At 52.6% G+C, this 57106-nt stretch carries 56 protein-coding genes, 2 tRNA genes, 2 pseudogenes and 1 other annotated feature (1 of these 61 only partly in view); of the genes and pseudogenes, 29 read left to right on the forward strand and 31 right to left on the reverse strand.

The window, feature by feature from the left end; all coding sequences use genetic code 11:
• On the reverse strand, positions 1 to 815 hold the 5' portion of the coding sequence (locus LH22_RS11270; protein WP_034828771.1) for a YeaH/YhbH family protein. It extends 463 nt beyond the left edge of the window; the window shows 815 of its 1278 coding nt (coding positions 1–815); it begins with the start codon at positions 813 to 815; its stop codon lies off the left edge, out of view.
• Between the two features lie 91 nt (positions 816 to 906).
• Positions 907 to 2841 carry a protein kinase YeaG gene (gene yeaG / locus LH22_RS11275; RefSeq protein ID WP_038646623.1) on the reverse strand — a complete coding sequence of 645 codons (1935 nt, stop codon included), beginning with the start codon at positions 2839 to 2841 and terminating at the stop codon, positions 907 to 909.
• Between the two features lie 407 nt (positions 2842 to 3248).
• Here yeaG and LH22_RS11280 point away from each other — a divergent pair, with 407 nt between their 5' ends.
• Positions 3249 to 3998, forward strand: a complete 750-nt coding sequence (locus LH22_RS11280) for a MipA/OmpV family protein (RefSeq protein ID WP_038646625.1) — start codon at positions 3249 to 3251, stop codon at positions 3996 to 3998.
• An 84-nt stretch (positions 3999 to 4082) separates the two neighbouring features.
• A complete protein-coding gene (locus LH22_RS11285) occupies positions 4083 to 4931 on the forward strand; it encodes an aldo/keto reductase (RefSeq protein WP_038646627.1) in 849 nt (282 codons plus the stop codon).
• A 24-nt stretch (positions 4932 to 4955) separates the two neighbouring features.
• Here the strand turns inward: LH22_RS11285 and LH22_RS11290 are convergent, their stop codons facing one another.
• Both LH22_RS11290 and gapA read right to left on the reverse strand, forming a co-directional pair.
• Positions 4956 to 5831 carry a D-hexose-6-phosphate mutarotase gene (locus tag LH22_RS11290; protein WP_038646629.1) on the reverse strand — a complete coding sequence of 292 codons (876 nt, stop codon included), beginning with the start codon at positions 5829 to 5831 and terminating at the stop codon, positions 4956 to 4958.
• Between the two features lie 74 nt (positions 5832 to 5905).
• Positions 5906 to 6904, reverse strand: coding sequence for a glyceraldehyde-3-phosphate dehydrogenase (gapA, locus tag LH22_RS11295; protein ID WP_034828788.1), 999 nt, complete (start codon positions 6902 to 6904; stop codon positions 5906 to 5908).
• Between the two features lie 338 nt (positions 6905 to 7242).
• Between gapA and msrB the strand changes: the two genes are divergently transcribed.
• Both msrB and LH22_RS11305 read left to right on the forward strand, forming a co-directional pair.
• Positions 7243 to 7653, forward strand: a complete 411-nt coding sequence (gene msrB / locus LH22_RS11300) for a peptide-methionine (R)-S-oxide reductase MsrB (RefSeq protein WP_034828790.1) — start codon at positions 7243 to 7245, stop codon at positions 7651 to 7653.
• A gap of 2 nt (positions 7654 to 7655) precedes the next feature.
• Positions 7656 to 7937, forward strand: coding sequence for a YeaC family protein (locus tag LH22_RS11305; protein ID WP_038646631.1), 282 nt, complete (start codon positions 7656 to 7658; stop codon positions 7935 to 7937).
• A gap of 35 nt (positions 7938 to 7972) precedes the next feature.
• On the opposite strand, the gene pncA is transcribed toward LH22_RS11305, so the two are convergent.
• The 3 genes and pseudogenes from pncA to sppA all read right to left on the reverse strand — a co-directional run bounded on the left by pncA (position 7973) and on the right by sppA (position 11555).
• Entirely contained in the window at positions 7973 to 8581 is a 609-nt protein-coding gene (gene pncA, locus LH22_RS11310; RefSeq protein WP_034828795.1) for a bifunctional nicotinamidase/pyrazinamidase, read from the reverse strand.
• A gap of 16 nt (positions 8582 to 8597) precedes the next feature.
• Positions 8598 to 9611, reverse strand: a complete 1014-nt coding sequence (ansA, locus tag LH22_RS11315; protein WP_038646633.1) for an asparaginase — start codon at positions 9609 to 9611, stop codon at positions 8598 to 8600.
• Between the two features lie 85 nt (positions 9612 to 9696).
• Positions 9697 to 11555: pseudogene (sppA, locus tag LH22_RS11320) on the reverse strand (signal peptide peptidase SppA).
• Between the two features lie 169 nt (positions 11556 to 11724).
• On the opposite strand from sppA, the gene LH22_RS11325 reads away from it, so the two are divergent.
• The 4 genes from LH22_RS11325 (at position 11725) to LH22_RS11340 (ending at position 15714) form a co-directional block, all read left to right on the forward strand.
• Positions 11725 to 12276: an NAD(P)H nitroreductase gene (locus LH22_RS11325; RefSeq protein ID WP_038646635.1), complete on the forward strand. Its 552-nt coding sequence runs from the start codon at positions 11725 to 11727 to the stop codon at positions 12274 to 12276.
• A gap of 153 nt (positions 12277 to 12429) precedes the next feature.
• Positions 12430 to 13473 carry a selenide, water dikinase SelD gene (selD, locus tag LH22_RS11330; RefSeq protein ID WP_038646637.1) on the forward strand — a complete coding sequence of 348 codons (1044 nt, stop codon included), beginning with the start codon at positions 12430 to 12432 and terminating at the stop codon, positions 13471 to 13473.
• Between the two features lie 22 nt (positions 13474 to 13495).
• Positions 13496 to 15418 carry a DNA topoisomerase III gene (locus LH22_RS11335; protein ID WP_038646639.1) on the forward strand — a complete coding sequence of 641 codons (1923 nt, stop codon included), beginning with the start codon at positions 13496 to 13498 and terminating at the stop codon, positions 15416 to 15418.
• 41 nt (positions 15419 to 15459) lie between these two features.
• A complete protein-coding gene (locus LH22_RS11340) occupies positions 15460 to 15714 on the forward strand; it encodes a YnjH family protein (RefSeq protein WP_234465319.1) in 255 nt (84 codons plus the stop codon).
• 33 nt (positions 15715 to 15747) lie between these two features.
• On the opposite strand, the gene xthA is transcribed toward LH22_RS11340, so the two are convergent.
• From xthA to LH22_RS11365, 5 genes are all read right to left on the reverse strand, one after another.
• Complete coding sequence (xthA, locus tag LH22_RS11345; RefSeq protein WP_034828809.1) at positions 15748 to 16560, reverse strand: exodeoxyribonuclease III; 813 nt, start codon at positions 16558 to 16560, stop codon at positions 15748 to 15750.
• 110 nt (positions 16561 to 16670) lie between these two features.
• A tRNA-Tyr gene (locus LH22_RS11350) sits at positions 16671 to 16755 on the reverse strand.
• Between the two features lie 45 nt (positions 16756 to 16800).
• Positions 16801 to 16885 (reverse strand) — tRNA-Tyr (locus LH22_RS11355).
• Positions 16886 to 17028: 143 nt separating this feature from the next.
• A complete protein-coding gene (gene purU, locus LH22_RS11360; protein ID WP_034828882.1) occupies positions 17029 to 17877 on the reverse strand; it encodes a formyltetrahydrofolate deformylase in 849 nt (282 codons plus the stop codon).
• 57 nt (positions 17878 to 17934) lie between these two features.
• Positions 17935 to 18390: a YchJ family protein gene (locus tag LH22_RS11365; protein WP_038646643.1), complete on the reverse strand. Its 456-nt coding sequence runs from the start codon at positions 18388 to 18390 to the stop codon at positions 17935 to 17937.
• A 96-nt stretch (positions 18391 to 18486) separates the two neighbouring features.
• Between LH22_RS11365 and rssA the strand changes: the two genes are divergently transcribed.
• The 5 genes from rssA (at position 18487) to LH22_RS11390 (ending at position 23999) form a co-directional block, all read left to right on the forward strand.
• A complete protein-coding gene (rssA, locus tag LH22_RS11370) occupies positions 18487 to 19392 on the forward strand; it encodes a patatin-like phospholipase RssA (protein WP_038646644.1) in 906 nt (301 codons plus the stop codon).
• A gap of 102 nt (positions 19393 to 19494) precedes the next feature.
• Complete coding sequence (gene rssB / locus LH22_RS11375; RefSeq protein WP_038646646.1) at positions 19495 to 20511, forward strand: two-component system response regulator RssB; 1017 nt, start codon at positions 19495 to 19497, stop codon at positions 20509 to 20511.
• Between the two features lie 193 nt (positions 20512 to 20704).
• Complete coding sequence (gene galU, locus LH22_RS11380; RefSeq protein WP_034828817.1) at positions 20705 to 21613, forward strand: UTP--glucose-1-phosphate uridylyltransferase GalU; 909 nt, start codon at positions 20705 to 20707, stop codon at positions 21611 to 21613.
• 23 nt (positions 21614 to 21636) lie between these two features.
• Entirely contained in the window at positions 21637 to 22977 is a 1341-nt protein-coding gene (locus LH22_RS11385; protein ID WP_038646648.1) for a UDP-glucose dehydrogenase family protein, read from the forward strand.
• 14 nt (positions 22978 to 22991) lie between these two features.
• The gene (locus LH22_RS11390) at positions 22992 to 23999 is read left to right on the forward strand and encodes an NAD-dependent epimerase (RefSeq protein ID WP_038646650.1); all 1008 of its coding nucleotides are present in this window, start codon (positions 22992 to 22994) and stop codon (positions 23997 to 23999) included.
• A 96-nt stretch (positions 24000 to 24095) separates the two neighbouring features.
• Here LH22_RS11390 and hns read toward each other — a convergent pair whose 3' ends face one another.
• Complete coding sequence (hns, locus tag LH22_RS11395) at positions 24096 to 24503, reverse strand: histone-like nucleoid-structuring protein H-NS (protein ID WP_034828823.1); 408 nt, start codon at positions 24501 to 24503, stop codon at positions 24096 to 24098.
• 417 nt (positions 24504 to 24920) lie between these two features.
• Here hns and tdk point away from each other — a divergent pair, with 417 nt between their 5' ends.
• Positions 24921 to 25541, forward strand: coding sequence for a thymidine kinase (gene tdk / locus LH22_RS11400; RefSeq protein WP_038650068.1), 621 nt, complete (start codon positions 24921 to 24923; stop codon positions 25539 to 25541).
• A gap of 52 nt (positions 25542 to 25593) precedes the next feature.
• Here the strand turns inward: tdk and adhE are convergent, their stop codons facing one another.
• Positions 25594 to 28272, reverse strand: coding sequence for a bifunctional acetaldehyde-CoA/alcohol dehydrogenase (adhE, locus tag LH22_RS11405; protein ID WP_038646653.1), 2679 nt, complete (start codon positions 28270 to 28272; stop codon positions 25594 to 25596).
• Between the two features lie 444 nt (positions 28273 to 28716).
• Here adhE and LH22_RS11410 point away from each other — a divergent pair, with 444 nt between their 5' ends.
• The 7 genes from LH22_RS11410 to oppF all read left to right on the forward strand — a co-directional run bounded on the left by LH22_RS11410 (position 28717) and on the right by oppF (position 37335).
• Complete coding sequence (locus LH22_RS11410) at positions 28717 to 29364, forward strand: YchE family NAAT transporter (protein ID WP_038646654.1); 648 nt, start codon at positions 28717 to 28719, stop codon at positions 29362 to 29364.
• A gap of 575 nt (positions 29365 to 29939) precedes the next feature.
• Positions 29940 to 31580: an ABC transporter substrate-binding protein gene (locus tag LH22_RS11415; RefSeq protein WP_038646655.1), complete on the forward strand. Its 1641-nt coding sequence runs from the start codon at positions 29940 to 29942 to the stop codon at positions 31578 to 31580.
• Between the two features lie 159 nt (positions 31581 to 31739).
• A complete protein-coding gene (gene oppA, locus LH22_RS11420) occupies positions 31740 to 33377 on the forward strand; it encodes an oligopeptide ABC transporter substrate-binding protein OppA (protein WP_034828830.1) in 1638 nt (545 codons plus the stop codon).
• Positions 33378 to 33458: 81 nt separating this feature from the next.
• Complete coding sequence (gene oppB / locus LH22_RS11425) at positions 33459 to 34379, forward strand: oligopeptide ABC transporter permease OppB (RefSeq protein WP_038646657.1); 921 nt, start codon at positions 33459 to 33461, stop codon at positions 34377 to 34379.
• 15 nt (positions 34380 to 34394) lie between these two features.
• Positions 34395 to 35303 (forward strand): oligopeptide ABC transporter permease OppC, encoded by a 909-nt coding sequence (gene oppC / locus LH22_RS11430; protein ID WP_038646658.1) that lies wholly within the window; start codon positions 34395 to 34397, stop codon positions 35301 to 35303.
• Between the two features lie 11 nt (positions 35304 to 35314).
• Positions 35315 to 36334, forward strand: a complete 1020-nt coding sequence (locus LH22_RS11435; RefSeq protein ID WP_038646659.1) for an ABC transporter ATP-binding protein — start codon at positions 35315 to 35317, stop codon at positions 36332 to 36334.
• Positions 36331 to 37335 (forward strand): murein tripeptide/oligopeptide ABC transporter ATP binding protein OppF, encoded by a 1005-nt coding sequence (gene oppF / locus LH22_RS11440; RefSeq protein WP_034828839.1) that lies wholly within the window; start codon positions 36331 to 36333, stop codon positions 37333 to 37335. Before LH22_RS11435 ends, oppF begins: the two co-directional genes overlap by 4 nt.
• A gap of 53 nt (positions 37336 to 37388) precedes the next feature.
• Here the strand turns inward: oppF and LH22_RS11445 are convergent, their stop codons facing one another.
• On the reverse strand, positions 37389 to 37718 hold the full coding sequence (locus tag LH22_RS11445) for an HI1450 family dsDNA-mimic protein (protein WP_196250121.1): 330 nt from the start codon (positions 37716 to 37718) through the stop codon (positions 37389 to 37391).
• 37 nt (positions 37719 to 37755) lie between these two features.
• Positions 37756 to 39216 carry a cardiolipin synthase gene (gene cls, locus LH22_RS11450; protein ID WP_034828843.1) on the reverse strand — a complete coding sequence of 487 codons (1461 nt, stop codon included), beginning with the start codon at positions 39214 to 39216 and terminating at the stop codon, positions 37756 to 37758.
• Between the two features lie 163 nt (positions 39217 to 39379).
• On the opposite strand from cls, the gene LH22_RS11455 reads away from it, so the two are divergent.
• The gene (locus tag LH22_RS11455; RefSeq protein WP_097117257.1) at positions 39380 to 39553 is read left to right on the forward strand and encodes a YciY family protein; all 174 of its coding nucleotides are present in this window, start codon (positions 39380 to 39382) and stop codon (positions 39551 to 39553) included.
• A gap of 16 nt (positions 39554 to 39569) precedes the next feature.
• Here LH22_RS11455 and LH22_RS20720 read toward each other — a convergent pair whose 3' ends face one another.
• On the reverse strand, positions 39570 to 39740 hold the full coding sequence (locus LH22_RS20720; protein WP_166936081.1) for a hypothetical protein: 171 nt from the start codon (positions 39738 to 39740) through the stop codon (positions 39570 to 39572).
• A gap of 3 nt (positions 39741 to 39743) precedes the next feature.
• A complete protein-coding gene (locus tag LH22_RS11460) occupies positions 39744 to 40040 on the reverse strand; it encodes a YciI family protein (RefSeq protein WP_034828845.1) in 297 nt (98 codons plus the stop codon).
• A 205-nt stretch (positions 40041 to 40245) separates the two neighbouring features.
• Here LH22_RS11460 and tonB point away from each other — a divergent pair, with 205 nt between their 5' ends.
• Positions 40246 to 40968, forward strand: coding sequence for a TonB system transport protein TonB (tonB, locus tag LH22_RS11465; protein ID WP_200536826.1), 723 nt, complete (start codon positions 40246 to 40248; stop codon positions 40966 to 40968).
• Positions 40969 to 41021: 53 nt separating this feature from the next.
• Here the strand turns inward: tonB and yciA are convergent, their stop codons facing one another.
• From yciA to LH22_RS11480, 3 genes are read right to left on the reverse strand one after another with little or no spacing between them, the layout of a single operon-like run.
• Complete coding sequence (yciA, locus tag LH22_RS11470; protein ID WP_038646664.1) at positions 41022 to 41438, reverse strand: acyl-CoA thioester hydrolase YciA; 417 nt, start codon at positions 41436 to 41438, stop codon at positions 41022 to 41024.
• 53 nt (positions 41439 to 41491) lie between these two features.
• Complete coding sequence (locus LH22_RS11475) at positions 41492 to 42031, reverse strand: septation protein A (RefSeq protein ID WP_038646666.1); 540 nt, start codon at positions 42029 to 42031, stop codon at positions 41492 to 41494.
• Between the two features lie 59 nt (positions 42032 to 42090).
• The gene (locus LH22_RS11480; RefSeq protein WP_034828852.1) at positions 42091 to 42825 is read right to left on the reverse strand and encodes a YciC family protein; all 735 of its coding nucleotides are present in this window, start codon (positions 42823 to 42825) and stop codon (positions 42091 to 42093) included.
• Between the two features lie 340 nt (positions 42826 to 43165).
• On the opposite strand from LH22_RS11480, the gene ompW reads away from it, so the two are divergent.
• Positions 43166 to 43798 (forward strand): outer membrane protein OmpW, encoded by a 633-nt coding sequence (gene ompW / locus LH22_RS11485; protein ID WP_038646668.1) that lies wholly within the window; start codon positions 43166 to 43168, stop codon positions 43796 to 43798.
• A gap of 60 nt (positions 43799 to 43858) precedes the next feature.
• Here the strand turns inward: ompW and LH22_RS11490 are convergent, their stop codons facing one another.
• Positions 43859 to 44173: a BON domain-containing protein gene (locus LH22_RS11490; RefSeq protein ID WP_034828856.1), complete on the reverse strand. Its 315-nt coding sequence runs from the start codon at positions 44171 to 44173 to the stop codon at positions 43859 to 43861.
• Between LH22_RS11490 and LH22_RS20585 the strand changes: the two genes are divergently transcribed.
• Positions 44118 to 44399: a hypothetical protein gene (locus LH22_RS20585; RefSeq protein WP_167540439.1), complete on the forward strand. Its 282-nt coding sequence runs from the start codon at positions 44118 to 44120 to the stop codon at positions 44397 to 44399. The genes LH22_RS11490 and LH22_RS20585 overlap by 56 nt on opposite strands.
• Before the next feature lie 23 nt (positions 44400 to 44422).
• Positions 44423 to 44860, forward strand: coding sequence for a hypothetical protein (locus LH22_RS11495; RefSeq protein WP_052059399.1), 438 nt, complete (start codon positions 44423 to 44425; stop codon positions 44858 to 44860).
• Positions 44861 to 44905: 45 nt separating this feature from the next.
• On the opposite strand, the gene trpA is transcribed toward LH22_RS11495, so the two are convergent.
• The 5 genes and pseudogenes from trpA to LH22_RS11525 all read right to left on the reverse strand — a co-directional run bounded on the left by trpA (position 44906) and on the right by LH22_RS11525 (position 51472).
• Positions 44906 to 45709 (reverse strand): tryptophan synthase subunit alpha, encoded by an 804-nt coding sequence (gene trpA / locus LH22_RS11500; protein WP_038646670.1) that lies wholly within the window; start codon positions 45707 to 45709, stop codon positions 44906 to 44908.
• A complete protein-coding gene (trpB, locus tag LH22_RS11505; RefSeq protein ID WP_038646672.1) occupies positions 45709 to 46902 on the reverse strand; it encodes a tryptophan synthase subunit beta in 1194 nt (397 codons plus the stop codon). The genes trpA and trpB overlap by 1 nt, the downstream gene beginning before the upstream one ends.
• Before the next feature lie 45 nt (positions 46903 to 46947).
• Positions 46948 to 48315 (reverse strand): bifunctional indole-3-glycerol-phosphate synthase TrpC/phosphoribosylanthranilate isomerase TrpF, encoded by a 1368-nt coding sequence (gene trpCF / locus LH22_RS11510; RefSeq protein ID WP_038646673.1) that lies wholly within the window; start codon positions 48313 to 48315, stop codon positions 46948 to 46950.
• Between the two features lies 1 nt (position 48316).
• Positions 48317 to 49910: pseudogene (gene trpD / locus LH22_RS20870) on the reverse strand (bifunctional anthranilate synthase glutamate amidotransferase component TrpG/anthranilate phosphoribosyltransferase TrpD).
• Complete coding sequence (locus tag LH22_RS11525) at positions 49910 to 51472, reverse strand: anthranilate synthase component 1 (RefSeq protein ID WP_038646679.1); 1563 nt, start codon at positions 51470 to 51472, stop codon at positions 49910 to 49912. The pseudogene trpD and the gene LH22_RS11525 overlap by 1 nt, the downstream one beginning before the upstream one ends.
• 24 nt (positions 51473 to 51496) lie before the next feature.
• Positions 51497 to 51601, reverse strand: a sequence feature (Trp leader region).
• A gap of 154 nt (positions 51602 to 51755) precedes the next feature.
• Between LH22_RS11525 and rnm the strand changes: the two genes are divergently transcribed.
• Both rnm and LH22_RS11535 read left to right on the forward strand, forming a co-directional pair.
• Entirely contained in the window at positions 51756 to 52640 is an 885-nt protein-coding gene (gene rnm, locus LH22_RS11530) for an RNase RNM (RefSeq protein WP_038646680.1), read from the forward strand.
• Between the two features lie 12 nt (positions 52641 to 52652).
• Positions 52653 to 53273 (forward strand): L-threonylcarbamoyladenylate synthase, encoded by a 621-nt coding sequence (locus LH22_RS11535; RefSeq protein WP_038646682.1) that lies wholly within the window; start codon positions 52653 to 52655, stop codon positions 53271 to 53273.
• Here LH22_RS11535 and LH22_RS11540 read toward each other — a convergent pair whose 3' ends face one another.
• Positions 53274 to 53930, reverse strand: a complete 657-nt coding sequence (locus tag LH22_RS11540) for a serine protease (protein WP_034821503.1) — start codon at positions 53928 to 53930, stop codon at positions 53274 to 53276.
• 476 nt (positions 53931 to 54406) lie between these two features.
• A complete protein-coding gene (locus LH22_RS20590) occupies positions 54407 to 54646 on the reverse strand; it encodes a hypothetical protein (RefSeq protein WP_156102793.1) in 240 nt (79 codons plus the stop codon).
• A gap of 103 nt (positions 54647 to 54749) precedes the next feature.
• Between LH22_RS20590 and rluB the strand changes: the two genes are divergently transcribed.
• Positions 54750 to 55667 (forward strand): 23S rRNA pseudouridine(2605) synthase RluB, encoded by a 918-nt coding sequence (rluB, locus tag LH22_RS11545; RefSeq protein WP_034821500.1) that lies wholly within the window; start codon positions 54750 to 54752, stop codon positions 55665 to 55667.
• A 36-nt stretch (positions 55668 to 55703) separates the two neighbouring features.
• On the opposite strand, the gene cobO is transcribed toward rluB, so the two are convergent.
• A complete protein-coding gene (cobO, locus tag LH22_RS11550; protein ID WP_038646685.1) occupies positions 55704 to 56291 on the reverse strand; it encodes a cob(I)yrinic acid a,c-diamide adenosyltransferase in 588 nt (195 codons plus the stop codon).
• Entirely contained in the window at positions 56288 to 57052 is a 765-nt protein-coding gene (locus LH22_RS11555) for a YciK family oxidoreductase (protein WP_038646687.1), read from the reverse strand. The genes cobO and LH22_RS11555 overlap by 4 nt, the downstream gene beginning before the upstream one ends.
• Positions 57053 to 57106: the final 54 nt, after the last annotated feature.

The raw sequence follows: 57106 nt of genomic DNA on the forward strand, positions 1-57106 counted from the left end.
AAACGCTTCGCCATGTCTTTCGTGGCCTGATCCATTGATCCGGAGACGTCCATCAGGCAGAACATCACCGCCTGGCTCGAAGGCTCGGGGCGCTTCTCAAAGTTCTTGTAGCGCAAGTCGAAGGTATCAATAAAAGGCACACGTTCAATACGTGCCCGCAGTTCGGCAATTTCTTTGCGCAGCCGCTCCTCTTCCAGTAACTGAGCGGGTTCACTGTTTTCCACTTCCGTCAGCGTGGCTTCCAGTTCGTGTAGCATGCGGCGCTTGCCGGCGGTCATCGCAGTGCGACGTGCCAGTGAGTTTTGTAACGAACGCACTACGCTGATGTTGGCCGGGACCCCATTGGAGGTAAAGCCTGCGCGGTGGGTTTTATACTCATTCAGCTGCCGGTGCTGATTTTTACGCAGATTCGGTAAGGCAAGATCTTCAAACAGCAGATCGAGATATTCATCTTTCGATATCTGGAAAACAAACTCATCCTGTCCTTCACCGTCCTGACTGGCGTTGCCCTGACCGCTGCCGCCGCCACCGCCGCCCCCTTGTGGGCGCTCAATGCGGTCGTTCTGGACGAAATGATCGTTCCCCGGATGCACGCGATGGCGACTGCCGCCGCGTCCCTGATGGAAAATGGGCTCATTGATGTCATCGATAGGAATCGAGACAGATTCGCCGCTCTCCACATCGGTGACCGACCGCTTGTTGATGGCCTCGGAGATCGACTGCTTGATTTGCGACTTGTAACGGCGCAGGAAACGCTGCCGATTGACCGCGCTCTTGTTTTTACCGTTCAGACGCCGATCGATAAAATAGGCCATACATATCCCCCAAACTACAGTGCAAGCCAGGCCGGAACCTCTCCGGCCTCCTGTTGCGGCGTCGCGGCGCCGCGTAGCTTACAGGTAACGATTAAGACGATTTACGCACGCGCAGATACCATTCGCACAGCAGGCGTACCTGCTTGCGGGTATAGCCTTTCTCCATCATGCGATCGACAAAATCATCGTGTTTTTTCTGTTCGTCCGTTGAGGTCTTGGTATTAAACGAAATCACCGGCAGCAACTCTTCGGTATTGGAGAACATTTTCTTCTCAATAACCGTGCGCAGTTTTTCGTAGCTGGTCCAGTTGGGATTACGTCCACTATTTTGCGCCCGGGCACGCAGCACAAAGTTGACGATCTCGTTACGGAAATCTTTCGGGTTACTGATCCCGGCAGGTTTCTCGATTTTTTCCAGCTCGGCATTCAGTGATTCACGATCAAACAACTGTCCGGTATCGGGATCGCGGTACTCCTGATCCTGAATCCAGAAGTCGGCGTAGGTTACGTAGCGGTCAAAGATGTTCTGGCCGTATTCTGAATAAGACTCCAGATAGGCGGTCTGAATCTCTTTGCCGATAAACTCCGCGTATTTCGGGATCAGATAACCTTTCAGGTGCTCAAGGTATTTCTCTGCCAGATCCTGCGGGAACTGCTCGCGTTCAATTTGTTGCTCCAGTACGTAGAACAAATGTACCGGGTTGGCCGCCACTTCGGCATGATCAAAGTTGAACACGCGCGACAGAATCTTAAACGCGAAGCGGGTCGAAAGGCCGTTCATGCCCTCATCCACGCCGGCGTAGTCATGATACTCCTGCCATGATTTCGCTTTTGGATCGGTATCTTTCAGGCTTTCACCATCGTAGACGCGCATTTTTGAATAGATGCTGGAGTTTTCCGGATCTTTCAAACGCGACAGGATAGAGAAGCGCGCTAAGGTCTCCAGTGTGCCCGGGGCACATGGCGCCGTCGTCAGCTCACTGTGATTGAGCAGTTTGTCGTAGATTTTGATCTCTTCCGACACCCGCAGGCAGTAAGGCACTTTGACGATATACACACGGTCAAGGAACGCTTCGTTGTTCTTGTTATTACGGAAAGTCACCCATTCTGATTCGTTGGAGTGCGCCAGAATGATGCCATTAAACGGCAGGGCAGAGATCCCTTCAGTACCGTTGTAATTACCTTCCTGAGTGGCGGTCAGTAAGGGATGCAGCACTTTGATCGGTGCTTTAAACATCTCAACGAATTCCATAATGCCCTGGTTCGCGCGGCACAGTGCGCCCGAGTAACCATAAGCGTCAGGATCGTTTTGCGCGTGGTTTTCCAGTTTGCGGATATCCACCTTACCGACCAATGCAGAGATATCCTGGTTGTTCTCATCTCCCGGTTCCGTTTTGGCGATGGCCACTTGCTCCAGGATAGAAGGCCAGACTTTGACCACTTTGAAGCGGGTAATATCGCCGCCGAAGTCATGCAGGCGTTTTGCCGCCCACGGCGACATGATGGTGCCCAGGTAACGCCGCGGCACGCCATACTCTTTCTCCAGAATATTGGCGTCTTCCTGCGGGTTGAACAGGCACAAAGGATGATCGTTTACCGGGCTGCGTTCGCCATCAGCGCTCAGCACGTAGATCGGTACGCGTTGCATCAGGGCTTTCAAACGCTCAGCAAGTGACGATTTACCGCCACCGACCGGCCCCAGCAAATAAAGAATCTGTTTCTTCTCTTCCAGGCCTTGCGCAGCGTGTTTCAGGTAGGAGACGATCTGCTCAATCGCTTCCTCCATACCATAAAACTCTTCGAAGGCGGGATAGCGTCCCATGACGCGGTTAGAGAAGATTCTGGAAAGGCGTGGCTCCTGCGCCGTGTCAACCATCACCGGCTCACCGATAGCCATCAATAGTCGCTCTGCAGCGTTGGCGTATGCACTGCGATCCTGTTTACAGACAGCGAGAAATTCCTGCAGTGTGAACTCTTCGTCCTTGGCAGCTTCATAACGCTGACGATAGTGATCGAATATATTCATAGCGATGCCCGTCCTTTCGTTTTTAGCACAGGTAAAGGAGCGAAATTAGATACGTTTGCAGCTCCCGGAAGATATTCTTTATTGAGTACAGCAACCCTTATGCCAACCTGACGTTTTTTTATCGGGATACACAATTCTTATGGTTACTCTGCTCGTACAAAAAGTCTCGTCTTACTTTTAACTGTAGAAGGCATTCAGAAAATCTGCAGACACTTTTCTCCTTATTTAGCGATATATCAATAACAAAGTCTCATAAGCACTAAGGCATTCAGTTTGCATGTCTACGCTGGCAACCAGCCTCAGACTATTCCGTGCGGGTGATAAACATCCCTGATTTAACGTTAACTCATCGCGAAAATTTAGTTAGACTCTGCGTGTGATTGTTATATTAATGGACTGATTAAATTGTGAACCAATTCAAACTTAAAGCGCTTGCTTGTGTTGTTCCTTGTTATTTTGCGGCGTTCAGCACTCATGCAGAACCCTTATCACTCGGGGCTTCAGTTATTTATGCCCAGTCACCTTATCGCGGTGGGCAGGACCGATACATCCCCATCCCGGTCATCAATTATGAAGGCGAAAACTTCTGGTTCCGTAGCCTGCAAGGTGGCTATTACCTGTGGAAAGATCAGCAGAATCAACTGTCGTTAACGCTGCTGGGTTCACCACAGCAGTACGATCCTAAAGATAATGATTTGGGGGACATGAAGGCACTGGATAAGCGTCGGATGACCGTGATGGCGGGTGCCAGCTATCGCCATGTTGCCGATTGGGGCATTGTGCGTACTGCGCTGCTGGGCGATGTGCTGAACAACAGTAATGGCATCATCTGGGATCTTACCTATCTGTATCGCTTCGATTTTGGCGCGTTTAGCCTGACACCAGGCATCGGTGCAATGTGGAACAGCGCCAACCAAAACCGCTACTACTATGGCGTGTCTTCGCATGAAAGCGCACGGACAGGTATTGCTGAATATCAACCGGACGACAGCTGGTCACCCTATGTGGAAATGAACGCCAGCTACCAGATTAGCGACAGCTGGAACGCCAGTTTGTCCGGGCGTTACACCCGTTTTGACAGCGAAATCAAAGACAGTCCGATGGTGGACAAAAGTGGCCAGTTCACCCTCTGGACCGGCATCAGCTACAGTTTCTAATGGTTTTCTGCGGCGCCTCTTAATGAGGCGTTTTTATTACATTGCACCAATAGCGCGCCCCATCCTGGCGCATCGGGAGCCTTAATGAAGACAATTCAATTTCGTGGAGAACCAGCATTACCTGCCATTGGGCAAGGAACGTGGTACATGGGGGAGAATGCAGCGCTGCGTCGTCAGGAAGTCTCGGCATTACAGGCTGGATTGGATTTGGGCTTGCAACTGATTGATACCGCGGAAATGTATGCAGAAGGCGGCGCGGAAGAGGTGGTGGGCGAAGCGTTACGCGGACGCCGCCATCAGGCCTGGCTGGTGTCAAAAGTCTATCCGTGGAATGCCGGCGAAGTGGATGCTATTGAGGCCTGCGAGCGCAGCTTAAAGCGCTTAGAGACCGATTACCTTGATCTCTATCTGCTGCATTGGCGCGGTAATGTGCCACTGGAGGAGACGATTCATGCCATGGAAACCTTGCAACAGCAGGGAAAAATACGGCATTGGGGCGTATCCAATTTCGATACTGACGATCTGCAAGAACTGTGGAGCGAGCCGGGCGGTGAAAACTGCTCGACTAATCAGGTGCTGTATCACCTGGCATCACGAGGAATCGAATACGATTTATTCGCGGCATGCCAGCAACGTGATATGCCGATCATGGCGTATTGCCCTCTGGCACAGGCGGGACGTTTGCGTCAGTCACTGTTTGAAGATCCCCATTTGCACCAAATTGCACAACAGAAGGGCATCAGCGTGGCGCAATTGCTGCTCGCGTGGGTGATTCGTCGGCCAGGCGTGATCGCCATTCCCAAGGCCAGCAGCCAACAACACGTGGCGGAAAATGCGGCTGCGTTAGACCTGCATTTGAGTGTTGATGAGTTGGCGGTCATTGACCGGGCGTTTCCAGCACCGCAACATAAAACGGGCTTAGACGTGGTATAGCGGCGCATCTGCGCCGCAAAAAAGCTACTTATTGCGCACGCGCAGGGTGGTACCTAGGCGAGCAGGGGATTCCCCGGCACTTTTCATCGCCTTGTTGATGCGAGCCGTTTCTACGCAGACCATGGTTTTGTAACCCTCATTAGGCATATCCGCCATGCTACAAGACAATTCCGGCCCTGGGTTCCATGTGACAACGTCACTTTGATAGTGGTGATACACTTCAATCTGACGTTTACCCGCGATGTCATGAATCACACTGCAATCCTCGGCAGCCGTGTGAATCCGATCGACGCGATCTGGGTAGGTTTGCTTGCCATCAGCCGAACTGCCCACCGTATTAGCATTCACCTTGTCGATATAGCTATTTCCTAAGCCACTCACTTCAACCTGAGCAATATCGGCGATCTGGAAGTAGGTGTGCAAGGCTGCGGTGGCTTCATAATCGCCCCAGGCTTCCAACTCGATTTCACAATGCTCGGCGATACGGAAACGGGCCAGCAGGGTGAAATCATGTGGCCACAACTTTTTCGTTTGTGCGTTGCTTTCCAGCGTGAACGTCAGCATTACCGCATCTTCGTTCTCATCGTGTGCGGTAAGCGTCCAGGGTTGATTACGGGCGAAACCGTGCGCCGGTTCACCTGCAGGTCCAAACCATGGCCAGCAAATGGGCACACCACCGCGAATCGCTTTGCCTGTGGCAAACGGCGTCTTCTCGCTTAACCAAATCACCGGCTGCTGGCCGCTGGGCTGCCATGAGAGCAGATGCGCGCCTTGCAGCGCAATCGCCGCACGCACCTTGGGATGGCTCACAACGACGATGGGCAAATCGCCCATCTGGCGTTGCGTCAGATATGGGGTGATCTGATTCACCACCGGCAAACTATAAAGCGTATCTTGCATCGTCAGACCTTCTCTTCTTCCAAATGAAAAAAAAGGGGCGACCGAAGTCACCCCTTGTCTGTTTCGCCAGTCGCTTACTTAGAAGCAACCAGTGCAATCAGATCCAGAACTTTGTGTGAGTAACCAGTTTCGTTGTCGTACCATGAAACCAGTTTCACGAAGTTGTCGTTCAGTGCGATACCGGCTTTAGCATCGAATACTGAAGTCAGGGTTTCGCCGTTGAAGTCGGTTGATACAACGTCGTCTTCGATGTAGCCCAGAACACCTTTCATCTTGCCTTCAGATTCAGCTTTGATTACGGCACAGATTTCTTTGTAAGTTGCTGGTTTTTCCAGACGTACAGTCAGGTCAACAACAGACACGTTCGGGGTAGGAACGCGGAACGCCATACCGGTCAGTTTACCGTTCAGCTCTGGCAGAACCACGCCGACTGCCTTCGCAGCACCGGTAGAAGATGGGATGATGTTCTGTGCTGCGCCGCGGCCGCCGCGCCAGTCTTTGTGAGACGGGCCATCAACGGTTTTCTGAGTAGCGGTAGTCGCGTGAACAGTAGTCATCAGACCTTCAACGATACCGAAGTGGTCGTTGATCACTTTAGCCAGTGGTGCCAGGCAGTTAGTGGTGCAAGACGCGTTAGAAACGATGTCCTGGCCAGCATATTTTTCAAAGTTAGCGCCACGTACGAACATTGGGGTCGCATCTTTAGAAGGACCGGTCAGAACCACTTTCTTCGCACCAGCCTGAATGTGTTTGCGTGCGGTTTCGTCGGTCAGGAAGATACCGGTTGCTTCAGCAACAACGTCAACGCCCACTTCATCCCATTTCAGGTTAGCCGGGTCTTTCTCAGCAGTAACACGGATTTTTTTGCCGTTAACAATCAGCGCGCCGTCTTTAACTTCTACGGTACCGTCGAAACGACCGTGCGTAGAGTCATACTTCAGCATGTAAGCCATGTAATCCGCGTCGAGCAGGTCGTTGATTGCAACGATTTCGATGTCAGAACGCTGCTGTGCAGCACGGAAAACGATGCGACCGATACGGCCAAAACCGTTGATACCTACTTTGATAGTCATATATTCCACCAGCTATTTGTTAGTGAATAAAAGGTTGGCTGTAAAATTACAAAAACCTTACCAGGCGTCAAGCGGAATCGTGTCAATTGTTGCGACAGGTCAATTCCAACGCCAGGAATAATTGGTTGCGCAATCGCTTACGCAGCACCCTTATTGCGCGCCTATGTTACGCCGAATGGCGGCCGAAAAGGGATGACTTTTGCAAAGGGTGATCGATGTCACAATTTTGCGTTATGAGAGTCGTGGCGAACGGGTTCGCACGAAAAAAGACCATGAAGATGTTGTTCGTTTGTTAGAATACTAGTCGATTTTTACAGAATGACACTCCGGAACTCAAAATGGCTAAAGACACCGCACCCGAGGCAAAAATCGCGCAGCTTTCTGAGATGCAGCGCTATGTCACACAGCATCGCGGCACGGAACCTCCTTTCAGTGGCGCACTACTGCACAACAAGCAGGAAGGCATTTACCACTGTTTAGTGTGCAATTCACCGCTGTTCCTCTCCGATTCTAAATATGATTCAGGCTGCGGCTGGCCGAGCTTTTACCAGCCTTACAGCGACGAAGCGATTCGTTACCTGGAAGATGATTCCCACGGCATGCACCGTGTGGAAATTCGCTGTGGCAATTGCGATGCGCATCTCGGCCACGTGTTCCCGGATGGCCCGCAGCCTACCGGTGAGCGCTACTGCGTTAACTCTGCCTCATTGAGCTTTACCGATGAGCAGGGCAAGCAACAAGAGGGCTGAGCATGAAGCAAGAACTGGAAGCCATGCTGGCGGCGATGACGCCGGAAGTCTATGAGCGGCTCGCCACTGCAGTGGAAACCGGTAAATGGCCGGACGGTGTCGCGCTGACGCAGGAGCAGCGCGATATTTGCCTGCAGCTGGTGATGCTGTGGCAGGCGCGTCATAACGACGACCCACAGCATATGACCATTGGCAAAGGGGGCGAGATGGTTATGAAGTCGAAAAAGCAGCTTAAGGAAGAGTTTGGTATCGAGCCGGACATCACGCGCATTAACCTGCACTAAAACGCAAAAGGGCTGGTTTTCACCAGCCCTCATTTTCAGATTATTACCGCACCCTGAGCTTGCATCTGTTCGATGGCAATATCGCTGTCATCAGGATTCAGGTTGACGCCGCGGCAACCCTCTTTCACCACTTCAACGTTATAGCCCAGCTCCAGCGCATCCAGCACGCTGTATTTGACGCAATAGTCGGTAGCGAGCCCCAGCATCACCAGGTCGCTGATGTCGCGTTCTCGCAGCCAACTGTCTAGCTCCGTTTTGCGGCGATGGCCGTTATCGAAGAAAGCACTGTAGCTGTCCACATCAGCGTCGCCCCCCTTATGGAACACCGCATCAATCAGTGTGCGGTCCAGTTCTGGGTGGAAATCCGCCCCCACTGAGTTCTCGACTCCGTGATCGGGCCACCAAATCTGCGCCAGACCGTTCAATTCACCCAGGGTATACACCGGTTCGCCAGAGACGGAGGCGAAGCTGCCATGATCTGCCGGATGCCAGTCTTGCAATGCCACTACACATTCTCCCCGATCGCGGAACTCGCGTGCGTAGCGATTAGCAACGGCAACCGTTTGGTCGCCTTCGCGCACCGCCATTGGGCCGCCGGGGCAAAAATCGTTCTGAATATCGATGATTATCAATGCCCGCTTCATTACATCTCGCTCCGTATCAGTCGTCGGTCAGTTCGCCGCGTAAATTCTGTTGCATTCTGGCACGAATTTCCGGGTTGGTGAGGTTTTGGCTCAACAAAAAGTGCAGTTTTGTTAATGTTGCCTCAACGGTAAGGTCAAAACCGCTGATCACCCCCGCATGCTCCAGCGCATTACCGGTGGCATAGCCCCCCATGTTCACTTTGCCGGACATGCATTGCGTCAGATTCACCACCACAATCCCACGTTCGCTGGCCTGCTGCAGTTCAGCCAGGAATTCTGCATTTTGCGGCGCGTTGCCGACACCATAAGAGCGCAGAATCAGTGCTTTCACCGGCTGGCGCAAGAAGTTACGCACCACATCGGCAGAGATCCCGGGGTAAATGGTCACCACACCAATCGGTTGTGGGGTAATCGGATGCACAATCAACTCGCCACTGCCCTGCGGTGCCGGCGGCGTATTGAGTTTACGAATGTGAATACCGGCTTCCAGCAAAGGAGGGAGATTCGGTGAAGCGAAGGCGTTGAAGCCGTCGGCATGTGCTTTGGTGGTGCGATTGCCACGAAACAGTGTGTTATTAAAGAACAACGCCACTTCATTAATGGGATAGTTCGCCGCAACATACAACGAATTGAGGAGGTTCTGCTGACCATCTGAGCGCAATTCTGCCAAAGGAATTTGCGAGCCGGTTACGATGACGGGCTTCGCGAGGTTTTCCAGCATGAATGACAGCGCCGAGGCGGTAAACGCCATGGTGTCGGTGCCGTGCAGAATCACAAAGCCATCATAGCTGTCGTAATTCTGTTTAATGTCATCAGCAATCGATTGCCAATCCAATGGCGTCATATCTGACGAATCCATCAGAGGCTGATATTCATGGATGGTGAAATTCGGCATCTCAGGCCGATGGAACTCTGGCATGTTGGCCAGTTGCTGCTGCAGATGGCCGGAAACCGGAATGTAGCCGTGCGCGGAGCGCTGCATACCGATGGTACCGCCCGTGTAGGCTACATAGATATTTTTCTTTTGCATGGAAGAACTCAGACTTGCCGTAAAACGCGCAGTATAAGGGGATTAACAGCGAAAAGCAGCCCGACCAGCGGCCGGGCTGTAAAGATTAGCGTACGTTGCCGCAGTTCAGGCAGAAGGCGTAGCGATTTTGCGGATCATTGAGATTATTCATCAGGCCAGGCTGATCTTTCACCGCACTCATTACGTCCAGCATCGGCGCGGGCAGCCACACTTTCAGTGCTGCTGGCAGCATCGCTTGTGCAGAGGCATTCATCTGATTTAACAGCAGGTCAATCATACCGGGATCGTCCTGATACCAGCTGAGCTGAGGCTTGGCGACTTTTGCCAACTCAGCTGCTTTCGCCACGGCATCGTCAAAATCACCCAGCGCATCCACCAGGCCATTGGCTTTAGCATCGCTGCCGGTCCAGACATGGCCCTGGGCGATATCATTGATCTGTTCTGTCGTTTTATGACGTGACTTCGCCACCAGTCCGACAAAGTTGCGATAGCCGTTTTCGATGGTCAGCTGCATCAATTGCTGCACTTCCGTCGGCAGGGCTTTGGTGGTGGCAACGTCAGCCAGCGGAGAAGTGGCCACGCCATCCGTGTGCACACCAATACTGTTCAGGCTATTTTCAACCGTGTTAATCACGCCGAAAATGCCGATTGAACCGGTCAGGGTGCTGGGGGCGGCCACAATGTAGTCTGCTGGCGTCGAGATCCAGTAACCACCTGAAGCCGCCATACCGCCCATTGAGACCACCACTGGCTTACCGGCATCATGCGCTGCGGCTAACTCTTCACGAATCGCTTCCGATGCCGACACGCTGCCACCTGGGCTGTTGACGCGCAGTACAATCGCTTTGATTTTCGGATCGAGACGCGCATCGCGAATCTGCGAAGCGGTGGTATCGCCACCCACGTTTCCGGCGGTTTCCTCACCGTCCATAATCGCACCGTTGGCGAAGATCACCGCAATATTACCATCCTGGTCCTGCTGAGGCTGCTTCACGGTGTAATCGTAAATGCTGACGTTGCGATAATCGTTATTGGCTTTATCCCAGCCAAAGGTTTTCACCAGTTCCTGATCCGCAGCCGCACGGCTATCCAGCACATCAACCAATTTACTGTTCAGCGCATATTTTGCGGTATCGCCGTCAACAGCCTGTAATCCGCTGATGACGCCGGCTGCTCCCGGAACAGTTGATCCGGCGTAATCTGGCGATTGGCGGAAACGGTGTTCAGGTAGTTCTGCCACAGCTGGCCGATCCAGCGACCATCCGCATCACGGGCTTCCGGAGACATATCGTCACGCAGGAAAGGCTCGACGGCAGATTTGTAGGTGCCCACACGGAACACATGAGAATTGACTTTGAGCTTCTCTAACAGGGATTTGTAATACAACCCATTGGTTGCAAAGCCATGCAGATCAACGGTGCCCTGCGGTGACAGATAAATTTTGGTGGCATAGCTGGCGATGTAGTATTGCGCCTGACTATAGCTATCACCAATGGCGTATATCGGTTTGCCCGCATCACGGAACTCACGCAGCGATTTGCCCAGATATTGTAATGAGGGTTGATCGCCGCCCGCAAAATCACGCAAATCAAGCACGATCCCGGTGATGTTTTTGTCAGTTTTCGCCTGACGAACCGCATCCACCACGTCGAACAATGAATTCTCTTGCAGGCGATCGCTGCTCGCGCCCAGCAACTCACGGCTGATGCGACTCAGGCGATTGCTGACGGAAGGTTTATCCACCAATACACCGCTTAAATCCACTTTGAGTGCACCCTGTTGCACCGGTTCGCTGCTGTTGGCGCTGGAAAGCTGTAACCAGATACCGACACCGGCGAGGATTAAGACGATGAGGAATAAATTAAGAATGAATTCCCGAATAAAATTCAACACCCGCCAGCTCCAGCGGAACAGGCCAGCAATAATTCGCCACAATGTGCGCATAAACTCTCCATATTCACGTAACAGGGCAGTCGCCACGCGGTCTGCCCCGATGTCGGGTTCATCCTAAAGAGCAGCGTGCGAAATGTCAGCAGGAAATCGCGCCAGACTGTTACAAAAGATCTTGCTGTGCCAGGATTAGCCCACGCTTTTTATTCACGGGAGAATAATGATGGATGCACTGGATTTATTAATTAACCGCCGTTCGGCATCGCGTCTGGCAGAACCGGCACCCGCGGGCGAAGTCTTGCAGAACATTTTGCACGCAGGCTTACGTGCACCGGATCATGGTACGTTGCAGCCGTGGCGCTTTATCATTGTAGAGAATGAAGGGCGTGAGCGTTTTGGTAAATTGCTTGAACAAGCAGCGCGTGACAGCGACCTCGATGAAAAGGCGATTGAAAAATCGGCCACTGCACCGTTTCGAGCGCCGATGATTATCACTGTGGTGGCGCACTGTGAAAAGCATGCCAAAGTCCCGCATTGGGAACAGCTGGTTTCAGCAGGTTGTGCCGTGATGGCGATGCAAATGGCCGCGGTGGCACAAGGCTTTAACGGTATCTGGCGCAGCGGCCCATGGACTGACCATCCTTCGGTACGCGAAGCCTTTGGTTGCCGCGAGCAGGATGCGATTGTTGGATTCCTCTATCTCGGTACGCCGCAGCTTAAAGCCAATACCACGGTGGTTGCACCGGACACCGCGCAATTTGTCAGTTATTTCTGACAGACATCGGCGGGTTTCTTCGGCAGGGTGAGCCGTGTTGCAAAGATTGCACACCGCGTGTGCGAAACATCGAGCTTAAACCGCGCAACACTTACCACCAGCTGATAGCCAGGCTAACATACAGCCTTCTGTTCAGCGCATAAGGAACCCGCCATGAGTGAACCGCTTCGTCTGACGCAATACAGCCATGGAGCTGGCTGCGGCTGCAAAATTTCGCCGCAGGTACTGGAAACCATTCTTCATAGTGAGCTGACCCCTTTTCATGACCCCCAGCTGCTGGTGGGCAACGAAACACGTGACGATGCTGCCGTTTATGATCTCGGCAACGGTACGGCGGTGGTCAGCACCACTGACTTTTTTATGCCGATTGTCGATGATCCCCATACCTTTGGCCGTATCGCCGCCACCAATGCCATCAGTGATATTTATGCTATGGGCGGCAAACCGATCATGGCGATTGCCATCCTGGGTTGGCCAGTCAACGTGCTGAGCCCGGAAGTGGCTCAGCAGGTCATTGAAGGCGGGCGTGCGGCGTGCCAGGCTGCTGGCATTGCTCTGGCGGGTGGGCATTCGATCGATGCGCCGGAGCCGATTTTTGGCCTGGCCGTCACGGGAATTGTTGATGTGGCGCGGGTGAAAAAGAACAGCGCCGCGCAGGTGGGGAGCCAGCTGTTTCTCACCAAGCCCCTGGGGATCGGCATCCTGACCACCGCCGAGAAAAAAGGCCTTCTGCTGCCAGAACACCAATCCTTAGCGGCGGAGGTGATGTGTCAGTTGAATAAAGCCGGTGCCGAATTCGCCAAACTGGATGGCGTCAGCGCCATGACCGATGTCACCGGTTTTGGCTTGCTCGGACATTTGAGTGAGATTTGCCAGGGGTCAGGTTTGCGTGCGGAAGTCCACGCCACGCAGGTTCCGCGCTTACCGGGTGTCGATGAGTATATTGCTAAAGGTGCCGTGCCCGGGGGTACTCAGCGCAATTTTGCCAGCTATGGCGCCCTGATTTCCGCGATGGACGATGCGACTCGCGCGTTACTGTGCGATCCGCAAACCTCGGGTGGTTTACTGGTGGCGGTGCAACCCAGCGAGGTCGAAGCCTTCCAGCGCTGCGCTACATTGGCCGGCGTGCAGGCGGCAGCGATAGGTGAACTCTTCGCTGCCGATCCTTCCTGCCCATTAATTACCGTCGTGAATTGACGTAGAAGGAACGACGCCATACATGCGTTTGTTTATTGCTGAAAAACCCAGCCTGGCGCGTGCCATTGCTGATGTACTGCCGAAACCGCATCGACGCGGTGACGGTTTTATTGCCTGTGGCAACGATCAGATGGTCACCTGGTGTGTTGGGCATTTGTTGGAACAGGCGCAGCCGGACAGCTATGACAGCCGCTATGCGCGCTGGAATCTTGCCGACCTGCCGATCATTCCGGAAAAGTGGCGTTTACAGCCACGCCCGTCGGTGGCGAAGCAACTCAAAGTGATTGAGGGTTTGCTGCAACAGGCGAGTGAAGTGGTGCACGCCGGTGACCCGGATCGTGAAGGTCAGCTGTTGGTGGATGAAGTGCTGGACTACCTGCAACTCGCGCCGGAAAAGCGGCAGAAAGTGCAGCGCTGTCTGATCAACGATCTCAACCCCTCCGCCGTGGAGCGAGCAGTAAGCCGTTTACGTGAGAATCGCGAGTTTATCCCGCTCTGCGTCTCCGCATTGGCCCGCGCCCGCGCAGATTGGCTCTACGGCATCAATATGACCCGTGCCTGGACGCTGTTAGGCCGCAATGCCGGTTATGATGGCGTGTTGTCGGTCGGTCGCGTACAAACGCCGGTGCTCGGCCTGGTGGTGCGTCGCGATGAAGAGATCGAAAACTTCATCCCGAAAGATTACTTCGAAGTGAAAGCGCACATCGTGACGCCGAAGGATGAGCGTTTTGTTGCCAGTTGGATACCCAGCGACGCCTGCGAACCCTGGCAGGATGAGGAAGGTCGCCTGTTACATCGATCGCTTGCCGATCACGTCTTAGAGCGCATCAACGGCAAGCCGGCGATAGTGACGGGCTATAACGACAAACGGGAATCTGACACCGCGCCATTGCCGTTTTCGCTCTCCAGCCTGCAGATCGAGGCGGCAAAGCGTTTCGGCCTGAGTGCGCAAAACGTACTGGACTGCTGCCAGCGTCTGTACGAAACCCATAAGTTGATTACCTATCCGCGTTCTGACAGCCGTTATTTGCCGGATGAACATTTTGCCGGACGGCATGCGGTGCTGAATGCGATTCAGGCACATCAGCCCAATTTGACACCGCCCACGGATTTTAATCCTGATCAGAAGAACCGCTGCTGGGATGATAAGAAGGTGGATGCTCACCACGCCATTATCCCTACCGCCCGCGCCAGCAAAGTGAACCTGACGGAAAATGAAGCCAATATTTACGGCCTGGTGGCGCGTCAGTATCTGATGCAATTCTGCCCTGATGCGGTGTTCCGTAAATGCGTTATCGATCTCGAGATTGGCGGCGGCAAGTTTGTTGCCAAAGCGCGCTTTCTGGCAGAAGCGGGGTGGCGTGCCTTACTGGGGAGCAAAGAGCGCGATGAAGAGAACGATGGCACGCCTTTACCGGTGGTCGCGAAAGGGGATGAGCTGCTGTGCGAGCGCGGTGAAGTGCTTGCCAAGCAGACACAGCCGCCGCGCCCGTTCACCGATGCTACGCTGTTATCCGCCATGACCGGCATCGCGCGTTTTGTTCAGGATAAAGAATTAAAGAAAGTGCTGCGTGCGACCGATGGTTTAGGAACGGAAGCGACGCGAGCCGGCATTATTGAATTATTGTTCCGCCGGACATTCCTCTTAAAGAAAGGCCGCTATATTCATTCTACGGACGCGGGCAGGGCGCTGATCCATGCGTTACCTGAAATGGCGGCCCGGCCAGATATGACGGCTCAATGGGAATCGACATTAACACGCATCAGTGAAAAGGCCTGCCGCTACGATGAGTTTATGCAGCCGCTGGTTGCCACGCTGATCGGGTTAATTGGCGAAGCGCGTCAGCGACCCTCGTTGCAATCATTTAGAGGCATTGCCGCACCGGCCGCTAAACGTAAAGCAAAACCGAAATCGACCCGGCGTAAAACCAAGGAGACAGAGTGATGCGTTATATTCTATTAGCGCTTAGCGGGCTGCTGTTGTGCATGAATTCGGCGCTGGCGAACCGCCAGCCGGAAAACAGTCGCATGGGCAATACGGATGTGGTGGTTGATATGCCACCGGAAGTCTGGACACAGGGACAGAATAATCAGCAGAGCAACTGTCTGCAGTGCTGCACTTATGAGAATCGCAGTTATTCTGAAGGAGCGGTCGTGAAAGCGGAGGGCGTGCTGCTGCAGTGCGGACGTGATGAGAAAGTGATGGGCACTAACCCGCTTATCTGGAAAATCATCAAGTAAAGGTGCGTGGCGTTCTCACGCCACGCAGTTGACTTATTTTTCCAGATTGAACGTTGACCAGACCGGTGCATGATCAGAGGGTTTTTCCATGCTGCGGATCTCGTAGTCGATGCCGCTCTCGATGCAACGTGCCGCCAGCGGTTGGCTGGCCAGCAACAGGTCGATACGCAGACCACGGTTATCGTCAAAACCTTTTGAACGGTAGTCGAACCAGGAGAAACGGTCAGCCGTTTCCGGGTATTTCGCGCGCCAGGTATCGACCAGACCCCAATGCAACAGGCGATCCATCCACTCACGCTCTTCTGGCAGGAATGAGCATTTACCGGTGCGCAGCCAGCGCTTACGGTTATCTTCGCCAATGCCGATATCAAGATCGGTACTGCTGATATTCATGTCACCCATGATCAGCACCGGCTTATCAACCGCCAACTGCTGTTCCAGATAATCCTGTAAATCACGGTAGAACTTCTCTTTCGCCGGGAATTTGGTTGGATGGTCACGGCTTTCACCCTGCGGGAAGTAACCGTTAATCACGGTGATGTCGCCAATCGGGCTAGGGATTTCCGCCATGATCAGGCGGCGTTGTGAATCTTCATCATCACCGGGAAAACCACGACGTACCGAAACGGGCTGAGCCTTGGTCAGCAGCGCGACGCCGTAGTGGCCTTTTTGGCCATGATAAAACACGTTGTAACCCAGTTTGCTGACGTCTTCGAGCGGGAACATGTCATCGTGAACTTTGGTTTCCTGCAGGCCAATCACATCCGGCTGATGCTGCTCGACGAGGGCTTCAAGTTGATGAGGGCGTGCGCGCAAGCCGTTGATGTTGAAAGAGATGAATTTCATTTAGCTGCCATTTTTATCCGCAAAAGTATGTCTGGATGGTAGCGAGATTTCGTTAAAAAGTCATGGATTGAATCGGGAAGAAACGACGATGAAAGCAAGAGGGAAAGCGATGGTGGCGGGAGAAGGATTCGAACCTTCGAAGTCGATGACGGCAGATTTACAGTCTGCTCCCTTTGGCCGCTCGGGAATCCCGCCAGGGATATAAAGCTCTTAACGATTCAGGCGAGGAGGTTATTCAGATGGTGGCGGGAGAAGGATTCGAACCTTCGAAGTCGATGACGGCAGATTTACAGTCTGCTCCCTTTGGCCGCTCGGGAATCCCGCCACTGGCCTGAATAATGTGCCTGAAAGCGGGGCGCATCATACCAAATGCGCTCTGACTGTAAAGCGCTGAAAACAAAAATATGAATCGTTTGTCCACTTTTCATCCGTGGCGCTGAAGAGTTGCACAATTCAGCGCCAGGAAGCTTACAGAATGATGGTGCGGTTACCGTAAACGAACACGCGCTGGCCAAGCACTTTATACAGCGCACGGCTCAGGACATTCTTCTCGACATCACGCCCGGCACGCATCATCTCTTCTGCGGTGTAGCTATGGTCGACGTTGATCACGTCCTGCATGATGATTGGACCTTCATCCAGGTTGTCATTCACGTAGTGCGCGGTGGCACCGATAATTTTAACGCCACGCTCGTAAGCCTGATGGTAAGGGCGCGCGCCGATAAAGGCAGGCAGGAACGAGTGGTGAATGTTGATGATTTGATTAGGGTAACGCTGCACGAAGGCCGGTGTCAGCACGCGCATGTATTTTGCCAGAACCACGTAATCCGGCTGGTAACGATCGATTTCGTCGCCCATGCGATTGTCATGCTCTTCGCGCGTCAGGCCTTCATGGCTGACCAGCACAAACGGAATATCGAAACGTTCAACAAGCGAGCGCAGTGTTTCATGGTTACCGATGACGGCAGCAATCTCCATATCGAGACCACCAAACGCGCATTTCATCAGTAAATCGCCCAGGCAGTGCGCCTCTTTAGTCACCAAAATCACCACGCGACGACGGCCGGCACTCTGTAATTCACGGACCGAACCTACTGGCAATGCGCTGTCGAGATCGGCCAGCAGGGTATTGTCGTTGAAAATCCCCTCCAGCTCTGTGCGCATGAAAAAGCGCCCGGTGCGGTGATCGACAAACTCGTTGTTTTGCACAATGTTGAGTTCATGCTTGTAGCAAATGTTGGTGATCTTGGCGATCAGGCCTTTCGCATCTGGGCAAATGGTCCGTAAAACTTTTCGTTGCGTGTTTTGCGCTTGCATCTCGATCAGAGTCCTGTCAAAGCGATGAATGGTAAAGCCGTTGTGCATCTGTCCAGATTAACCACAACATTTTTTGTATTTTTTATCGGAGCCACAAGGACAGCGATTGTTGCGCCCCAGCTCGGGCACCGTTCCGTCGATATAGTACCAGCGTTGATCCTCACGAAGAAAGCGTGAACATTCATAGATGGCCGAAGTGCGCTCTTTTTCGCGGTAACGCGCAAAAAAGGTCACAAAGGCTTCATTCTCGTGGCTTCCATGATTACAACGGGTTACATTCAAGCCCAGCCATTCAGTGCCGGAAAAACTTTCAGATAATAACGTCTCAAGGTCGGCCACACGCTTACTGGAGTGCCAGGTCGCAGCCAGATAGCCCGCGTTCTTTTCAACATAGGCGGTATAGCGTGAACGCATTAATTGTTCAGCGCTGGCAGGGAATGCCTGACCGCTCAGAAAGGGCTGGCAACATAAGCTATACTGCTTTCCGCTGCAGCAGGGGCACTTTTCAGACACGTCATCTCCTGTGAGTGATTAAAGTTAATTAAAGTGTGCGCTATGGTAGCCGACTGCTGAGCGGGATGCTACGTACCAGACTAATCACGAGGTGCGATGAGAAAGGTGAGGATCGGGCTGGCCCTGGGTTCAGGTGCCGCCAAAGGTTGGGCGCACATTGGTGTGATTAATGGGCTGGAGCGTGCCGGCATTGAAATTGATGTGGTTGCAGGCTGCTCAGTCGGCGCGCTGGTGGGATCGGCATACGTCAATGGGCGGCTGGGCGTAATGGAAAAGTGGGTGAGCGCATTTCGCTATTGGGATGTGATCCGCCTCATGGATCTGTCGTGGCAGCGTGGTGGTTTGCTTCGCGGTGACCGCGTGTTCAGCCACATCCGTCAGTTGATCCCCAATGAATTTATTGAGGGGTGCAATAAACCTTTTGGCGTGGTGGCCTCGAATTTAAGTACCGGCCGTGAGTTGTGGTTAACCGAAGGTGATTTGCATCAGGCAGTACGCGCGTCCTGTAGTATGCCAGGCTTATTACCACCTGTTGGCTACAATGGTTACTGGCTGGTGGATGGTGCCGTGGTCAATCCGGTGCCGATATCTCTGACACGAGCCCTCGGCGCCGACATTGTCATCGCGGTGGACTTACAGCATGACGCGCATCTAATGCAGCAGGATTTATTGTCGGTGACGCCACAGAGCGGCGAAGAAGAGGCCGCGGCTGAAGCATTAAGCTGGGGCAAAAAATTGCGCCAGCGCATACTGGGTCTGACGCACCGCCGGGCGAATCAAACGCCGGGCGCCATGGAGATCATGTCCACATCCATCCAGATTCTGGAAAACCGCCTTAAACGTAATCGTATGGCGGGCGATCCACCGGATGTGCTGATTCAACCGTTTTGTCCGCAGATATCCACACTGGATTTTCATCGTGCAGAAGAAGCCATTGCGGCAGGTAAAGCCGCCGTCGAGAAAAAAATGGATGAACTATTACCGCTGGTCCGTGGCAGATAATCAGGTTGTTCATTCACAGGCAGTGCGACTTCAGTCAATTCTGAAAGGCGCAACTGCGTTTTATGAACCACTATTGAAATATCTGGTACGCAGGGGGAGAGAATGGAAAAACCACTAATCGGCAAAAAGATACTCATTGTCGAAGATGAGGTCGTTTTCCGTTCGATGTTAGACACTATGTTGGTGGGGCTGGGAGCCAGCACGCTGGAAGCGGGAGATGGCCTCGATGGCTTAACCTTACTGTCGGCTCAAGCCGTGGATCTGGTGATTTGCGATCTGGAGATGCCGCGCATGGGGGGGCTTCAGTTCGTCGAACGTATTCGCAGTCGCGGCAATAGCGTGCCAATTTTGATCATCTCCGCCACGCAGAACATGGCAGATATTGCGCATGTCCTGCGCCTTGGGGTTCAGGATGTTCTGCTTAAGCCGCTCAGAAACCTCGAACGTTTTCGTGAAGCTGTATATGAGTGTCTTTACCCTTCGATGTTCACTTCTAAAGTTGAGGAAGATGAACAACTGTTTCAGGACTGGGATGCACTGGTTCGCGATCCTTTAGCTGCGTCTAAGCTACTGAAGCAGTTGCAACCGCCGGTTCAGCAAACCATCGCTAATTGCCGCATTAACTATCGCCAACTGACCATGGCTGAACAGCCGGGGCTGGTGCTGGATATCGCCGCGTTGTCCGACAAGGATTTGGCCTTCTACTGTCTTGATGTGACCCGAGCAGGCGATAATGGCGTGTTGGCCGCCTTACTGTTGCGCGCGCTGTTCAACGGCCTGTTACAGGAACAACTTTTCGGACAGAAACAGCGCCTGCCGGAGTTAAACGGCCTGCTGCGCCAGGTCAATATGCTGTTACGCCAGGCCAATCTCAGTGGCCAGTTCCCCTTGCTGGTGGGGTACTACCATCGTCAGTTGAAAAACCTGATTCTGGTCTCCGCTGGCCTCAACGCCACATTGCACATTAACACCCATCAGATTCAACTCAGTAATGGCGTGCCGCTTGGTACTATGGGCAGTACGCACCTCAATCAGATCAGTCAACGCGCGGATGCCTGGCAGTGCCATGTGTGGGGCGCGGGTGGCAGGCTACGGCTGATGTTATCGGCTGAAGAATAAGCGATCGGATTTATATTTTTTGCGGGCTGGAGACAGGGCCAGGGGTAAGCTTTACACTTGGGTAATAGTCTTAAATTCCGCGGATTAGCTCCATCCAGGATAAATCCGTCTGATAGTAACTGATATACTCATTTCGTTTTTAAACCGACATATCAAGTATTAACTTGAACGGCCTATTAAGAGAGGTATTTAGATGTCTGCCTATAAGTCTAAAGTAAAAAAAGCGGTAATCCCGGTTGCAGGTCTGGGTACGCGTATGCTGCCTGCTACTAAAGCTATTCCAAAAGAGATGTTACCGCTGGTCGATAAGCCGCTGATCCAATATGTCGTGAATGAGTGTATCGCTGCGGGCATTAACGAAATCGTGTTGGTTACACACTCTTCCAAAAACGCCATCGAAAACCATTTTGATACCAGTTTTGAACTGGAATCCATGCTGGAAAAACGCGTTAAGCGTCAGCTGTTGGACGAAATCCAGTCTATCTGTCCTCCACACGTGACCATCATGCAGGTGCGTCAGGGTATTGCGAAAGGCCTTGGCCACGCAGTGATGTGTGCACACCCACTGGTCGGTGATGAGCCGGTTGCCGTGATTCTGCCGGATGTGATCATCGACGAGTACGAATCTGATCCGACCAAAGACAACCTGGCAGAAATGCTGGCGCGTTACGAAGAGAGCGGCCGCAGCCAGATCATGGTAGAGCCGGTTGCTGATGTGACCGCTTACGGTGTCGTTGACTGCAAAGGTGCTGACCTGGCGCCAGGCCAGAGCGCGCCGATGGTGGGTGTGGTTGAGAAGCCTAAAGCTTCTGAAGCGCCATCTAACCTCGCGGTTGTGGGTCGTTACGTGCTGTCTGCTGACATCTGGCCTCTGCTGGCGAAAACCCCTCCGGGTGCTGGCGGCGAAGTTCAGCTGACCGACTCCATCGCCATGCTGATGGAAAAAGAGACCGTTGAAGCCTATCACCTGACCGGTGTAAGCCATGACTGCGGTAACAAACTGGGTTATATGCAGGCTTTCGTTGAGTATGGCGTTCGTCATCCAGTACTGGGTAAAGACTTTACTCAATGGCTGGAAGGCGCTGTAGGCAACAAAAAGTAATTCATTAAACACAGGATAATTCAATGAAAGTCACTGTATTTGGTATCGGCTATGTCGGTCTGGTTCAGGCTGCGGTGTTAGCCGAAGTCGGACATGACGTTCTCTGTATTGATGTCGATGAAAAGAAAGTCGAAAACCTGAAAAAAGGCCATATTCCGATTTTCGAACCGGGTTTGACGCCGCTGGTGATGTCTAACTATGAAGCGGGTCGCCTGAAGTTCAGCACCAATGCAGAAGAGGGTGTTAACCACGGTGTGATGCAGTTTATTGCTGTGGGTACGCCGCCGGATGAAGACGGTTCTGCCGATCTGAAATATGTGACTGCGGTTGCGCGGACAATTGCAGCGCACATGAACGATCATAAAGTGGTGATCGATAAATCTACCGTCCCTGTTGGAACGGCTGATCGTGTGCGTGCAGTAATGGCCGAGACGCTGCAAAAACGTGATGCAAACATCCCGTTTGATGTGGTTTCTAACCCTGAATTCCTCAAGGAAGGGGCTGCAGTAAACGACTGCATGCGTCCTGAGCGCATCGTAGTGGGTACCGATAACGACGAAGTGGTTGAATTGCTGCGTGAGCTTTATGAGCCATTCAATCGCAATCACGATCGTATGATTCTGATGGATATTCGCAGTGCAGAGCTGACCAAGTACGCAGCGAACTGCATGCTGGCGACCAAAATCAGCTTCATGAACGAAATCTCTAACCTGGCAGAACGTTTGGGAGCCGACGTTGAGAAAGTACGCCAGGGGATTGGTTCAGATTCACGTATTGGTTATCACTTCATCTACCCTGGCTGCGGCTACGGTGGTTCGTGCTTCCCGAAAGACGTGCAGGCGCTGATTCGCACTGCTGAGTCGATTGGTTACACGCCGCGTCTGTTGCAGGCGGTAGAAGATGTGAATGATTCACAGAAGAACAAACTGCCGAGCTTCATCAAACGTCATTTTGGCGACGATCTGCGTGGCAAAACCTTCGCTCTCTGGGGCCTGGCGTTCAAACCTAATACCGACGATATGCGTGAAGCCTCCAGCCGTGTGCTGATGGAAACGCTGTGGGAAGCGGGTGCGACCATTCAGGCATTTGACCCGGAAGCAATGGAAGAAGCGCAGCGTATTTATGGCCACCGCGACGATCTGAAGCTGACCGGTACCAAAGAAGCGGCGTTGCAGGGTGCTGATGGCCTGGTCATTTGTACTGAATGGCAGAACTTCCGTGCGCCAGATTTCGACGTTATCAAAACCGCGTTAAAACAACCCGTGATTTTTGATGGTCGTAACCTGTATGATCCGGAACGTATCAGCAAACGCGGCTTTACGTATTACGCTATCGGCCGCGGAGCATCAATTCAAATTGTGTAATAAATGAGGGATGTATGAAGTTTTTGGTTACCGGTGCGGCAGGTTTTATTGGATTTCACGTGAGTCAGCGTTTGCTGGCCGCCGGTCACCAGGTCGTCGGTATCGATAACCTGAATGACTATTACGATGTCAGCCTGAAACAAGCGCGCTTAGACCAAATCCTTCAGCATCCCGAGTTTATTTTCCTGAAAATGGACCTGGCAGATCGCCAGGCCATTTCTTCATTATTCGATGATCATGCATTTGATCGCGTGATCCATCTGGGTGCACAAGCGGGCGTTCGTTATTCAATTGATAACCCACACGCTTACGCCGATGCCAATCTCATTGGCCACCTCAATATTCTCGAAGGGTGCCGCCATCATAAAGTTGGCCACCTGCTGTATGCGTCATCCAGCTCAGTTTATGGGCTTAACCGCAAAATGCCTTTCTCAACGGATGATTCTGTTGACCATCCTATTTCTCTGTATGCGGCCACCAAAAAAGCCAACGAATTGATGTCGCATACTTATTCCCATTTGTACCAGTTGCCCACCACCGGTCTGCGCTTTTTTACTGTTTACGGTCCGTGGGGACGTCCGGATATGGCATTGTTCAAATTCACCCGCGCAATGCTGGCCGGTGAGCAAATTGACGTCTATAACCGTGGGCAAATGACCCGAGATTTCACTTACATTGATGATATTGCTGAAGCTATCGTGCGCATTCAGGATGTGATTCCGCAGGCTGATGAAAACTGGACCGTGGAAGCGGGATCGCCGGCCACCAGTTCTGCGCCATATCGTGTTTACAATATCGGCAACAGCCAGCCGACCAGCCTGATGACCTATATCGAGTCACTGGAAAAAGCGTTGGGCATTGAAGCGAAGAAAAATATGCTGCCGATGCAGCCGGGAGATGTGCTCAATACCAGTGCGGATACCCAGCCGTTATATGATGCGATTCAGTTCCGTCCGCAAACCAGGGTTGAGCAGGGCGTGCAGAACTTTGTTGATTGGTATCGTCGCTTCTATCAGCAATAACGACGCATTAAAAAAGGAAGCCAGCGGCTTCCTTTTTCTTACCCGGTGTAAAGTGAACTCACGTAAGCGTTATTCACAATTCGAAGCACTGGAAAATTACAGCAGGAAATCGTCCAGTTGTTTACCTTGTTCTTCAATCGCTTTTTTAATCACGGCTGGTGTACGACCCTGGCCAGTCCAGGTACGGTTTTCACCATTTTCATCAACGTAAGAATACTTGGCAGGACGTGCAGCACGCTTGGTTTTACCCGGTGCTTTGGTTTCAGAAAGTGCCTGTAACAGTTCGTTTGGATCGATACCATCCGCAATCAGCATTTCACGGTATTGTTCCAGTTTGCGGTTACGTTCAGCATTTTCAGCCTGCGCGTGAGTTTCTTCTTCACGACGCTCATTGACGACAACCTCGAGTTTTTCCAGCATCTCTTCCAGTGTTTCCAGAGTGCATTCCCGAGCTTGCGCGCGCAATGTACGGATATTATTAAGAATTTTAAGTGCTTCGCTCATTGTCCTAATCTCAAAATATAATAAATGGGAGTTGTTCTGCCGACTCATAATAGTGGGGCTAAAAAATAACTGCAATAGTCAGATTAAAAAGTAAAACGTAAAGTAAAAACCAGAAATCACATTGTATAACGGTTTACAAATATATTTACCATTAGCGCTTAGATCCGAAGCCTTGATTATCCGCGTTTGCCACCGTGACGTTGTGCTAATCCTTACACTTTGGCGGTAATAATGCTGAATAAATTCTCAGCATAGATTGTTCTTTGCCAAAAAGTGCTGTTTTAACTTCGATGATGAATCACGTAACTGCCATTGCCGTTAATTTGAGCAAATGATAAAAATAATGCATCGCTACAGGTTTACTTGTTTATGGTAAACTGCGCGCCATCAGATTTGTGCTGCGATGAGATTCTGCATATGGCCCAACTTTATTTTTATTACTCCGCGATGAACGCGGGTAAATCCACTGCTTTGCTTCAGTCCTCCTATAACTATCAGGAGCGCGGCATGCGCACGCTGGTGTATACCGCCGAGATTGATGACCGCTTTGGTGCGGGCAAGGTAAGCTCGCGGATTGGTCTTTCGTCTCCTGCTTTTTTATATAACGCTGCGACACAATTAAATCAGGAAATAGCCAGGGAGCATGCGAAGCAACCGGTTCATTGTGTGCTGGTGGATGAGAGTCAGTTCCTGACACGTGAGCAGGTCAGAGCGTTATCGGATGTGGTCGACAATATGGATATTCCCGTATTGTGTTATGGATTACGCACTGATTTTCGCGGCGAGCTCTTTACCGGCAGTCAATATTTACTGGCATGGGCAGATAAACTGGTTGAGCTTAAAACCATCTGCCATTGCGGCCGTAAAGCCAGCATGGTATTGCGCCTTGATGCCAACGGTAAACCGTTCAGCGAAGGAGAGCAGGTGGTGATTGGCGGTAATGAGCGATATATTTCTGTCTGCCGTAAACACTATAAACAGGCGATTGATGAAGGATCGTTAAAAGCTATCTATGGTGCGCAATCTCCGCAAGCTTGATTATTTAGTGATAAAAAAACCCGCCGCAGCGGGTTTTTTGTTTTTTAGCCGGTTAGGCTTTTTTGGTCTTTTTCTCGATTTTCACCGTTTTATCATCGACGGCGTCAGCAACTGGGCCTTCAGCTTCAGAGAATTCGCGGCCATAGAAGGTATCCAGCATGATTTGCTTCAATTCAGCAATCAGCGGATAACGTGGGTTCGCACCGGTACACTGGTCATCAAACGCGTCGTCTGCCAGCTTATCGACTTTCGCCAGGAAATCGGCTTCCTGCACGCCTGCTTCACGGATAGAGGTTGGGATGCCCAGCTGAGTTTTCATCTCTTCCAGCCATGCCAGCAATTTTTCAATTTTCTGGGCAGTGCGGTCACCCTGTGCACTCAATCCAAGATGGTCGGCAATTTCAGCGTAGCGACGACGTGCCTGTGGGCGATCGTACTGGCTGAAAGCCGTCTGCTTGGTTGGGTTGTCATTCGCGTTGTAACGGATGACGTTGCAAATCAGCAGGGCGTTGGCCAAACCGTGCGGAATGTGGAACTCCGAGCCCAGCTTATGCGCCATGGAGTGACACACACCGAGGAAGGCGTTGGCGAAGGCGATACCGGCGATGGTTGCCGCATTATGCACACGCTCACGCGCCACGGGATTCTTCGCACCCTCACGATAGCTGGCAGGCAGGTTCTCTTTCAGCAGCTTCAGCGCCTGCAGCGCCTGGCCATCAGAGTACTCATTTGCAAGGACAGAGACATAGGCTTCCAGCGAGTGAGTCACCGCATCCAGACCACCAAATGCACAGAGCGAGCGTGGCATATCCATCACCAGATTGGCATCCACAATCGCCATATCAGGCGTCAGTGCATAGTCCGCTAACGGATATTTCTGGCCGGTCGCATCGTCAGTGACCACCGCAAACGGCGTGACTTCAGAACCGGTACCGGAAGTGGTGGTGATAGCCACCATGCGTGCTTTCACGCCCATTTTCGGGAACTTGTAGATACGTTTACGGATATCCATGAAACGCAGCGCCAGCTCTTCGAAGTGGGTTTCAGGATGTTCGTACATTACCCACATGATTTTCGCGGCATCCATTGGCGAACCGCCACCCAGGGCGATAATCACATCAGGTTTGAAGCTATTCATCTGCTCAGCACCTTTACGTACGATGCTCAGCGTTGGGTCCGCTTCAACTTCAAAGAACACTTCGGTTTCAATGCCGTGGGCTTTCAGCACGCGAGTGACTTGATCGGCGTAGCCATTGTTAAACAGGAAACGGTCGGTGACGATAAAGGCGCGTTTAGCGCCGTCGGTGGCAACTTCCTCCAGGGCAATCGGCAGTGAACCACGACGGAAGTAGATAGACTTCGGAAGTTTATGCCACAACATATTTTCAGCTCGCTTGGCCACGGTTTTCTTGTTGATCAGGTGTTTAGGTCCGACGTTCTCAGAAATTGAGTTACCGCCCCAGGAACCACAACCCAGCGTCAACGATGGCGCAAGTTTGAAGTTATACAGGTCGCCAATACCGCCTTGCGAAGCGGGTGTGTTAATCAGAATTCGGGCGGTCTTCATTTTGTCGCCAAAGAAGTGCACGCGCTCGTGTTGGTTATCCTGGTCAGTGTAGAGACAAGAGGTATGGCCGATACCGCCCATAGCCACCAGTTTTTCTGCCTTATCTACCGCGTCGTAATAATCTTTTGCACGATACATCGCCAGGGTTGGCGACAGTTTTTCGTGGGCAAACGGTTCAGACTCATCCACCAGCTTCACTTCACCGATGAGAATTTTAGTGGTCGCAGGGACGCTGATACCGGCCAGTTCAGCAATTTTTGCCGCAGGCTGACCGACGATAGCGGCATTCAGTGCGCCATTTTTCAGGATGATATCCTGAATGGCTTTCAACTCTTTGCCCTGCAGCAGATAGCCGCCGTGGCTGGCGAAACGCTCGCGAACCGCATCGTACACCGAGTCCACCACGATGACTGACTGCTCTGACGCACAAATGACGCCGTTATCGAAGGTTTTGGACATCAGGATAGAAGCGACTGCGCGTTTGATATCGGCGGTTTCATCGATCACCACAGGCGTATTACCGGCACCGACACCAATCGCTGGTTTACCGGAACTGTATGCGGCTTTTACCATGCCTGGGCCACCGGTGGCCAGAATCAGGTTGATATCAGGGTGATGCATTAACTGGTTAGACAGTTCTACTGAAGGAACATCGATCCAGCCAATAATGTCTTTTGGTGCACCGGCGGCAATGGCGGCTTGCAACACAATGTCGGCTGCTTTGTTGGTGGCATCTTTGGCGCGTGGATGGGGTGAGAAGATGATGCCGTTACGGGTTTTAAGGCTGATCAATGCTTTAAAGATGGCGGTTGAGGTCGGGTTGGTGGTCGGGACGATACCGCAAATCAGGCCAATCGGCTCAGCGATGGTGATAGTACCAAAGGTGTCATCCGTATCCAGCACACCGCAGGTTTTCTCATCTTTATAGGCGTTGTAGATATATTCAGAAGCGAAGTGGTTTTTGATCACTTTATCTTCAACGATACCCATGCCTGATTCGGCGACGGCCATTTTGGCGAGGGGGATACGGGCATCAGCAGCGGCGAGTGCAGCAGCGCGGAAAATGGTATCAACTTGTTCCTGACTAAAGTTGGCGTATTCACGCTGTGCCTTTTTAACACGCTCTACCAGTGCATTAAGTTCGGCAACATTTGTAACGGCCATAGTGCTCTCCTGAAGGAAGTTAAACTCTTTTAGTAAGCAAGCCTGAGTCCGAAAGTATAGTCGCGCTATGCTTATACGTTGTTCAGAGTGGCGAGTAGATTGCCGTTGCTTACTAAAAGGGTTTCCAGGATAAGATGCTTACGCCTATTTCAATAGTTTCGATGGGGTAAGATTACCCCTGATGAGGTAGGCAAATTTTGATGTGGATCAATCTGGCGCCATGCTGACACCTTTCAGCACCGACTTTAGCAACTAAAGTAACGCATTAAGCGGTTTTGGCTGGTTGAGAGGACGTGAGGTGGGTGACGACCCCTTGTTCGCAGAGGAATAAACTGGAAGTAAGTGGAAATAGCAGCATATATTTCCGCTTAACCCACTGGTTTTCCGTCCGGCTTATGCACTACATTAAGCGCGATTTGAAACACTACCTTCGTGGAGCTCACCGTGAACCCCGTGCTACTTGATTTTTCCGGCTACGTTAAGTTTTTTGTCGGTTTATTTGCCCTGGTTAATCCCGTAGGGATCATCCCCGTGTTTATCAGCATGACCAGCTACCAGGCGGTCGCTGAGCGGAATAAAACCAATTTTACGGCAAATCTTGCTGTGGCGATTATTCTCTGGACCTCACTGTTCCTGGGGGATGCCATTCTCCATTTGTTTGGCATTTCCATTGACTCATTCCGTATCGCCGGGGGCATTCTGGTGGTCACAATCGCGATGTCGATGATCAGCGGCAAACTGGGCGAGGATAAGCAAAACAAGCAAGAAAAGTCAGAAACCGCGATTCGTGAAAGTATTGGTGTGGTGCCACTGGCCTTGCCCTTAATGGCCGGCCCGGGTGCGATCAGTTCGACCATCGTCTGGAGCACGCGTTACCACAGCTGGATAAACCTGATCGGTTTCACTATCGCCATTGCGATATTCGCTTGCTGCTGTTGGTTACTGTTTCGGGCTGCCCCTTTAATGGTGCGCGTTCTAGGGCAAACAGGCATTAACGTGATTACCCGAATCATGGGATTGCTATTAATGGCACTGGGGATTGAGTTTGTTGTCACCGGAATGAAAGCGATATTTCCGGGGTTGCTGAATTAAATTGTCGGTGTTTTCAGTTAAAAAATAACTTTCGTGATCCATGTTGGTGCAATTGGCCATTATTTTGCACCAATAGGGTGAAATTATTCGCCTGGCTTAATATGATTTGCCTGTCATCACTTTTGCTACTACTTTTCCTTCCTGCGCCAGTTCATCAATAAATATATGTGATAATTATCACAGTATATTTCACTGCTATATTCATTTTAATTAGTCACTATTCGGATGTTTTCTCGCCTCAAATAACGTTTCATATTGTTGGTCGAGGGTTTGGCAGCGTTAACAGTAAAATGGCGGGTTGCAGAGCTTTATTGGCGAGAAAATCGACTGAATATTGACTTATTGCTTGTAAAACATATGCTTGAATAATATTTCAGGGTGAAAATTAACACTTCTCCTGTCGCGGACTCCATGATAAAAGAGAATTAGCTAACATTTTTGCTGTTTAGCTTTGGCGTGCGGGCATCGGTTCTGATAATTTTCGGCTCATCACAAATTTTTTCCCTGTTCGCGACAAATGTGTACGCTTCTTGCTTACTCGCTATCAGGTTTTTATTTAAGGTTGATATTTGTTGATGAAAAACATGGTAGCGAAAAAGGTTGCGCGCACGTCTTTGGCACTTTGTCTGGCAGGTGCAGGTTTTGTCTCTCACAGTCAGGCAGCTGACATCCCGGCTGGGACGCAATTATCAGCAACACAGCGCATCGTCATCAACAACGGCAGTGAAGTGTCTTCTCTCGATCCGCAAAAAACGGAAGGGGTGCCTGAATCCAACGTTATCCGCAATTTGCTCGAAGGGCTGGTTGAGACCGACAACAACGGTCAGATTGTGCCCGGGGTTGCAACGCAGTGGAGCAACCAGCAAGGGCGTATCTGGACCTTCACCCTGCGTGAAGATGCGCGCTGGAGCAACGGTGAACCCGTCACCGCGCAAGATTTCGTCTACAGCTGGCAGCGTCTGGCCGATCCGAAAACAGCTTCACCCTATGCCAGTTATTTGCAAGCCGCTCATATCGCCAACATTGACCCCATTTTGGCGGGCAAAGCCACGCCGGATTCACTGGGCGTGAAAGCGATTGATGCGCATCACCTCGAAGTGACACTCACTGAGCCTGTTCCCTATTTTGTCGATATGCTGGCCCACACCGCGATGAAGCCGGTGTATCGTGCGGCGATTGAAAAATTCGGCGAGCAGTGGACCCAACCGCAGAACTATGTGGGAAATGGTGCCTACACGCTGGCTGACTGGGTGGTGAATGAAAAGATTGTCCTGAAGCGTAATCCGCAATATTGGGATAACGCGCACAGCGTGATTGATGAGGGCGTTTTTCTGCCGCTCTCTTCCGAAAACAGTGACATTAACCGCTATCGCAGCGGCGGCACGGACATGACCAATAGCGTGGTGCCTCCTGATTTGTTCAAGAAGTTGCAGCAGGATTTGGGCGATCAAGTCAAAGTCAGCCCTGTGCTCTGCACCTTCTACTATGAGATGAATAACAAAAAAGCCCCGTTCGATGATGCCAGGGTACGAACAGCGCTGAAGCTGACGCTCGATCGTGACATCATCGCCGACAAGATCATGGGGCAAGGTCAGATTCCCGCCTATGCGCTGACGCCGCCATTTACGCACGGCATCTCGCCTGAAGCCCCGGCATGGTCGAAGCAAACTCAGGCCGAGCGCAACGCCAGTGCGAAGCAACTGCTGACAGAAGCGGGTTTCAATGCTCAGCATCCGTTGCGTTTCACGCTGCTTTATAACACCTCTGAACAGAACAAACGGCAGGCCATCGCCGCCGCCTCAATGTGGCAAAAGAATCTCGGTGCCGAGGTGACGCTACAAAATCAGGAGTGGAAAACGCTGCTGGAGACACGTCGTCAGGCACAATACGATGTAGTGCGTGCGACATGGTGCTCGGATTATAACGAGCCCTCAACCTTCCTTAACATGCTGTTGAGCGGATCGTCCATTAACACTGCGTTCTATCACAGCGATGCTTTCGATAAATTGATGGCGCAAACCCTGACGGTTGCCGATAACACTCAACGGGCATCTTTGTATCAGCAGGCCGAAGCGCAGCTGGATAAGGACTCGCCCATCGTGCCGGTTTACTATCGCGTCAGCGTTCGTCTGGTGAAACCCTGGGTAGGCGGTTTCACCGGCAAGGATCCGCAAGATATGCTGGCATTGAAATACTATTACATAAAGAAACATTGAGTAATGTGGGGAACCGGCGCTACAGTCGGACGGCACATTAACGTGGTAAACCCTGAAGGGTGATAGTGGTCTCTGTTCAGACAGGCAGAGATCTCCCGGAAACGGGGTACGCCGGGCAGTTCACTGACCCGGTGACGATAATAAAACTGGAGCTAAGTAATGAACAACATCACGAAAAAAAGCCTTATTGCCGCAGGCGTTCTTGCAGCAATCGGCGCACTGGCAGGGAATGCCGCTTTGGCAGCAGTGCCAGCAGGGGTTGAATTGGCAGCAAAACAGGAGCTGGTACGTGGTAACGGTGATGAAGTGCAATCACTCGACCCACATAAAATTGAAGGCGTGCCAGAAGATAACATCGCACGCGATCTGTACGAAGGTCTGATCATCAGCGACAGCGATGGCAAACCGATTCCGGGCGTAGCGGAAAGCTGGGAAAACAAAGATTTTAAAGTCTGGACTTTCCATCTGCGTAAAAATGCCAAATGGTCCAATGGCGAGCCGGTAACGGCACAAGATTTCGTGTACAGCTGGGAGCGTTTAGTCGATCCTAAAACTGCATCTCCTTACGCCAGCTATCCACAGTACGGCCACATCCTGAATGTCGATGACATCATTGCCGGTAAAAAACCGATCACCGATCTCGGTGTGAAAGCCATTGACGATCATACGCTGGAAGTGACCCTCAGCGAGCCGGTTCCTTACTTCTACAAGCTGCTGATCAACTCCGTGATGTCTCCGGTGTATAAACCAGCCATCGATAAGTTTGGCGATCAGTGGACACAGCCGCAAAACTGGGTCGGCAACGGTGCCTTCAAACTGGAATCACACGTCATCAACGAACGTGTCACCATCGTACGTAACCCAGAATACTGGGATAACGCGCATACCGTGCTGAACAAGGTGACCTTCCTGCCAATTAACTCAGAAGTCAGTGACGTGAACCGTTACTTCTCTGAAAACGGCAGCGACATCACTTATAACAACATGCCGATCGAGCTGTTCAAAAAACTGCAGCGTGATAACGGTAAAGAGTTGATGGTGAAGCCGTATCTCTGCACCTATTACTATGAAATCAACAACCAGAAAGCGCCATTCACCGATCCGCGCGTGCGTACTGCGCTGAAACTGGGTCTGGATCGCGACATCATGGTGAACAAGGTGCTGGCGCAGGGTCAGTTACCCGCCTACAGCTTCACCCCACCAGCCACCGATGGTATGGAATTGCTGCCGCCAGACTGGTTCAAGTGGGATCAGAACAAGCGTAACGAAGAAGCGAAAAAACTGCTGGCTGAAGCCGGTTATACCGCTGATAAGCCACTGACCTTTAACCTGCTGTATAACACCTCGGATCTGCATAAGAAACTGGCTATCGCCGCTTCTTCGATCTGGAAAAAGAACATCGGCGTGAACATCAAGCTGGAAAACCAGGAGTGGAAAACCTTCCTGGATACCCGCCATCAGGGCAACTTCGATGTTTCCCGTGCGGCCTGGTGCGCAGACTATAACGAGCCAACCTCGTTCCTGAACATCATGCTGTCTGACAGCAGCAGTAACACCTCGCACTATAAGAGCGCGGACTTCGATAAAGTGATCCACGATGCGGTGAAAGCGGTTGACGATAAAGCCCGTGTCGCGGATTACCAGAAAGCTGAGCAGATTCTGGATAAAGACAGCACCATCGTGCCGGTTTACTACTACGTGAATGCGCGTCTGGTGAAACCGTACGTTGGCGGTTACACCGGCAATGACCCGCTGGACAAAACCCTCGATAAAAACCTGTATATCATTAAACATTAATAGCACTCAGGCTATCGACAGTGGCGGCGCTGTAGCGCCGCCTTTTTGACTTTGTGAAGCAACAGCCTGGTAGGTACGGCAATGTTAAAATTCATCCTGCGTCGGCTTCTGGAAGCGATCCCGACGCTCTTCATCCTGATCACCATCTCCTTCTTTATGATGCGACTGGCACCCGGCAGTCCGTTTACCGGCGAACGTACGCTCTCGCCTGAAGTGATGGCGAACATCGAAGCCAAATATCACCTGAACGATCCGATCGGCAAACAGTACGTCAGTTATTTAGTGCAACTGGCGCACGGCGACTTTGGTCCATCGTTTAAGTACAAAGATTACTCCGTAAACTATCTGGTCGGCCACGCCTTCCCGGTATCGGCCAAACTCGGCCTCGCCGCCTTCTTCCTTGCTGTCATCCTCGGCGTGACGGCCGGCGTTATTGCCGCGCTTAAGCAAAACAGTTTGTGGGATTATGCGGTAATGGGGGTCGCCATGACGGGCGTCGTGATACCCAGCTTTGTCGTTGCACCGCTGCTGGTGCTGGTCTTCGCCATCACCTTGCGCTGGTTGCCGGGCGGTGGCTGGAACGGCGGGCAGTGGAATTACATGCTGCTGCCCATGGTGGCGCTGTCTCTGGCCTATATCGCCAGCATCGCGCGTATCACCCGTGGCTCGATGATTGAAGTGATGCACTCCAACTTTATCCGCACTGCGCGCGCCAAAGGGTTGCCGCTGCGCCGTATCGTACTGCGCCATGCATTGAAACCTGCCATGCTACCCGTGCTCTCGTATATGGGGCCGGCATTCGTCGGCATCATTACCGGTTCAATGGTGATCGAATCGATTTACGGTCTGCCGGGTATTGGTCAGCTGTTTGTCAACGGCGCCCTGAACCGTGACTATTCTTTGGTGATGAGTCTGACCATTTTGGTCGGCGTGTTGACCATTCTGTTTAACGCGATTGTTGATGTGCTGTATGCCGTCATCGATCCGAAAATTCGTTACTGATTCTGGAGTTCGCCCATGATGTTAAGTAAGAAAAACAGCGAAGCTCTGGATGCCTTCAGTGAAAAACTGGAAGTCGAAGGGCGCAGCCTGTGGCAGGATGCGCGTCGCCGCTTCATCCATAACCGCGCTGCGCTGATCAGTTTGCTGGTGTTGTTAGCGATTACTCTGTTCGTGATCTTTGCGCCGGTATTGTCGCAGTTTAAATATGATGATACCGACTGGGGCATGATGTCTGCGGCACCGGATACGGTATCAGGCCACTGGTTTGGTACCGACTCCTCAGGACGTGACTTGCTCGTGCGCGTGGCGATTGGCGGTCGTATCTCATTAATGGTCGGCATTGCCTCCGCGTTGATCGCGGTGCTGGTGGGCACGCTGTATGGTTCGCTGGCGGGCTATCTCGGCGGCAAAATCGACTCCGTGATGATGCGTATTCTGGAAATCCTCAACTCCTTCCCGTTCATGTTCTTCGTGATCCTGCTGGTGACCTTCTTCGGCCGTAACATTCTGCTGATCTTTGTGGCAATCGGCATGGTGTCGTGGCTGGATATGGCGCGTATCGTGCGTGGCCAGACGCTGGGCCTGAAGCGCAAAGAGTTTATTGAAGCGGCTCAGGTGGGTGGGGTGTCGACCTTCAACATCGTGCTGCGTCACATCGTGCCAAACGTGCTGGGTGTGGTCGTGGTCTATGCCTCATTGCTGGTACCCAGCATGATTCTGTTTGAATCCTTCCTCAGTTTCCTCGGGTTGGGTACGCAAGAGCCGCTGAGCAGTTGGGGCGCACTCCTGAGTGACGGCGCCAACTCCATGGAAGTCTCGCCCTGGTTGCTGATGTTCCCGGCGGGTTTCCTCGTGGTTACGCTGTTCTGTTTCAACTTTATCGGCGATGGCCTGCGTGATGCCCTCGACCCGAAAGATCGTTAAGGAGTTTCCCGATGACCATACATGAATTTCAGCCAGCAATGGCTGCACGTGCGGGAAACAGTAACCTGCTGCTGGACGTTAAAGACCTGCGCGTGACCTTTGGCACCCACGATGGTGATGTCACCGCAGTCAACGACCTGAACTTTTCACTGCGTGCCGGCGAAACCCTGGGTATCGTCGGCGAATCGGGATCGGGCAAGTCGCAAACCGCTTTCGCCCTGATGGGCCTGTTGGCAAAAAACGGACGCATTGGCGGTTCGGCAAAATTCAATGGCGATGAGATTCTCAATCTGCCGGAGAACAAACTGAACAAGCTGCGCGCCGAGCAGATTGCGATGATTTTCCAGGACCCGATGACCTCGCTTAATCCGTACATGCGCGTCGGCGAGCAGCTGATGGAAGTGCTGAAACTGCATAAAGGGATGAGCAGCGCGCAGGCGTTTGAAGAGTCCGTACGCATGCTGGATGCGGTGAAAATGCCTGAAGCACGCAAGCGCATGAAGATGTTCCCGCATGAGTTCTCTGGCGGCATGCGTCAGCGTGTGATGATCGCCATGGCACTGCTGTGCCGTCCTAAATTGCTGATTGCCGATGAACCGACCACGGCACTGGATGTGACGGTGCAGGCACAAATCATGACGCTGCTGAACGAGCTGAAACGCGAATTCAACACCGCGATCATCATGATCACGCACGATCTCGGGGTGGTTGCCGGTATCTGTGACAAAGTGCTGGTGATGTACGCCGGTCGTACCATGGAGTATGGCCGCGCACGCGATGTGTTTTATCAGCCTGCACATCCTTACTCCATTGGCCTGCTAAGTGCGGTGCCGCGCCTGGATGCGGAAGAGGGGGATTCACTCACCACGATTCCCGGCAACCCGCCTAACCTGTTGCGCTTGCCGCAGGGCTGCCCGTTCCAGCCACGTTGCGCCTTTGCGATGGACGTCTGTGCCAAGTCACCGCCGCTGGAGCCTTTCGCGGAAGGGCGTTTGCGTGCCTGCTTCAAACCGGTGGAGGAATTAGCATGAGCACCGTCATCGAAGAGAAGAAAGTCTTACTGGAAATCGCCGATCTTAAGGTGCATTTCGATATTAAAGACGGCAAACAGTGGTTCTGGCAGCCGCCAAAAACATTGAAAGCAGTGGATGGCGTTAGCCTGCGCTTGTATGAGGGGGAAACCCTCGGCGTAGTGGGCGAATCGGGCTGTGGTAAATCAACCCTGGCACGCGCCATCATCGGCCTGGTGAAAGCCACCGACGGTCGTGTGGCCTGGCTGGGACGTGATTTATTGGGACAGAGTCAGGATGAGTGGCGCCAGGCGCGCAGCGATATCCAGATGATATTCCAGGATCCGCTGGCCTCGCTGAACCCGCGCATGACCATTGGCGACATCATTGCCGAGCCGCTGCGCACCTACTATCCGAAGATGCCAAAGCAGGAAGTGAAGGATAAGGTGAAGAACATGATGATGAAGGTTGGGCTGCTGCCAAACCTCATCAACCGTTATCCACACGAGTTTTCCGGTGGTCAGTGTCAGCGTATCGGTATTGCGCGTGCGCTTATCCTCGAACCCAAGCTGATTATTTGCGATGAACCGGTTTCGGCGCTGGATGTGTCGATTCAGGCGCAGGTAGTGAATTTGCTGCAGCAGCTGCAACGTGAAATGGGATTATCGCTCATCTTTATTGCGCACGATCTGGCGGTGGTGAAGCATATCTCTGACCGTGTGCTGGTGATGTATCTTGGTCATGCTGTTGAGTTGGGCACTTATGACTCGGTGTACAACAATCCGCAGCATCCTTACACCCGTGCACTGATGTCTGCGGTACCGATCCCGGATCCGGATCTGGAAAAAAACAAACAGATCCAGCTGCTGGAGGGTGAACTGCCTTCACCGATCAATCCGCCATCGGGCTGCGTATTCCGCACCCGTTGTCCGATTGCCGGACCTGAGTGTGCGAAAACGCGTCCTTTGCTGGAGGGGAGTTTCCGCCACGCAGTATCCTGTTTGAAGGTCGATCCTTTATAAGGTCGAAAAGAAAACGCCGGGCAATTGCCCGGCGTTCTTTTATGCGTCAGCGATTATTCACGCCAGAGAATGTGGCACAGCTTATGGTCTTTCTCGCGGCACAGCAGCACGCGGGCAAACACATCGGTAATCGGCTCGCCGTCCGCTTCACCCAAACCAATCACCACTTCCGCAAAGAAGTCCGGGTTGAGATCGAAATCGACGTGCTCCTGCCAGTCTTCCGACGGGTCAAACAACTCTGCACCGCCGCGCTCTTCAAACTGCAGATTGAACAGAATGATGTCAGCCGGATCGAGGTTATCACCTGCCAGTTCTAGAAAAATGTCGTAGGCCTGTTCCAGCGTTTCATCTTCGGTAAGGCGATTATTTAAATCCATGGTCATTCCTGCTTACTCTGAGGCGGTAATCTTGTCGCTCGTTTTACAGTAAAGGGCTAAAGAAGTAAAACAGTCGTTCAACGATGCGCTGCCACCACGCACGTTTAGCCCAGCGCGCACCATCCAGTAAGCGTGAGCGGGCGATATAGTCATCCTGCACCGTGGCTAAATCGCTGCCGAATCCATCATCATCCACCACCAGGGTGATTTCAAAATTAAGCCACAGGCTGCGCATATCAAGGTTTACGGTACCGACCAGACTCAGCTGTCCATCGACCAGCACGCTTTTGGTATGCAGCAAACCGTCTTCAAACTGATAAATTTTTACGCCGGCTTCCAGCAACTCGGTGAAGAACGCGCGGCTGGCCCAGCCCACCAACAGCGAATCATTGTGGCGTGGCACCACAATACTGACTTCCACACCGCGTTGCGCAGCGGTGCAGATGGCGTGCAGCAGGTCGTCACTGGGGACGAAATAGGGCGTCGTCATGATCAGCTGTTCACGTGCGGAATAGACCGCCGTCAACAGCGCCTGGTGAATCATATCTTCCGGGAAGCCCGGCCCCGAAGCGATCACCTGGATGATATGACCGCTTTCCTGCTCAAAGGGCATGATGTTGGCATCCGGCGCGGGCGGCAGAATGCGTTTGCCGGTTTCGATCTCCCAGTCACAGGCGTAAACGATGCCCATCGTGGTCGCGACCGGGCCTTCCATTCGCGCCATCAAATCGATCCATTGGCCCACGCCTGCATCCTGCTTGAAGTAGCGAGGATCGACCAGGTTCATGCTGCCGGTGTAGGCAATATAGTTATCGATGAGCACCACTTTACGATGCTGTCGCAAATCCATCCGGCGCAGGAACACACGCAGCAGGCTCACTTGTAACGCCTCAACCACGTCGATACCGGCATTGCGCATCATATTCGCCCAGGGGCTGCGGAAAAATGCCACGCTGCCCGCGGAGTCCAGCATCAGGCGGCAATGCACACCCCGGCGTGAAGCCGCCATCAGCGACTCCGCGACCTCATCCGCCAGGCCGCCCGGATGCCAGATGTAAAACACCATCTCGATGTTGTGACGAGCCAGTTGGATATCACGGATCAACGCATGCATCACATCATCAGAGTTAGTGAGCAGCTGCAGCTGATTGCCTTTTACACCCGCAATGCCCTGACGATGGTGACAGAGTTCAAATAATGAACGTGCCACGTCACTGTGCTCGGTGGCAAAGATATGGCGGCACTGTTTGAGGTCGTTAAGCCACTTGGCGGTGGAGGGCCACATGGTGCGTGCGCGCTCCGCCCGGCGTTTGCCCAGATGAAGTTCACCAAACGACAGATACGCGATAATACCCACCAGCGGCAGAATATAGATGATCAGCAACCAGGCCATGGCGGACGTCACTGCGCGGCGTTTCATCAGGATACGCAGCGTGACACCCGCAATCAGCAACCAGTAGCCGAACAACAGCAACCAACTGATTAGGGTATAAAATGTAGTCATTAAGTGGACATCCTGTTCGCGCTTTGATGAGGAAAGTTTACGTGCTGAATAGCACTAGTGAAACCTTTAATCGTGAATGACAGTTCAATGAAGCTTTCGATTTGGCATTTTCAATCAGATCTTTATAATGCCTGGCGAGTTTAGCCTGTCTGATGAGGATGTGATGAGACGAAGCAGAAATGAAGTGGCGCGCTGGAGAATGTTACGTCAGGTACACCGCCGTCGTGCACGTTGGCTGGAAGGGCAGTCACGTCGCTATAAACGTATCCATGCCATTCGTCATCAGGTGGCGCAGCAGCATCGCCGATCCATCCTGTTCATCACGCAGAATATGTAAATGGCTTACGCGGCCGTTAAGCGCCGCGTAACACCAGAGAGACATTGACGATCTGTAATGCGGCCGCCAGCACGACTAACATCACAATGTGCTGCCGGGCCTGGCGCCAGCCTTGCTGACGCCAAATCCAGAGTGCTCTGCCAATCAGCGTTAACACCGCTACCAGCAGTAAAACAGACTGCCACATCGGTTAGAATACGCGTTTAAACGGTTTGACCGCCACTTTCTCATACACGCCAGCGGCAATGTACGGATCGTCATTAGCCCAGGATTGTGCGGTTTCCAGCGAGGAAAACTCGGCAATGATCACTGAACCGGTAAAGCCTGCGGGACCCGGATCGTTGCTATCGACAGCGGGCATTGGGCCAGCGGCGATCAGTCGACCTTCATCCTGCAGTAACTGCAAGCGCGCGAGATGCGCAGGGCGTACGGAATTGCGTTTTTCCAGTGAATCTGCGGTATCTTCCGCATAAATGACGTAAAGCACGATGGGGTACTCCCGTTAGACTTGCCGAAATTGCGAGACACGTTAAGTGATCGTTAATCAGAGTGCAAATGAAAGATAAATCCACCGTCATATAGCGCAATCCCCGCTAAAAAACGCCTTTCTGCGAGTGGCTTACACATCGCTTATTGAAACTGATTGCTATTTGCATTTAAAATCTGCGCTTCACTCAATGAATATGACTGATATGACGACGTTGACTACGCCTCTTCCTACACGTACCCCCGTAGCTATGATCTTGTCCGTGGTACTCCACGGCTCGCTGATTGCGGGCATTCTCTATGCATCGTTTCATCAGACCATTGAGGTTCCGAAAGCATCCCAGCCAATCAGCGTGACCATGGTGGCGCCTGAAGTGCAGCCTGAACCGGCTCCCGCCGTGGTGACTCCGCCGCCGCCAGAGCCCGAAACTGAGCCGGAAGTCGCACCAGAGCCGCCTAAAGTCGAGCCCGTGCCGATTCCGAAACCTGAACCTAAGCCCAAGCCAAAACCGAAGCCCAAGGTAGAGAAAAAGGTCGAGCCGAAGCCGCGTAAAGAAGTGAAGCCGCAGGAGAATCCGTTTAAGCAGGATATCCCGACCACCCAGACGCGCCCGACCACGGCACCGAAGAGCAATCCAGCACCAACGCAGACCGTCTCGGACGGGCCGAAAGCGATGAACGTGAGCAAACCTGCCTACCCAGCGCGCGCGTTTGCGTTACGCGTGGAAGGGCGTGTACGCGTACAGTTTGATGTGGATAGCGACGGTCGTGTCGATAACGTGGAAATTCTCTCTGCCGAACCGCGCAATATGTTTGAGCGTGAAGTGAAGCAGGCCATGAAGAAGTGGCGTTATCAGCCAGGTCGTCCTGGCAAAGGCCTGACCATGAACATTGTGTTCCGCATTAACGGCGGCGCTAACATCGAGTAAGCCTGGGTTGAAGGCAAAGAAAAAGCGGTCATTGACCGCTTTTTTAATCGCTGTTAATCGGCAAGATTGGCTTTGCCAGGAGGCAGCGGACGGGATTTCCCGGTGTTATCCACGGCAACGTAAACAAATACCGCTTCAGTGGCGCAATACGTTTGACCGATTGGCTCAGACGAAACCTTCTTGATCCACACTTCTACATTGATGGTCATCGAACTGTTGCCGGTACGTATGCAACGCGCATAGCAGCTCACGACATCGCCCACGGCTACCGGTTTCAGGAACGACATGCCATCAACACGTACGGTGACCACACGACCTTCGGCGATCTCCTTGGCCATGATGGCACCGCCCATATCCATCTGTGACATCAACCAGCCGCCAAAAATATCACCATTGGCATTGGTATCCGCTGGCATCGCCAGGGTGCGCGACACCATTTCGCCTTGCGGCAATTTATGTTTTTCGTCCATTGCTCAGTTCTTCTGCAGGTGAAGAGAAGCCCGACAGTGCCGGGCGGAGTGGCTTATTTTTGTTCTTGTTGCGGCATCTGTCGCCAGATGTACACGCCGCTAAACAGAGTAAACAGTAGGGTCAGGCCGGTCAGACCAAACACTTTAAAGTTAACCCAAAACTCTTGTGATAACCAAAACGCAACATAGATATTTACCAGGCCGCAGACGAAGAAGAAGATGGCCCAGGCAATGTTCAATCGACGCCACACAACGCCAGGCAGCTGCAGTTCTTTGCCGAGCATGCGTTGAATCAGCGGCTGTTCCATAAAGAACTGGCTATAAAGCAGGGCCAATGCGAACAGGGAATAGATCACGGTGACTTTCCATTTGATGAACTCATCGTTATGGAACACCAGCGTCAATGTGCCAAACACCGTCACCAGTGCGAAGGTGAATAGCGTCATCTTTTCCAGTTTACGATACAGCACCCAACTGACGACCAGCGCCAGGCCCGTAGCAACAATCAGGGCGCCTGAGGCGACAAAGATGTCGTACAGCTTGTAGAAGATGAAGAAAACTACCAGGGGAAGAAAATCAAGTAACTGCTTCATAGTGTTTCCAGTTAGGGCAGGAGCATTCAATTAAGGCGCTCCGCAGAGCGCCACTGCTGTTAACGTAACAGCATATACAGTCGGTACAAATAGATAATCAGAATCGCGGAGACCAGATTACCCAGCGCATTCATCACCACCGACGCAATGTTCACCGGTAGCACCGTGAGTGATGAAATAAGGAACATCAGCACAATCTTCGCCAGTAACCACAACACGATGGCGGGGGCGATGACTTTCATGTTCTTCCATGCCAGTTTCATACTGGCGCGCATCGCGCCAATCACGCCCATTTTCTCGCTGACCAGCATCACCGGTGCCAGTGACAGCAGAATCGCCAGAATCACGCCAGGCACCATCAATACCATAAAGCCGATTTGCACCAGCAGGGTAATCAGGAAGGTCTGCAGCAGCAGTTTTGGCAGCAGTGGCGCGGAGGCTCCGATCGCTCGCAGCGCACTCACGCGTTGGCCATTCGAAACCAGCGGGATCAGGCACAGCATACCGCCCAGCAGCAGCGTGTTGCCGATCAGGGCAGCGAAGGTGCCGGCAGCCGAAGCGCGCAGCAAGATGCGTTGCTGATCCGGTGACATATTCTGTACCAGTTCAAACAGTGAGGTTGCACTGTCGTCAGCCTGACTAAGAAGCGATAACTGGTCTTCGCCTGGGGTTAATGCATGACCGACAATCACCGTAATGAACGACGTCAGCAACGCCATCAGCACAATAGTAACCAGCTGATGACGCAGAAAATTTCCTGTGTCACGGTATAACGAGCTTGCCGTGATAGACATGTACTCTCCTTGATGGAACCGGGTTAATTAACCCGGCGATTGTACATGTTCTGTGGGCTGGCGGGCACCCGGAAGACCATAACTTTGTGTCATCTCTGGTAAAGAATAGGAAATTGTCACTCGCAACCAGTTCATAAAATGTGCAAACCCACTTGATCTGCGTTCAAGCCCTCCTCAGCGGTTTTTCTTCATGACGTGCAATGCCGGAAATTGATCTGAATCAATCCATTGTTTTTTAAGTGATTAATTTGAATTGATGCAGATGATCTTTTACCAAAAAAGGGTTAGATCTTGTGCCGCAAACCCGATTAAGACCTTACTTTTCTGCAAAGGAGTGATTATGAAACTGGCAAAATGCGCATTGCTCATGGCTCTGGCTATTCCTCAACTGGCACTGGCCCATCAGGCGGGTGATTTCTTCATGCGTGCCGGCAGCGCGACTGTTCGTCCAACCGAAGGCTCTGACAATGTGCTGGGTATGGGCGGCTTTAGCGTGAGCAACGACACCCAGCTTGGCTTGACCTTCACCTACATGGCGACGGACAACATCGGTGTTGAGCTGCTGGCGGCGACACCGTTCCGTCACAAAGTTGGCCTTGGTGCCACCGGAAATCTCGCTACCGTGCGCCAGCTACCGCCTACGCTAATGGCACAGTACTATTTCTTCGATAGCAGAAGCCCGGTGCGTCCGTATGTTGGGGTGGGTATCAACTACACCACGTTCTACGATGCCAAATTTAATCAAACCGGCCAGGACGCAGGCTTAAGCGATCTCAGCGTCAAAGACTCATGGGGTGTGGCGGGTCAGGTGGGGATGGATTATCAAATCAACCGCGACTGGATGCTAAATGCATCCCTGTGGTACATGGACATTGATACTACCGTGAAATTTAAAGCCAACGGTGAGCAGCAGAACATTAACACGCGCATCGATCCGTGGGTGTTCTTCTTTGGTGTGGGCTACCGTTTCTGAGGCAACAACCGAAACACAACGGGCGACCCGAAGGTCGCCCGCTGCATGATGGGTACGCTGTTACTTAATCTGCATATTGTTAACCACAGATTTGACGCCTGCCACACTGCGGGTCACCGTCACTGCACGGTTCGCCATCTGCGGAGAACTGACAAAGCCACTTAACTGCACTTTTCCTTTAAAGGTTTCGACGTTGATCTCGGTGGATTTCAGCGAGTCGTCATTCAACAACTGTGCCTTAACCTTAGTAGTGATCACCGTATCATCGATATAGCCCCCGGTCCCTTCCTTTGTTGCTGTTGGTGCACAGGCGCTCAGTGTGATCGCCATTACTGCAGCCATTAATAATCCTGCAACGACTTTGAAAAAATTCATTGGTTATCTCCCTGTCTTAGATGGTGTTTCACCGCAACGAGACGGTGCGATTAATTGTGGTATGCGCTTTTCAAATCGGCAAATCGCCTGGGGTGAAAAAGATGGAAATACGCGATTTTTACCACTTATTGATCCAATGAAGGCAGCAAGGCAAACGGTAAGCTGGAAGAGCAGGGCAAAACTCATAATAAAACAACAAGACGATAAGCCGACAGGTGCAAATTGAAGCATCAGGCAGGGAAAACAATAATGAAAAAGCGCGCCATTCTGGCGATAGCGACGATTAGCTATCTGTCCTACCTCCAGCTATTTGCTTCACAAATTTTGCCGGTGCCCAGCGCACAGGCAGAACCGTTGATCAATCCACACCTTGGTACCCTGTGCAAGGCGGCTACCGCGCTGAGCTTTGGCCGCAACTTCAAAATTATGCAGCTGGACAAGGTGGATGAACAGGGCGTGGCGTGGGTGCACTATATCCGGCCGTCCGACCAATCACGCTGGGCCGTGCGCTGCCGGATCCAGGGCGAGAGAGTTATCTTGATGTCAGATAATCCAGATAGCAGCGGACGCTGGCGTGAGGGGCCAGAAGACGAGAGGCTGACGTGGCAAATCAGAAACGACATGCTGACGATGAAGCTGAGATATCCTGATGGTTCGGGAGATGAGCAAACGTTCAGGCTGGAATAATCAAGGGAAGACCTTATTCGCGGTTGCGAATAAGGTCTTAAAGATTTAGCGCGTACCGGCTTTCAGATCACTGACAAACGCTTTGAGTTCAGCTAACAGCGTGTCGGGATCGTTCTGGTTACGTTCGATGATCTTCACAATCGCTGATCCCGAAATAGCACCCGCCGCGCCCGCCGCGATGGCTTCTCTCACCTGGCTTGCTTCTGAGATACCAAATCCCTGCAACGGGGGTGCAGCGTGATATTCGCTCAGCTTCTCAATCAAATGATTCAGCGGTTGGCTGGCGCGATTTTCTGCACCCGTCACGCCCGCGCGCGACAACAGATAGGTATAACCGCGACCGTGTGAGGCGATCTCCCGCAGCAAATCATCATCCGCATTCGGTGGGCAGATAAAGATCGGCGCAACGTTATGACGCATTGCAGCCTGACGGAACGGCGCAGACTCTTCAACCGGTACATCCGCCACCAGCACGGAATCAACGCCGACGGCTTCACACTGCGCGTAGAAGTTGTCGATACCTTTGCTGAATACCAGATTAGCGTACATCAACAGCCCAATCGGCAGTTCAGGATACTTCTGGCGCACGGTGGCAAGGATCTCGAAACACTGCGCGACAGTGGAACCCGCGGCAAAGGCACGTAAGGTTGCCCCCTGAATTGTTGGGCCGTCCGCCAGTGGATCGGAAAATGGAATGCCCAGCTCTAACGCATCGGCGCCACCTGCTACCAGGGTATCGATGATCTTCAGTGACAGTTCAGGGGTCGGATCGCCAAGGGTGACGAAAGGAACAAAGGCGCCTTCTTTCTTCGCCGACAGACGTTGAAACAGCTGATTATAACGTTCCATCAAATCTCTCCCTTAGCTTTCAAAATATCGTGAACGGTGAAGATGTCTTTGTCGCCGCGACCGGACAAGTTAACCACCAGCAACTGCTCTTTCTCTGGGTTCTCGCGGATCATTTTCAGCGCGTGCGCCAGAGCATGAGAGGATTCCAGAGCCGGAATAATGCCTTCTGCACGACACAACTCTTTGAACGCTGACAGCGCTTCATCATCGGTAATCGACACATACTCGGCGCGACCAATGCTGTTGAGATGGGCGTGCTGTGGGCCGACAGAAGGGAAGTCGAGGCCAGCAGAAATGGAATAGGACTCCTCTATCTGGCCTTCCTCGGTCTGCATCATTGGCGCTTTCATGCCGAAGTAGATACCGACGCGACCGTGCTTAAGTGGCGCGCCGTGTTCGCCGGTTTCGATGCCGTGACCCGCGGGCTCAACGCCGATCAGACCGACGTTGGTGTCATCAATAAAGTCAGCGAACATGCCGATGGCATTTGAACCGCCACCCACACAGGCCAGCACCGCATCCGGCAGACGGCCTTCACGTTCCAGAATCTGCGCTTTGGTCTCTTCGCCAATCATGCGCTGGAATTCACGCACAATGGTCGGGAAGGGATGCGGACCGGCTGCTGTACCGAGCATGTAGTGCGCGGTTTCATAGCTACCAGACCAGTCGCGCAGCGCTTCATTACAGGCATCTTTCAACGTAGCCGAACCACTGTGCACCGGAATCACTTCCGCGCCCATTAAACGCATACGGAACACGTTGGGTGACTGGCGCTCAACATCTTTTGCGCCCATGTAAATTCGACACTTCATGCCCAGCAGCGCGCAAGCCAGCGCTGAAGCCACGCCATGCTGCCCGGCGCCGGTCTCAGCGATGATTTCATTTTTGCCCATGCGCTTAGCGAGCAGCGCCTGGCCCAACACCTGGTTGGTTTTGTGTGCACCGCCGTGCAGCAGATCTTCACGCTTCAGATACAGGCGGGTTTTCGTGCCTTTGGTCAGATTGCTGCAAAGCGTTAATGCGGTGGGACGGCCAGCATAGTTTTTTAACAGATCGGTAAATTCAGCCTGAAATTCGGTATCGCGCTGCGCCTCAACAAAGGCGCTTTCTAACTGGCGCAGAGCGGGCATTAAAATCTGTGGAACATATTGACCGCCAAACTCGCCAAAGTAGGGATTCAATAACGTAGTCATCTTTCATCTTCCTTATGCGGCCCGCACATCGGCGGGCGAGCGAAATTAATAGGCGCGCAGCGTGCGGAATACCGCCGCGACTTTACTGGCATCTTTGATGCCGGGCGCGGATTCAACGCCAGAGTTAAAGTCCAGTCCGGCGCAGCCCAGTTGTGCAGCCTCTACGCAGTTGTCGGCGCTTAATCCGCCGGCCAGCAGCACGTTGCTCAGGTCTTCACCCTGCAGCAGTGACCAGTCAAATCGCTGTCCGCTGCCGCCCTGGCCGTTATCGAACACGTAACGATCCACATGCGGCCAATCGCGGGCTGGAAGGCTGCCGCTAATACTCAGCGCCTTCCAAATTTTCACCTCTTCTGGCAGGGCGCTGCGCAGTTCTGCGACGAACGCCTGATCTTCATCGCCATGCAATTGCACAGCAGAAAGTTTGAGTGACGTGGCGTGCGTGACAACGTCACTTGCAGTGTTATTGCGGAATACGCCGACATACTTCAGTGGTGCAGCCGCTATCACATTTTGCGCTTGTTCGGCGCTGACTTTACGCGGTGAACCCTCAGCAAAGATCACCCCGCCATAAATCGCTCCTGCTTCGTGCGCAATACGCGCATCTTCAGGTCGGGTCAGGCCGCAGACTTTGTTGTCACCGAGCAATACGCGACGCACGCCAGCATTTAGATCGGCTTCTTCCATCAGCGCGGAACCAATCAGGAAACCGTTGGCGAAGTGGCTCAGCTCACGCACTTGTGCGTAGTTATGAATGCCCGATTCGCTGATGACCGTGACACCGTGGCTTAAACGTGGTGCCAGTTGGCGGGTGCGATTCAAATCGATGGACAGATCGCGCAAGTCGCGGTTGTTGATGCCCACGACCTTCGCTTCCAGCGCAATGGCACGCTCCAGTTCTTCTTCATTGCTGACTTCAGTCAGTACGCCCATTTTCAGGCTATGCGCCACGGCGGCGAGCTGACGATATTGCTCATCATCCAGCACGGACAGCATCAGCAGGATGGCATCGGCCTGATAGTGGCGCGCCAGATAGATTTGATAGGGGTCGATAATGAAGTCTTTGCACAGCACCGGTTGAGTAATCGCGGCGCTGACGATGGGCAGAAAGTCAAAATCACCCTGGAAATACTTCTCGTCAGTTAAGACGGAAACAGCCGAGGCGTGATGACGATAAACCCCGGCAATGGTCACAGGATCAAAATCTTCACGGATCAAACCCTTCGACGGTGACGCTTTTTTGCATTCCAGGATGAACACCGTGCGCGTGCCGCGCAGCGCATCGTAAAAGTGGCGTCCTGCAGGCTGCAAGCTGTTCTGGAAGGTCGCCAGCGGCTGCTGTACCTTGCGCGCTTCAACCCAGACGGCTTTATCCTGAACAATTTTCTCTAAAACGGTGCCCTTGATACTCATCTCATCCTCTCGCTGCCAGAGCAACAACGCGCTCGTAAGCCTGACCACTGCGAATTGCAGTGATGGCGCGCTGAGCGTTGTCGCGCAAATCTTCATTTCCGAATACTTTCAGCAACATTGCGACGTTCACCGCAACGGCCTGCTCATGGGCCGGCTGGCCTTTACCCTGGAGTAAACGCGCCAGAATGTCACGGTTTTCTTCCGGCGTGCCGCCCGCCAGTGCTTCTTTATCATGGAAGCCAAAGCCGAAGTCTTCTGGCGTTAGCTGATAACCGGTGATTTCACCGTCACGCAGCTCAGCAACCTGGGTCGGACTGTGCAGCGCCACTTCATCCATCCCGCCGCCATGCACCACCGCCGCACGCTGATAACCGAGCACTTTCAAAGTTTGAGCAATCGGCAGCACCAGTTCCGGGCTGTAAACGCCGATGACCGCGAGAGGAGGCCGTGCCGGGTTAATTAAAGGGCCCAGCACGTTAAATAAGGTGCGGGTTTTTAACTGTTGACGCACCGGCATCGCATGGCGGAATCCGCTGTGATATTGCGGGGCGAACAGGAAGCAGACGTTCAGATCGTCCAGTGCCTTACGCGCTTTTTCCGCCGGCATATCCAGATCGATCCCAAAAGCGGCCAGCAGATCGGAAGAGCCGGATTTGCTCGAGACGCTGCGATTGCCGTGTTTTGCCACTTTCAACCCGCAAGTTGCCGCGACAAAGGCGCTGGCGGTGGAGATGTTAATGCTGTTGCTGCCGTCACCGCCGGTGCCAACGATATCGGCAAAGGTGTAATTCGGACGCGGGAATGGTTTCGCGTCTTCCAGCAGTGCCGTAGCGGCACCCGCAATCTCTTCCGGGCGTTCGCCACGGACTTTCATGGCAATCAGCGCGGCGGCTAATTGGGTTGGCTCCAGCTGCCCTTTAATAATGGCGCTAAAAAGCTGGTGGCTTTCCGCCTGGCTCAGGGTTTGTGCCTGATAGAGTTTTTCCAGAATAGTTTGCATCATAATCTCCCTATTATTTCGCCAGCGCCCAGGCCAGCGTTTGCTCTAACAAACGTGCACCCTGGGTGGTGAGAATCGATTCGGGGTGGAACTGGAAGCCACACACACGGTCGGCATCATGGCGAACGGCCATGACCATGCCGTTGTAGCTGGCGTTAACGGTCAATTCGGCAGGCGTATTGCTGCCCACCAGCGAGTGATAACGGGCCACCGGCAGCGGATTGCTCAGGCCGCTAAACATCGCTTCACCATCATGATTAATCGAAGAGGCTTTGCCGTGCAGAATCTCACCGGCCTGGCCTACATGACCACCATAAGCCTCAACAATCGCCTGATGACCGAGGCAAATACCAATAATCGGCAGGCGACCTCGCAGGGCTTGCAGCAGCGCAGGCATGCAGCCGGCATCTTTTGGTGCACCGGGGCCAGGGGACAGCATCAGCACCGGATTCTCCATCTGCTGCAGGCGTTCAATCAGTACATCAGCAGGGACGTTATTGCGGTAAATCACCACGTTGTGGCCAAAGGTACGCAGCTGATCAACGAGGTTATAGGTAAAGGAGTCGATATTATCGAGCAACAGGATATCGGCCATCAGAAAATCTCCTTGCAATGATGGGCTGTGGCGATGGCACGTAATACCGCGCGCGCTTTATTGCGGCTTTCATCCGCTTCAGCCTGAGGCTGAGAGTCCAGTACCACACCGGCACCGGCTTGCACGGTGGCAACACCGTCTTCCACCCACGCGGAGCGAATCACGATGCAGGTATCCAAATCGCCGTGTGCGGTGAAATAGCCGACCGCACCGCCATAGCTGCCACGACGCGTACCTTCTTTCTCAGCGATTAACTGCATAGCACGCACTTTGGGTGCGCCGCTTAAGGTGCCCATGTTCATACAGGCGCGATAGGCGTGCAGGACGTCAAGATCGTTACGCAGCGTGCCGACCACGCGAGAGACCAGATGCATCACGAAAGAGTAACGGTCGACTTTAGTCAGGTCTGCCACATAGCGGCTACCGGGAACGCAGATGCGAGCCAGATCATTACGCGCCAGATCCACCAGCATGAGATGTTCTGCCAGCTCTTTATGGTCGGTGCGCATTTCCAGTTCGATACGGCTGTCGAGATCGCGATCCAGTGAACCATCGGCATGACGGCCACGTGGACGCGTACCGGCAATCGGGTAGATCTCAATCTGACGTGAAGTGGCGTCATACTTGAGTGAGCTTTCTGGTGAAGCGCCAAACAGCGCAAAGTCCTGATCCTGCATAAAGAACATATATGGGCTGGGATTGCTGTGCTTCAGCGTGTCATAAGCGGCCAGTGGAGAAGGGCACGGCAGCGAGAAGCGGCGCGATGGCACCACCTGGAAGATTTCGCCGATGCGAATTGCTTCCTGCATTTCACGCACCACGGTGCAATACTCTTCATCGCTCTGGTTGGTGCTCAGTGCCATTTGCTCAAAGCGCTGAACTGGCAAGGCCGGGGCAGGCTGCGTCATTTGACCGCGCAGTTGCTCAACACGGCTCTGCAAGCGCTGGAATTCGCTGGTGGACGGGCTGAACAAGCTCGCCTGCAGACGAGCGCTGCGCGTCTGGTGATCAATCACCAGCAGGGTTTCAGCCAGGTAGAAGCAGTAATCCGGGCAGCTTTGCTCGTTACGCAGTTCAGGTAAATCTTCGAATCCGGCCACCAGGTCATAAGCAAACAGGCCGCCGAGGAACATCGCTTCACGCTCTTCCGCCGGGCTGTTCACCAACTGCGGAATCAGGCGCAGTGCGTCGAAAACAGATAATGCTTTCAGACGTGAATCTTCATCGTGCAGGCCCTGAGGCAGCGGGAAATGCAGCACGCGGCCATCCGGACGTGCTTCAATTCTGACATCCTGCGGCAGTGCTTCATCCAGCAGCGGCAGAATGGTGCGGCCGTTTTCTGACAGCGCCTGCAATGTCACCACGTTGCCCAGTGCGCTGATGCGCAGGGCGCTATCCACAATCAGTAAGCTTTTCAGATTCTTTTTGCTGTCGATATCGGCCGATTCAAGCAGCAGAGTTGCCGGACGTGCGCCGCAAATTTGATGGAACACTGCGGCCGGATCTTCGCGGTAGGGCGCGGTACCGGTAATCAACTTCAATGTAGGTTTCGCATTAGCCATTATTGTCATCTCTGAATTTCGCTCAAAAAAAAGCCCGCTCGGTGGCGGGCTCAGGTATCTGCACAGTGGTTACGCATGTTGTGCACGACGACGTCGCCCGTTTAAAGGATTATCGCGCCACCAACCTTTTGCATGCGTACCAAAATTAGCCATGATGAGATACCCGTTACGTGTGAACTTGTGTACTAGTTAACTGGTTCAGGTGAAAAAAGTCAATACCCTTTTTCAGTCAGGGTCAAAATCGTTATCATGCCAGCCGAGTTAAGTTGCTGCTGGAGTTACCTTGTCGGATATTGCCCGTTTTCCCCTTTACGATTTACACAGCCATACCCAGGCGTCTGACGGTTTGCTGACCCCAACCGAGTTGGTACAACGTGCCGTCGCAATGAAAGTAGGGGTACTGGCGATTACCGATCACGACACCATTGCTGGCGTGGCAGAAGCGCAAGCCGTCGTGCTGCAACAGAATCTACCGATTCGTATTCTGGCCGGATTAGAAGCCTCTACTTTGTGGGAAAACCACGAAATTCATATCGTAGGTTTGAATGTGGATTGCCAGCACCCGGCGCTGACCTCGTTTCTTGAGCAACAGCATCAATGCCGTGTTGAACGGGCGCAGCTGATCGCTGAACGCCTCGAACGTGCCCGCATTCCTGACGCGTGGGTTGGCGCCCAACGCCTGGCGCAGGGCGGTGTCATCACCCGCGGTCATTTCGCCCGTTATCTGGTCGAGGTCGGTAAAGCCGATAACATGGCGCAAGTGTTCAAGAACTATCTTGCCCGTGGGAAAACCGGCTATGTGCCGCCGCAATGGTGTACAATTAAACAAGCTATTGATGCCATTCATCATTCTGGCGGCGTTGCGGTACTCGCACATCCGGGTCGCTATGGATTGTCTGCAAAGTGGCTTAAACGACTGATTGCCCATTTCGCTGAGGTCGGTGGTGATGCAATGGAAGTGGCGCAGTGTCAGCAGGCACCCAACGAGCGCACGCAGCTCGCGACATATGCGCGCGACAATAAGCTGGCGGGATCGCAGGGATCAGATTTTCACCAACCCTGTCCGTGGATAGAACTGGGGCGCAAATTATGGTTGCCAGGCGGCGTTGAACCCATCTGGGAGCGCTTTCCTGCGCTAGCGCCCGCCGTAACTCTTGCAGACAGGTGACATGAGGTTTTTATGAGTCAATTTTTTCACATTCATCCAGATAACCCGCAACCGCGCCTCGTCAATCAGGCGGTCGATTATCTCAATAAAGGTGGCGTGATTGTCTATCCCACTGATTCGGGTTATGCGCTGGGCTGCCGACTGGAAGAGAAGAACGCCATGGAGCGTATCTGCCGTATCCGGCAGTTAGATGGCAACCACAACTTTACTTTGATGTGTCGCGATCTGTCTGAGCTCTCGACGTATTCGCAGGTGGACAATACCTCGTTTCGTATTCTGAAAAATAATACGCCGGGCAGTTACACCTTCATTCTTAAAGCGACCAAAGAAGTGCCGCGTCGTTTGATGAATGACAAACGTAAAACCATTGGTTTGCGCGTACCTTCCAACCCGGTGGCGCTGGCGTTACTGGAGAGATTGAATGAGCCGATGATGTCTACTTCGCTGATGTTGCCCGGTAATGACTTCACGGAATCGGATCCGGAAGAGATTCAGCACAGCATCGGTAAGCTGGTGGATCTGATCATTGATGGCGGCACGTTAGGGCAGCAGCCGACGACGGTGATCGATCTCACCAGCGATGTCCCGGTTGTGGTTCGTGAAGGGGTCGGCGACACGCGCCCGTTCCTCTAATCACGCGTGGTCAGGCGGCGTTAACGTCGTCTGGCCAATATTTTTTTCTAACCAATGTTTAAAATCACCGTACGGAATATACAGTGAAACATCTTTGAGGATGACTTGTTTGCTGCGCACATTGGAAATTTCATGGCTGTAGCCCACAATCACTCCGCCAATTGTCTGGTCAGCATTATATACCGCGCCCCCCGACATTCCCTGCACAACGCCAGCATTTGATGCCATTGCCATGCACGGTTTTTTATTCCATTTATTGGTAATCGCTGTGCGCGCTAAATTAACGCCACTTGATTCCACGGGCATAGCAGAAATAAAGCTGTAACCGTACATCTTAATGGGCTCACCCACTTTACTGGTGCGGAATTTTGCCAGCGTTTCCGGGCTATTCTTATGATAAATAATCGCGACGTCGCAATAAGGATGATAAGCCTTAACACGCTGCACGGCAGTGGTGGCGACGTGCGCAGCTGTCAGGCTGTACTCTGGCGTTAAGGGGATGGTTGTACCAAGGATACCCAGACCCAGTACCGTCGGGATGCCTGTCACGCTCATATCCACGTGTTCAAGCGCCGCGCGACTATACTCAGTATGGCCCACGGAACAGCCGCTCAGTGCCAGCGCCGCGAGCGCAGGCCAAAGCAGAGAGGTTTTCATGATAGTCATCTTCTTTTAAGCATGTCAGGAAAATCCCTGGTGAAGACTTTCGACATGCAAATTAAATTCATTCCGTGAATGAATAAACGCGTCAATTCCTGCGTGCGCCGGTTTATATTATCAACAATGCCACAGTGATTTCGTTAAAGGCTTGTTAGAGAAACGAGTGTAAATAGTAAAGGTTACGCTTTTATAAATACGGCACACTCTGTTTCAGACTTAAATTTTACACAATTTTTAAATCAGAACAATTCATCAAATTTAATCTGAATCAAATAATGCGAAAATACAGACTTAATCCAACCTGCAGTGCCAATTAACTGGTAATTTAAATTTACTGGATTAATGAGCCTAATTTATCCCGGTTAATTAGTGGTTTATCCTGTTTTGCAGTTTGGGTTTAGATTTTATGTTTGGGATTATCCTTAAGCGTGGTGCGCAATGCTAGCAGACCAGTCTTGAAAAGCGCTAATGTATCACGGGTCTAAAGTGGGGGTAATAACCAGGCTTATATTGCCAGCAGCAAATGATAAAAATTCAGTCACTTGGCGCATGAAGAAGAGAAGTGCGGTTGGTGTATCTATCAGCAGCGTAAATGTATAGGCATAGGGCACTAAACGAGTGACGCAGCCTTTGGCCTTTATTATCGGCAGCAAAGGAAAAGGTGTTAACGAAACTTGCGTTAGTGTAAAATCGCGGGCCGCCTGAGATGGCATGCGCTATGCTCAGCGGTAACAGATTCTGATATGGGAACTGGTAATCCCCGTATCGTACCTCTTCTTACCACGACGCCTGGGAAGGCGACAACGAGGCATCTCCATGAGTGAGAAACTACAAAAAGTATTAGCGCGCGCCGGTCACGGTTCACGCCGCGAAATCGAAACGATGATTTCAGCCGGACGCGTCAGCGTCGATGGCAAACTGGCGACGCTGGGCGATCGCATTGAAAATGATAAATCCCTGAAAATTCGTATTGATGGCCATCTGGTTTCAATTGCTGAATCCGCAACCGAAGTCTGCCGGGTGCTGGCGTATTACAAACCAGAAGGCGAACTCTGTACCCGTAACGATCCTGAAGGGCGCCCGACGGTATTCGACCGTCTGCCACGTCTGCGCGGTTCACGCTGGATCGCTGTGGGTCGTCTGGACGTTAACACCTGTGGTCTGATGTTATTCACCACCGATGGTGAACTGGCGAACCGTCTGATGCACCCAAGCCGTGAAGTTGAGCGTGAATATGCGGTGCGTGTATTCGGCGAAGTGGATGACGATAAAATTCGTCAGCTCAGTAAAGGTGTGCAGTTAGAAGATGGCCCGGCATCGTTCAAAACCATTAAGTTTGCTGGCGGTGAAGGCATCAACCAGTGGTATAACGTCACCCTGACCGAAGGACGTAACCGTGAAGTCCGCCGCTTGTGGGAAGCCGTAGGTGTGCAGGTTAGCCGTCTGATGCGCGTCCGTTATGGCGATATTCAGCTGCCAAAAGGCTTACCACGCGGTGGCTGGATGGAGATGGAATTACCGGCGGTTAACTACCTGCGTACGCTGGTGGATATGCCGGAAGAGACGGTGACGAAAGTCGCGGTTGAAAAAGATCGTCGTCGTACTAAAGCCAATCAGATTCGTCGTGCGGTAAAACGTCATAGCAATGTGAGCGGCAGCCCACGTCGCGGTGGCAGCAGTAGCAGCCGCAACAGCAGCACGCGTACCAGCGGAACCAACAAGCGCGGTTCCTGATATGCCCGTGACGCCGCATGCAGCGGCGTCACTGTTTTACCAATCTATTCCCTGCTGAGCCTGAATGCCTGCATCAAACGCATGCTTAACCGGGCGCATCTCGGTCACGGTATCCGCCATCTCCAGCAAGGTTCGATGGCAGCCTCGACCGGTGATAATCACACTTTGCTGAACCGGACGTTGTCCCAGCACGCGCACCAGTTCATCCAGATCCAGATAATCCATGCTGACCATGTAGGTGATTTCATCGAGGATCACTAAATCCACATGCTCATCGGCAAGCATACGTTTTGCCTGTTGCCAAACCTGTTGGCAGGCGGCGGTATCGGTCTCCCGATTCTGGGTATCCCAGGTAAAGCCGGTGGCCATCACCTGAAATTCCACGCCATGCTGCTCCAGCAAATTGCGCTCACCATTTGGCCATTCACCTTTAATAAACTGCACGGCGGCAACGTTTTTACCGTGTCCGCAAGCGCGTACAGCCGTACCAAAGGCGGCGGTGGTTTTGCCTTTGCCATTGCCGGTGAACACCATCAAAATGCCACGCGCTTCTGTCGCGGCAGCAATGCGCGCATCAACCTGTTCTTTTAAACGCTGCTGTCGCTGCTGATGACGGTCACTCATGCGCTGGCAGGCCCCGGTTTGCGTCCCGGTTGCGCATCAAAACTGATGCCGGTTTTGCGGCGGCTGTCATCGCCCATTAAGTAAAGATAAAGCGGCATCAAATCGGCAGGCGTTTTCAGTAAACTGGCATTTTCATCCGGGAAGGCACTGGCACGCATTTTAGTGCGGGTGCCACCAGGATTGATGCAATTTACCCGAAGATGGCGATTTTTATACTCATCGGCCAGCACCTGCATCATGCCTTCGGTGGCGAACTTCGACACCGCATAGGCTCCCCATCCCGCACGGCCGGTACGACCCACGCTGGACGTGGTAAACACCAGTGAACCGGCGTCTGATTTTAGCAGTAGCGGCAGCAATGCCTGAGTTAAGTAGAAGGTGGCGTCAAGATTGATCTGCATCACCTGGCGCCAGACCTGAGGATCGAGTTCCGCCAGCGGGACGATTTCACCCAGAATCCCGGCATTGTGCAGCACACCATCGAGCCGTGGCACCAAAGCGGCAATATGATCGGCCACCTCGGCACAGTTTTCTGGTGTGGCATGCGACAAGTCCAGCAGCAAATGTGATGCGGGCTGCTTATTCAGTTGATCGATGGCATGTTCCGTTTGTTGCAGCGTCTCGGCATTGCGGCCCAGCAAAATGACGCGTGCGCCGTAGCGCGCATAAGTCAGTGCCGCTTCACGGCCAATGCCGTCTGAAGCGCCGGTCACGAGGATAATGCGATTTTCCAGCAGATCGCTTTTCGGTTGATAATGCACAGCGATGTCCTTTGGCAGGTCAGAGGGTTTTTGGCTTTATGCCTCAATTTGGCG

Origin of the sequence: Pantoea rwandensis, from assembly GCF_000759475.1 — a bacterium.
GTDB classification, from domain to species: Bacteria; Pseudomonadota; Gammaproteobacteria; order Enterobacterales; family Enterobacteriaceae; genus Pantoea; species Pantoea rwandensis_B.

Coding starts and splice junctions, on each gene's coding strand:
- yeaG (WP_038646623.1), bottom strand. CDS start 2,841: ATGAATATATTCGATCACTATCGTCAGCGTTATGAAGCTGCCAAGGAC.
- LH22_RS11285 (WP_038646627.1), top strand. CDS start 4,083: ATGAAGACAATTCAATTTCGTGGAGAACCAGCATTACCTGCCATTGGG.
- LH22_RS11290 (WP_038646629.1), bottom strand. CDS start 5,831: ATGCAAGATACGCTTTATAGTTTGCCGGTGGTGAATCAGATCACCCCA.
- gapA (WP_034828788.1), bottom strand. CDS start 6,904: ATGACTATCAAAGTAGGTATCAACGGTTTTGGCCGTATCGGTCGCATC.
- msrB (WP_034828790.1), top strand. CDS start 7,243: ATGGCTAAAGACACCGCACCCGAGGCAAAAATCGCGCAGCTTTCTGAG.
- LH22_RS11305 (WP_038646631.1), top strand. CDS start 7,656: ATGAAGCAAGAACTGGAAGCCATGCTGGCGGCGATGACGCCGGAAGTC.
- pncA (WP_034828795.1), bottom strand. CDS start 8,581: ATGAAGCGGGCATTGATAATCATCGATATTCAGAACGATTTTTGCCCC.
- ansA (WP_038646633.1), bottom strand. CDS start 9,611: ATGCAAAAGAAAAATATCTATGTAGCCTACACGGGCGGTACCATCGGT.
- LH22_RS11325 (WP_038646635.1), top strand. CDS start 11,725: ATGGATGCACTGGATTTATTAATTAACCGCCGTTCGGCATCGCGTCTG.
- selD (WP_038646637.1), top strand. CDS start 12,430: ATGAGTGAACCGCTTCGTCTGACGCAATACAGCCATGGAGCTGGCTGC.
- LH22_RS11335 (WP_038646639.1), top strand. CDS start 13,496: ATGCGTTTGTTTATTGCTGAAAAACCCAGCCTGGCGCGTGCCATTGCT.
- LH22_RS11340 (WP_234465319.1), top strand. CDS start 15,460: ATGAATTCGGCGCTGGCGAACCGCCAGCCGGAAAACAGTCGCATGGGC.
- xthA (WP_034828809.1), bottom strand. CDS start 16,560: ATGAAATTCATCTCTTTCAACATCAACGGCTTGCGCGCACGCCCTCAT.
- purU (WP_034828882.1), bottom strand. CDS start 17,877: ATGCAAGCGCAAAACACGCAACGAAAAGTTTTACGGACCATTTGCCCA.
- rssA (WP_038646644.1), top strand. CDS start 18,487: ATGAGAAAGGTGAGGATCGGGCTGGCCCTGGGTTCAGGTGCCGCCAAA.
- rssB (WP_038646646.1), top strand. CDS start 19,495: ATGGAAAAACCACTAATCGGCAAAAAGATACTCATTGTCGAAGATGAG.
- galU (WP_034828817.1), top strand. CDS start 20,705: ATGTCTGCCTATAAGTCTAAAGTAAAAAAAGCGGTAATCCCGGTTGCA.
- LH22_RS11385 (WP_038646648.1), top strand. CDS start 21,637: ATGAAAGTCACTGTATTTGGTATCGGCTATGTCGGTCTGGTTCAGGCT.
- LH22_RS11390 (WP_038646650.1), top strand. CDS start 22,992: ATGAAGTTTTTGGTTACCGGTGCGGCAGGTTTTATTGGATTTCACGTG.
- hns (WP_034828823.1), bottom strand. CDS start 24,503: ATGAGCGAAGCACTTAAAATTCTTAATAATATCCGTACATTGCGCGCG.
- tdk (WP_038650068.1), top strand. CDS start 24,921: ATGGCCCAACTTTATTTTTATTACTCCGCGATGAACGCGGGTAAATCC.
- adhE (WP_038646653.1), bottom strand. CDS start 28,272: ATGGCCGTTACAAATGTTGCCGAACTTAATGCACTGGTAGAGCGTGTT.
- LH22_RS11415 (WP_038646655.1), top strand. CDS start 29,940: ATGAAAAACATGGTAGCGAAAAAGGTTGCGCGCACGTCTTTGGCACTT.
- oppA (WP_034828830.1), top strand. CDS start 31,740: ATGAACAACATCACGAAAAAAAGCCTTATTGCCGCAGGCGTTCTTGCA.
- oppB (WP_038646657.1), top strand. CDS start 33,459: ATGTTAAAATTCATCCTGCGTCGGCTTCTGGAAGCGATCCCGACGCTC.
- oppC (WP_038646658.1), top strand. CDS start 34,395: ATGATGTTAAGTAAGAAAAACAGCGAAGCTCTGGATGCCTTCAGTGAA.
- LH22_RS11435 (WP_038646659.1), top strand. CDS start 35,315: ATGACCATACATGAATTTCAGCCAGCAATGGCTGCACGTGCGGGAAAC.
- oppF (WP_034828839.1), top strand. CDS start 36,331: ATGAGCACCGTCATCGAAGAGAAGAAAGTCTTACTGGAAATCGCCGAT.
- LH22_RS11445 (WP_196250121.1), bottom strand. CDS start 37,718: ATGACCATGGATTTAAATAATCGCCTTACCGAAGATGAAACGCTGGAA.
- cls (WP_034828843.1), bottom strand. CDS start 39,216: ATGACTACATTTTATACCCTAATCAGTTGGTTGCTGTTGTTCGGCTAC.
- LH22_RS11455 (WP_097117257.1), top strand. CDS start 39,380: ATGAGACGAAGCAGAAATGAAGTGGCGCGCTGGAGAATGTTACGTCAG.
- LH22_RS20720 (WP_166936081.1), bottom strand. CDS start 39,740: ATGTGGCAGTCTGTTTTACTGCTGGTAGCGGTGTTAACGCTGATTGGC.
- tonB (WP_200536826.1), top strand. CDS start 40,246: ATGACGACGTTGACTACGCCTCTTCCTACACGTACCCCCGTAGCTATG.
- yciA (WP_038646664.1), bottom strand. CDS start 41,438: ATGGACGAAAAACATAAATTGCCGCAAGGCGAAATGGTGTCGCGCACC.
- LH22_RS11475 (WP_038646666.1), bottom strand. CDS start 42,031: ATGAAGCAGTTACTTGATTTTCTTCCCCTGGTAGTTTTCTTCATCTTC.
- LH22_RS11480 (WP_034828852.1), bottom strand. CDS start 42,825: ATGTCTATCACGGCAAGCTCGTTATACCGTGACACAGGAAATTTTCTG.
- ompW (WP_038646668.1), top strand. CDS start 43,166: ATGAAACTGGCAAAATGCGCATTGCTCATGGCTCTGGCTATTCCTCAA.
- LH22_RS11490 (WP_034828856.1), bottom strand. CDS start 44,173: ATGAATTTTTTCAAAGTCGTTGCAGGATTATTAATGGCTGCAGTAATG.
- LH22_RS11495 (WP_052059399.1), top strand. CDS start 44,423: ATGAAAAAGCGCGCCATTCTGGCGATAGCGACGATTAGCTATCTGTCC.
- trpA (WP_038646670.1), bottom strand. CDS start 45,709: ATGGAACGTTATAATCAGCTGTTTCAACGTCTGTCGGCGAAGAAAGAA.
- trpB (WP_038646672.1), bottom strand. CDS start 46,902: ATGACTACGTTATTGAATCCCTACTTTGGCGAGTTTGGCGGTCAATAT.
- trpCF (WP_038646673.1), bottom strand. CDS start 48,315: ATGAGTATCAAGGGCACCGTTTTAGAGAAAATTGTTCAGGATAAAGCC.
- LH22_RS11525 (WP_038646679.1), bottom strand. CDS start 51,472: ATGGCTAATGCGAAACCTACATTGAAGTTGATTACCGGTACCGCGCCC.
- LH22_RS11535 (WP_038646682.1), top strand. CDS start 52,653: ATGAGTCAATTTTTTCACATTCATCCAGATAACCCGCAACCGCGCCTC.
- LH22_RS11540 (WP_034821503.1), bottom strand. CDS start 53,930: ATGAAAACCTCTCTGCTTTGGCCTGCGCTCGCGGCGCTGGCACTGAGC.
- LH22_RS20590 (WP_156102793.1), bottom strand. CDS start 54,646: ATGCCATCTCAGGCGGCCCGCGATTTTACACTAACGCAAGTTTCGTTA.
- rluB (WP_034821500.1), top strand. CDS start 54,750: ATGAGTGAGAAACTACAAAAAGTATTAGCGCGCGCCGGTCACGGTTCA.
- cobO (WP_038646685.1), bottom strand. CDS start 56,291: ATGAGTGACCGTCATCAGCAGCGACAGCAGCGTTTAAAAGAACAGGTT.